Source organism: Flavobacteriales bacterium (assembly GCA_016715895.1).
Taxonomy (GTDB): Bacteria; Bacteroidota; Bacteroidia; order Flavobacteriales_F; family PHOS-HE28; genus PHOS-HE28.
Map to the genome: position 1 here is coordinate 112150 of JADJXH010000003.1, position 57671 is coordinate 169820.

At 64.5% G+C, this 57671-nt stretch carries 38 protein-coding genes (2 of these 38 only partly in view); 27 read left to right on the forward strand and 11 right to left on the reverse strand.

The genetic code is table 11. The features are described 5' to 3' along the window. The 7 genes from IPM49_00715 to IPM49_00745 form a co-directional block, all read left to right on the forward strand. Positions 1-226, forward strand: partial view of a WYL domain-containing protein gene (locus tag IPM49_00715; GenBank protein MBK9273046.1) — the 3' end only. The gene continues 785 nt to the left of window position 1, outside the view; 226 of the gene's 1011 nt are visible here — the last part of the coding sequence; its start codon lies off the left edge, out of view; it ends in the stop codon at positions 224-226. A 49-nt stretch (positions 227-275) separates the two neighbouring features. Continuing rightward, positions 276-1814, forward strand: a complete 1539-nt coding sequence (locus IPM49_00720; protein ID MBK9273047.1) for an AAA family ATPase — start codon at positions 276-278, stop codon at positions 1812-1814. Continuing rightward, on the forward strand, positions 1814-2827 hold the full coding sequence (locus IPM49_00725; protein MBK9273048.1) for a hypothetical protein: 1014 nt from the start codon (positions 1814-1816) through the stop codon (positions 2825-2827). The genes IPM49_00720 and IPM49_00725 overlap by 1 nt, the downstream gene beginning before the upstream one ends. 66 nt (positions 2828-2893) lie before the next feature. Then, positions 2894-4657: an SAM-dependent DNA methyltransferase gene (locus IPM49_00730; protein MBK9273049.1), complete on the forward strand. Its 1764-nt coding sequence runs from the start codon at positions 2894-2896 to the stop codon at positions 4655-4657. Between the two features lie 176 nt (positions 4658-4833). Further along, positions 4834-5943, forward strand: coding sequence for a restriction endonuclease subunit S (locus tag IPM49_00735; protein MBK9273050.1), 1110 nt, complete (start codon positions 4834-4836; stop codon positions 5941-5943). Further along, the gene (rmuC, locus tag IPM49_00740; protein ID MBK9273051.1) at positions 5943-7484 is read left to right on the forward strand and encodes a DNA recombination protein RmuC; all 1542 of its coding nucleotides are present in this window, start codon (positions 5943-5945) and stop codon (positions 7482-7484) included. The genes IPM49_00735 and rmuC overlap by 1 nt, the downstream gene beginning before the upstream one ends. After that, positions 7477-10491, forward strand: a complete 3015-nt coding sequence (locus IPM49_00745; protein ID MBK9273052.1) for a type I restriction endonuclease subunit R — start codon at positions 7477-7479, stop codon at positions 10489-10491. Before rmuC ends, IPM49_00745 begins: the two co-directional genes overlap by 8 nt. Before the next feature lie 201 nt (positions 10492-10692). Here IPM49_00745 and IPM49_00750 read toward each other — a convergent pair whose 3' ends face one another. Continuing rightward, on the reverse strand, positions 10693-11763 hold the full coding sequence (locus tag IPM49_00750) for an IS3 family transposase (GenBank protein MBK9273053.1): 1071 nt from the start codon (positions 11761-11763) through the stop codon (positions 10693-10695). A 129-nt stretch (positions 11764-11892) separates the two neighbouring features. Here IPM49_00750 and IPM49_00755 point away from each other — a divergent pair, with 129 nt between their 5' ends. The 6 genes from IPM49_00755 to IPM49_00780 all read left to right on the forward strand — a co-directional run bounded on the left by IPM49_00755 (position 11893) and on the right by IPM49_00780 (position 18829). Beyond that, positions 11893-13041, forward strand: coding sequence for an IS4 family transposase (locus tag IPM49_00755; GenBank protein ID MBK9273054.1), 1149 nt, complete (start codon positions 11893-11895; stop codon positions 13039-13041). A 182-nt stretch (positions 13042-13223) separates the two neighbouring features. Beyond that, positions 13224-14654: a DUF3825 domain-containing protein gene (locus IPM49_00760; protein MBK9273055.1), complete on the forward strand. Its 1431-nt coding sequence runs from the start codon at positions 13224-13226 to the stop codon at positions 14652-14654. 353 nt (positions 14655-15007) lie between these two features. Next, on the forward strand, positions 15008-16195 hold the full coding sequence (locus tag IPM49_00765; protein MBK9273056.1) for an IS3 family transposase: 1188 nt from the start codon (positions 15008-15010) through the stop codon (positions 16193-16195). A gap of 135 nt (positions 16196-16330) precedes the next feature. Further along, positions 16331-16903, forward strand: coding sequence for a hypothetical protein (locus IPM49_00770; protein MBK9273057.1), 573 nt, complete (start codon positions 16331-16333; stop codon positions 16901-16903). A gap of 2 nt (positions 16904-16905) precedes the next feature. Further along, positions 16906-17907 (forward strand): DUF4407 domain-containing protein, encoded by a 1002-nt coding sequence (locus tag IPM49_00775; GenBank protein ID MBK9273058.1) that lies wholly within the window; start codon positions 16906-16908, stop codon positions 17905-17907. A gap of 157 nt (positions 17908-18064) precedes the next feature. After that, on the forward strand, positions 18065-18829 hold the full coding sequence (locus IPM49_00780; protein MBK9273059.1) for a DUF559 domain-containing protein: 765 nt from the start codon (positions 18065-18067) through the stop codon (positions 18827-18829). 275 nt (positions 18830-19104) lie between these two features. Here IPM49_00780 and IPM49_00785 read toward each other — a convergent pair whose 3' ends face one another. Next, positions 19105-20589: a hypothetical protein gene (locus IPM49_00785; protein MBK9273060.1), complete on the reverse strand. Its 1485-nt coding sequence runs from the start codon at positions 20587-20589 to the stop codon at positions 19105-19107. A 467-nt stretch (positions 20590-21056) separates the two neighbouring features. Between IPM49_00785 and IPM49_00790 the strand changes: the two genes are divergently transcribed. Continuing rightward, complete coding sequence (locus IPM49_00790; protein ID MBK9273061.1) at positions 21057-21431, forward strand: endonuclease domain-containing protein; 375 nt, start codon at positions 21057-21059, stop codon at positions 21429-21431. 418 nt (positions 21432-21849) lie between these two features. Here the strand turns inward: IPM49_00790 and IPM49_00795 are convergent, their stop codons facing one another. Then, positions 21850-26175: a hypothetical protein gene (locus IPM49_00795; protein MBK9273062.1), complete on the reverse strand. Its 4326-nt coding sequence runs from the start codon at positions 26173-26175 to the stop codon at positions 21850-21852. Between the two features lie 215 nt (positions 26176-26390). Between IPM49_00795 and IPM49_00800 the strand changes: the two genes are divergently transcribed. Next, positions 26391-26615: a hypothetical protein gene (locus IPM49_00800; GenBank protein ID MBK9273063.1), complete on the forward strand. Its 225-nt coding sequence runs from the start codon at positions 26391-26393 to the stop codon at positions 26613-26615. On the opposite strand, the gene nhaA is transcribed toward IPM49_00800, so the two are convergent. Together nhaA and IPM49_00810 are read right to left on the reverse strand one after the other, a co-directional pair. Further along, positions 26576-27892: a Na+/H+ antiporter NhaA gene (gene nhaA / locus IPM49_00805; GenBank protein MBK9273064.1), complete on the reverse strand. Its 1317-nt coding sequence runs from the start codon at positions 27890-27892 to the stop codon at positions 26576-26578. The two genes, IPM49_00800 and nhaA, sit on opposite strands and share 40 nt — an antisense overlap. Before the next feature lie 152 nt (positions 27893-28044). Continuing rightward, positions 28045-30351 (reverse strand): MMPL family transporter, encoded by a 2307-nt coding sequence (locus tag IPM49_00810; GenBank protein MBK9273065.1) that lies wholly within the window; start codon positions 30349-30351, stop codon positions 28045-28047. A 74-nt stretch (positions 30352-30425) separates the two neighbouring features. Between IPM49_00810 and IPM49_00815 the strand changes: the two genes are divergently transcribed. Further along, positions 30426-32567 (forward strand): WG repeat-containing protein, encoded by a 2142-nt coding sequence (locus IPM49_00815; protein ID MBK9273066.1) that lies wholly within the window; start codon positions 30426-30428, stop codon positions 32565-32567. On the opposite strand, the gene IPM49_00820 is transcribed toward IPM49_00815, so the two are convergent. Then, positions 32556-39404, reverse strand: a complete 6849-nt coding sequence (locus IPM49_00820) for a gliding motility-associated C-terminal domain-containing protein (GenBank protein ID MBK9273067.1) — start codon at positions 39402-39404, stop codon at positions 32556-32558. The genes IPM49_00815 and IPM49_00820 overlap by 12 nt on opposite strands. Positions 39405-39478: 74 nt before the next feature. Then, a complete protein-coding gene (locus IPM49_00825; GenBank protein MBK9273068.1) occupies positions 39479-40138 on the reverse strand; it encodes a hypothetical protein in 660 nt (219 codons plus the stop codon). Positions 40139-40194: 56 nt separating this feature from the next. On the opposite strand from IPM49_00825, the gene IPM49_00830 reads away from it, so the two are divergent. Both IPM49_00830 and IPM49_00835 read left to right on the forward strand, forming a co-directional pair. After that, positions 40195-41232, forward strand: a complete 1038-nt coding sequence (locus IPM49_00830) for an adenylate/guanylate cyclase domain-containing protein (GenBank protein MBK9273069.1) — start codon at positions 40195-40197, stop codon at positions 41230-41232. Beyond that, positions 41229-42368, forward strand: coding sequence for a hypothetical protein (locus IPM49_00835; GenBank protein ID MBK9273070.1), 1140 nt, complete (start codon positions 41229-41231; stop codon positions 42366-42368). Before IPM49_00830 ends, IPM49_00835 begins: the two co-directional genes overlap by 4 nt. Here IPM49_00835 and IPM49_00840 read toward each other — a convergent pair. After that, a complete protein-coding gene (locus IPM49_00840) occupies positions 42362-43459 on the reverse strand; it encodes an adenylate/guanylate cyclase domain-containing protein (GenBank protein MBK9273071.1) in 1098 nt (365 codons plus the stop codon). The two genes, IPM49_00835 and IPM49_00840, sit on opposite strands and share 7 nt — an antisense overlap. Before the next feature lie 32 nt (positions 43460-43491). Further along, the gene (locus tag IPM49_00845; GenBank protein ID MBK9273072.1) at positions 43492-43845 is read right to left on the reverse strand and encodes a hypothetical protein; all 354 of its coding nucleotides are present in this window, start codon (positions 43843-43845) and stop codon (positions 43492-43494) included. 68 nt (positions 43846-43913) lie between these two features. Between IPM49_00845 and IPM49_00850 the strand changes: the two genes are divergently transcribed. Both IPM49_00850 and IPM49_00855 read left to right on the forward strand, forming a co-directional pair. Next, positions 43914-44537, forward strand: a complete 624-nt coding sequence (locus IPM49_00850; GenBank protein MBK9273073.1) for a hypothetical protein — start codon at positions 43914-43916, stop codon at positions 44535-44537. 551 nt (positions 44538-45088) lie between these two features. Continuing rightward, positions 45089-45526: a MarR family transcriptional regulator gene (locus tag IPM49_00855; GenBank protein MBK9273074.1), complete on the forward strand. Its 438-nt coding sequence runs from the start codon at positions 45089-45091 to the stop codon at positions 45524-45526. 49 nt (positions 45527-45575) lie between these two features. Here IPM49_00855 and folP read toward each other — a convergent pair whose 3' ends face one another. After that, positions 45576-46421, reverse strand: coding sequence for a dihydropteroate synthase (gene folP / locus IPM49_00860; GenBank protein MBK9273075.1), 846 nt, complete (start codon positions 46419-46421; stop codon positions 45576-45578). Positions 46422-46463: 42 nt separating this feature from the next. Between folP and IPM49_00865 the strand changes: the two genes are divergently transcribed. The 3 genes from IPM49_00865 to IPM49_00875 all read left to right on the forward strand — a co-directional run bounded on the left by IPM49_00865 (position 46464) and on the right by IPM49_00875 (position 49727). Beyond that, positions 46464-47726: a tetratricopeptide repeat protein gene (locus tag IPM49_00865; GenBank protein MBK9273076.1), complete on the forward strand. Its 1263-nt coding sequence runs from the start codon at positions 46464-46466 to the stop codon at positions 47724-47726. Between the two features lie 15 nt (positions 47727-47741). Further along, complete coding sequence (locus IPM49_00870) at positions 47742-48284, forward strand: DUF1599 domain-containing protein (GenBank protein MBK9273077.1); 543 nt, start codon at positions 47742-47744, stop codon at positions 48282-48284. A 99-nt stretch (positions 48285-48383) separates the two neighbouring features. Next, positions 48384-49727, forward strand: a complete 1344-nt coding sequence (locus IPM49_00875) for a DoxX family membrane protein (protein MBK9273078.1) — start codon at positions 48384-48386, stop codon at positions 49725-49727. A gap of 4 nt (positions 49728-49731) precedes the next feature. Here IPM49_00875 and crtI read toward each other — a convergent pair whose 3' ends face one another. Next, on the reverse strand, positions 49732-51222 hold the full coding sequence (gene crtI, locus IPM49_00880) for a phytoene desaturase (protein MBK9273079.1): 1491 nt from the start codon (positions 51220-51222) through the stop codon (positions 49732-49734). Positions 51223-51281: 59 nt separating this feature from the next. Here crtI and IPM49_00885 point away from each other — a divergent pair, with 59 nt between their 5' ends. The 4 genes from IPM49_00885 to IPM49_00900 all read left to right on the forward strand — a co-directional run. Beyond that, on the forward strand, positions 51282-51740 hold the full coding sequence (locus IPM49_00885) for a sterol desaturase family protein (GenBank protein MBK9273080.1): 459 nt from the start codon (positions 51282-51284) through the stop codon (positions 51738-51740). Between the two features lie 101 nt (positions 51741-51841). Further along, a complete protein-coding gene (locus tag IPM49_00890) occupies positions 51842-52612 on the forward strand; it encodes a triose-phosphate isomerase (GenBank protein ID MBK9273081.1) in 771 nt (256 codons plus the stop codon). A gap of 5 nt (positions 52613-52617) precedes the next feature. Beyond that, a complete protein-coding gene (gene prmA / locus IPM49_00895; protein ID MBK9273082.1) occupies positions 52618-53451 on the forward strand; it encodes a 50S ribosomal protein L11 methyltransferase in 834 nt (277 codons plus the stop codon). After that, positions 53451-57671, forward strand: partial view of a hypothetical protein gene (locus tag IPM49_00900; protein MBK9273083.1) — the 5' portion only. The gene runs 234 nt beyond the window's last position; the window shows 4221 of its 4455 coding nt (coding positions 1-4221); the start codon lies at positions 53451-53453; the stop codon falls past the right edge of the window. Before prmA ends, IPM49_00900 begins: the two co-directional genes overlap by 1 nt.

The window sequence follows — 57671 nt, forward strand, 5'->3', positions numbered from 1 at the left end:
CACCGCCGAATTATTGCCCTACATACACACCAAGCCCATCCATGGTTCCCAAAAGGTGGGAAAGGGTCTGGACGGGAGGACAGCAGTGACGTTGCAGGTGATCCCGAACTACGAATTGGAGACGGTGCTCCTTGCCTTTGGAGAGGGTGTTGAGGTGCTGGCGCCAAAGGCACTTCGAGACCGTCTGAAGGCTCGGGTGAAGGCCACAGCGGCCCGGTACAAGTGACTGATGCAGCTATGATGCACAGGATGAAGACTATTTTGCAGGCACACTCATGAGCAGGAAGATCGGCTTCACCAATTTCCGGCGGTTCATCGACTTTGAACCGATCGAGTACGACCGCGTCACCTTTCTGGTAGGGCGCAACAACTCCGGTAAGAGCACCGTGGTAAAGGCCCTGATGCTGGTGGTGAACTACCTGAAGTCAGGCAGGATCGATCAGATTAGCTTCAGCGACAAGGTGCTCGAGAGCGTCAACATTGTCACCTACGAGCGTGCGAAGAACCGCTTGGCGAAGGAGAACCTGATCCGCTTCATACATGCTCTGGGGCCATTCGAAGTCGCCTTGACGGTCACAGGAGAGGATGGCAAAACTTCTGGACGGGTGCAGAGACTCTCTATTCAGGACAAGGTGAGGAACCTTCTGATCGAAGTCGCGCCCGAGCAGCGAACCATTTCAATCACAGCCGAAGGCGCTCAGGAGCAAGGAGCAACACGAAAGTCCAGTGCCCTAGAGGAGCTCGAACGGAGGATCCAGAGCCTCAGAATGGACTTGAAAGGTTCGGGGCTACCGAAAACAAGTGCGGGGTATATCAAGCTGAACCAGGAGCTCAGGACATTGGTGAAGAGGAGGCCCGAGTTGAAAAAGGCGATCAAAGCCGAGATGCCTGCTGGGTCTGGATATACTGTGAGTTCCTTCTATCCTACGGGACTCGACTTGAGCCAAGCCTTGCAGGGCTTTCTTGACGAGATCCGACGAATGAGCTTGGAGCGATACAAGAAATTAGCGGAGAACAAGGCCAAGAAGAAGAAGGACCTGGAAGCTGGCTTTGCGAATTACAAAGCAGCCCAGGCAAACCGACGCAAATTGGAGGAAAGTGTCCAGGCCTTCTTTGAAGAAGTTGATCGGGTTGGCTTGTACTACCTGGGTGCGAGCAGCATCAAGCAACCGGCGCTCTATGCCATCCGGGACCGGAATAATGCCCTGGCACAAGCAATAGACGACTATCAGCAGCTTGGGGTCTTGCCTGGTGAGGAAGCTCATCGGTTCATCCTTCAATGGCTGTCTGACGATGAAGGGTTTGAAGTGGGCGATGACTTCGAAGTTGTGATGCGCTCCGGCGAGGCGTACGAAGTGAACGTGTTCTCTCATGGCACCAAGATCCCTTTGTCGGATAAGGGCATGGGGTCCATCCAAGCCATGCTCCTGCTCTTCCGCTTGGCCTGCATCATCCATAAGACCAAGGTGAATCCAGCTTATCGTCCAATTGTCATCATCGAAGAGCCGGAATTGAACCTACACCCCAAGTTGCAGAGCCGGTTAGCGGACCTCTTCCTGGGCGTCCATCGCAAGCATGGAGTGGAGTTCATCATTGAGACCCACTCGGAGTATGCCATCCGTAAGACTCAAGCCTTGGTGAAGGTGAATGAGTTTGAGGTACCCCCGAACGAGAACCCTTTCACGATAGTCTACTTCGACAAGGATGGCCTCTCCACCTGGAAGATGAAGTACCGGCCCGATGGTCGGTTCGAAAATGAGTTCGGCGAGGGCTTCTATGACATCTCCGGCAACCTCACCTTGGACCTGATCTGATGACGGTGTACTTCGACAAAGCGAACCTCGAGGTGTTCGCGGGCCGGAAAAGCGAGGCCATGTACCCGGATTGCCTCCGCATGGTGCAGCGCGACTTGGACAAGACGTTCAACTTCTCCAAGGATGAACTGAAGGCGAATGCCAACCTGTTGGCGTGGTTTCAGCTACACATGGCCGGGAACATTGGGAAGACCACCATCACTTACGCCGACCCCGTTTTCCCTGTTCGACCACTCAAGTCCAATACACCCAACACGTTCAATGCCACACAATTGGCCAGCGTTTATCTGCTCGATGACGAGCGGATGGATGCCTTCAAGGGAACCTCGGCCGTTCTTGCTGGCAAGCCAGGAGAGTGCATTGAAACGCTGACCCCACTCTTCCTTGGTAACGGTGACTATAAGTTCGAGCGCAAGTATCGCATCAGCGATAAGGCGAATGTTGGAGCAACTACACCGCCCGCGACCTTCTGCGAGTGGGCGCAACTGAAGGAGGTTGCCACACCTATCACTGATATTCTGATCGTTGATCGCTTTATTGCGCATGATGTGTCATTGCTACCGGCGAATCTCGAAGCTCTTATTGCGGGCCTCGGATGCCATAGCCGCACCGCGGTCAACGTGGTCATCTATACTGACTCATCGAAACTGAAGGCTGACTACACCGCCCTCAGAGCAAGGGTTCGAGCCGCGATACAAAGAGCGACGGGAAAGCAGGGAACCTTCACTTTGGTGTCAGTAACGACCATCAAAGGACTTAAGTCATTCGGCGAGCACGACCGGACTATTCTCACGAACTATTTCCGGGTGTATTCCGGAGATTCATTTAACTATTGGCTGAGCAATGGCACGAAGACCACTACGGGGCGAGAGATCTCCTTCAGTTCCTTGGCCGATGAGACGAACCGTCTACTGGCAAAGCAACTCGTGGCCGACCTGCAAGCCAACTTGGACCAGCTATCTGACCGGTCCATAGAGGGCGACAAGAAGTCCGGTTTCTTCACCTTCAAATGACCTGTGCACATCCACTGCACAGAAGCCCCCTTCCTTTGCATCGTCAACGGAACAACGACCCCGAACATGACCGATAAGAAAGCCGACGTCTCCTTCATCTTCGAGATCACCAACAAGGTGCTCTGGAACGTCTTCAAGAAGAACGAGATCGGCGATGTGCTCCTGCCCTTCGTGGTGCTGCGTCGTCTGGACTGCATCCTGGAGCCGGTGAACCCCAAGGTGCGCGAGGCCTACACCAAGTTCAAGGACAAGGTGAACGAGGAGAAGCTCACTCCCATCCTGCGCAAGGCCGCCGGGGGGCTCCAGTTCTACAACACCAGCAAGCACACGCTCAGCAGCTTGCTGGAGAACCCGCGCACCGTTGACATCGACTTCAACAACTACCTCAACGGGTTCAACCAGGAGGTGCGCGACATCTTCGAGAACTTCCAGTTCAGCAAGGTGGTGGCGCGGCTGCTGAAGAACAAGCTGCTGTACGAGATGATCGATGCCATCTGCAAGGTGGACCTGCACGTGGAGAAGATCGATCACCACAAGATGGGGCTCATCTTCGAGGAGCTCATCAGGATCAGCAACGAACAGAGCAACGAGACGGCGGGTGAGCACTTCACGCCGCGCGACGTGATCGAGCTGATGTGCAAGGTGATCTTCAGCACCGAGAAGAAGGAGTTGTGCCAGGAAGGCATCATCCGCACCATCTACGACCCGACCTTGGGCACCGGCGGCATGGTGAACCTGGCCAAGAACTACATCCTGGATGAGCTGCTGGAGAAGTGCAAGACCCCGCCCACGCTCCGCACCTACGGGCAGGAGATCAACGAGCAGTCCTACGCCATCGCCAAATCAGAGGCGCTGATCACCGGGGAGGACGCCAGCAACATCAGGCACGGCAACACGCTCACGGACGACCAGTTCCCCGACAAGCACTTCCACTACCAGCTGGCCAACCCGCCCTACGGCGTTACCTGGGTGCGCGACCAGGACGCCATTGTGAACGAGAGCACCAACCCGGCCGGGCGCTTCTATGCCGGCCTGCCCCGCACCAGCGACGGCACCTTGCTCTTCATCCAGCACATGCTGCACAAGGCCGAGCGTGAGAACGGCAAGATCGCGGTGGTCACCAACGGCTCGCCGCTCTTCACCGGCAGCGCGGGTAGCGGCGAAAGCGACATCCGCAAGCACATCATCAGCAACGATTGGCTGGATTGCATCATCGCCCTGCCCAAGGACCTGTTCTACAACACCGGCATCAACACCTACATCTGGTTCCTCACCATGCGCAAGGCGCCCAACCGCCGGGGCAAGGTGCAGCTGATCAACGCGAACGTGCCGGAGGACAAGGCCAATGGCGTCACCGGCTTCTGCCGACCGGAGAAGCGCAGCATGGGCAACAAGCGCAACAAGCTCTACAGCGACCAGATCGATGAGCTGGTGCGCATCTACCAGGCCTTTGAGCCGGGGCCCTACTGCAAGATCATGGCGAACGACGAGTTCGGCTACTACCGCGTAACGGTGGAACGGCCGCTGCTGAACGCCAAGGGTAAGGTGACGTTGGACAAGAGCGGCAACCCCAAGCCGGACCCCAAGCGACGCGATACCGAGAACATCCCGCTGGGCGAGAACATCGAGGCCTACTTCGAGCGGGAGGTGATCCCCCACGCCCCCGATGCCTGGATCGACCACGACAAGACGCGCATTGGCTACGACATCAACTTCACCAAGTACTTCTATGAGTATCAGCGCTCAAGGCCACCAGCTGAGATCGAGAAGGACATCATCCGCATCAACAAGGAAGTCGTGGGTCTGTTGGAAGAGCTGTTCACACGCTGATGAATCGTTACCCGACATATCGCCACTCGGGCGTCGATTGGATCGGTGAGGTGCCGGAACACTGGAGCGTTGCGACCCTCTACAGGTGCATCGACCCAAGCCGAAGACTGACCTACGGCATTGTACAAGCTGGCCCCAAGCTCGATGTAGGCATACCCTACATACGACCTGCTGACATGACCGATGAGGGCATTCCTAGCGTTACGGACCTGCCCAAGACCAGCCCTGAGATAGCTGCGAACTATTCGCGCTCAGCTGTACAGGAAGGCGATATTGTAATGAGCATTGGACCCAGCTTCGGAAAGGTGGCGATGGCGCAGGCGGAACATACAGGCGCCAACCTTACGCAGGGCACTGCGAGGATAGCTATAGCGGAAGAGCATCTGGCCAGGTACTTCTTCTGGCTACTGCGTTCGAGTGACGTTCACCAGTATTGGACATCCATCGCCACGGGCGCGACTTTTCCCGCATTGAACCTTGAACCACTTGGTAGCACCGTGGTTCCGATCCCAAGCTACAAGGAGCAACAGAAGATCGCCGCCTACCTGGACCACACCACGGCGCTGATCGACCAGCTGCTCGTGAAGAACACCGCCCTGCTGGAATTGCTGGACCAGCAGCGCAAGGCCATCATCAACGAGGCGGTAACCAAGGGGCTGGACCCGAAGGTGCCGATGAAGGAAAGTGGTATCGGGTGGTTGGGAAAGGTGCCGAAGCATTGGTCCATATGCAAGTTGAAGCGCTTGGTTTCCATGAAGAGTGGAGACTTCATCTCGGCCAGTTCCATTGGCGACGATGGTCCCTATTTGGTCTACGGTGGCAACGGTGTTCGCGGCACGGCAGAATCCTACACCCACGATGGAGATTTTGTGCTGATAGGTCGGCAGGGAGCATTGTGCGGCAACATCAACTACGCCAATGGTAAGTTCTGGGCTACTGAGCATGCCGTGGTTGTCACACCGGTGCAACCTATGGATACCCAATACCTCGGGGAACTGTTGAGGGCAATGAACTTGAATCAATACAGCGAATCAGCAGCGCAGCCTGGGCTGTCCGTTACCAAGATCAGCAACCTGGACGTGCCGAATGTGCCTTACGACGAGCAGGTAAGGATTGGGGCATTTCTACAGGAGCGAACTGAACTATTTGAACGAGCGAAGGCTGGAGTTGTGGCAGTGATGGAGAAGCTGAAGGAGTATCGCCAGTCCATCATCTCTGAAGCGGTCACGGGCAAGGTCGACCTGCGGGAGTGGGAGCCGGCCAAACAACAAGCAATACGGTCATGATGGAGGTGATCGCATACATCGTAGTCGGGCTCGTCATCGGTCTGGTGGTCGGCTGGCTGGTCTTCAAGCTGCAGTTGGGCGGCAAGGTGGCCTCCGCTGTGGCGGAGAAGGAGCGCGCGTACAACGACCTGAACAATGAGTTCGCCGGGTACAAGTCAGCGGCGGAGCAGAAGGAGAAGACCCATGGGGAGCAGCTGCAGGCCAAGGACAAGGAGTTGGAGGGCCTGCGGAACGACCTAAAGGAGGTAGAAGGGAGGTACTCCAAGCTGGAAACGGATGCGGCCGAGTTCAAGGCCAAGCGCGACTCCTACAAGGAGCAATTTGACGTGGCCAAGAGTGACGTGAGCGACCTGCGGACCAAGCTCGAGGAAGAGACCAAGGCACTCAACAAGGCCAAACAGGAACTCAGCACGGCCATTGCGGACCTAAAGGCTGCGAACGACAAGCTGGCCACCCAGAAGACCGCGATCGAGGACCTGCAGAAGACCATGCAGGAGAAGTTTGAGAACATAGCGAACAAGATCCTGGAGGAGAAGAGTGCGAAGTTCACAGAAGCGAATGAGAAGAACATCAAGGCGCTCATCGATCCGCTGGGAAAGGACATCGAAGCCTTTAAGGAGAAGGTGACCCAAGAAAGCAAAGAGCGCTTCTCGCTTGGTGAGAAAGTGAAGGAGCTTGTTGCCCTGAACAACGCAACGAACGAAGCGGCCATCAACCTCACCAAGGCCCTGAAGGGCGAGGCCAAGACCCAGGGCCTTTGGGGTGAGATGATCCTGGAGAGTATCCTGGAATTGTCTGGGTTGCGACCTCAGGAGCAGTACTTCATGGAGCATCAGTTGTTCGATGAGCACGGGAAGGCGCTGCGATCTGAAGTGGAAGGGAAGAAGATGCGCCCGGACGCTTTGATCATGTACCCCGACGATCGGCACGTGATCGTGGACTCCAAGGTGTCGCTCACGGCCTATGCCCGTGCAGTAGCAACTACCGAAGACGGGGAACGTGATGCGGCCCTGAGCGCGCACGTAGCTTCTTTGAAGAGCCACATTGAAGGTCTTAGTGCGAAGGGTTACGAGGACTACAGCAAGAGCCTGGACTTCGTGTTAATGTTCGTGCCCAGCGAAGCCGCCTATAGCGCCGCCTTGCAGAAGGACCCGAACCTGTGGGCCTATGCCTACAGCAAGCGTATCCTGTTGCAGAGCCCCACGAACCTGATCACTTCGTTGAAGCTGATCGAGGAACTGTGGAAGCGGGAGGCACGCAACCAGAATGCCGAGGCCATCGCGCAATTGGGTGCGAAGCTCTATGATAAGCTCGTAGGCTTCGTTAGCAGTCTTGAGGCGGTGGGCGAGCAGTTGGAGAAGGCCAAGGGCAAGTATGACCAAGCTTATGGGCAGTTGAAGACAGGACGGGGAAACCTGATCGGCAAGGCTGCGGTCCTCAAAAGCAAGGTGGTGGATACAAAGAAGGAACTACCGGAAGGGTTGGTCACCGAAGCGCTGTTGGAGGAGGAAATGAGCAACGACGAAGAGAACGATGGCTGAAGGCACCAAGGAATCGCACTTCGAGGATCACGCGGTCAGGTACCTGACCCGCGACCTCGGCACGGAGTTGCGTGAGTATGAGCGCAAGGACAGCAGCGTCTACGACAAGGAACTGGCACTGATCCCGGAGGATGTGCTGGGCTTCATCAAGGACACACAGGCGGAGGTGTACGAGGCACTGACGGAGAACAAGGACCCGCAGGTGGTGGACCGGCAGTTGCTGGCCTTCATCGCGGCGGAGGTGGAGAAGCACAAGACCTTGGAGGTGCTGCGCGAACCGCGCCGCTACCTGGGCCAGCGCATCCGCATGGCCTACTTCAAGCCCAACCACGACCGCAGCCCCGAGCACCTGGTGAACTACGGCAAGAACCGGCTGACGGTGGTGCGGCAACTGAAGTACAGCAAGCGCAATGAGAACGCCATTGATGTGGTGCTCTTTGTGAACGGCCTGCCCGTGGTGACCCTGGAGCTGAAGAACAGCCTCACCGGGCAGCACACCGAGCACGCCATCAAGCAGTACATCGCCGACCGCGACCCGAAGGAGAAGCTCTTGGAGTTCGAACGCTGCCTGGTCCACTTCGCCCTGGGCACGGACAAGGTGAGCATGTGTACGAAGCTGGCAGGCAAGGACACCTTCTTCCTACCCTTCAACAAAGGGCTGGTGAACGAGAACCCGAACGGTTTCGCCACGGCCTACCTCTGGGAGGATGTCCTGACCAAGGACTCCCTGATGGACCTGATCCAGAACTACATCAACCCGCAGGTCGAGAAAGAGAAGGTGTTCGATCCCAAGACACGCGGCCTGAAGGAGGTCAAGAAACGCAAACTCATCTTCCCTCGCTACCACCAGCGCAGGGCGGTGAAAGGGCTGCTGGAAGCCGTGCGAACCGATGGCGTGGGCCGCAAGTACCTCATCTACCATTCGGCCGGTTCGGGCAAGAGCAACACCATTGCCTGGCTTGCCCACCGGCTGTCGGACTTCTTCCGCCAGCCCAGTGATGACAACGCTCTGTTCAGCTCCACCATCGTGGTCACCGACCGCAAGGTGTTGGACAAGCAGATCCAGGACAACATCAGGGCGTTCGACAATACTCCAGGCGCCGTGGCCTATATCGGGCCCAACAAGACCAGCCAGGACCTGAAGGAGGCGATCGACAGCCGAAAGCGCGTGATCGTCACCACCCTACAGAAGTTCCCGAAGATCTCTGAGTACATCAGTGAGAATCCGGACCGCACCTACGCGGTGATCATCGATGAGGCGCACAGCAGCCAGAGCGGGGAAGCGGCCCGGCATCTGCGCAAGGCCCTTTCACTGGACGAAGCTGAGCAGAAGGACGAGCGGGAAAAGGACCTGGACGAGCTGATCGAGGATGAGATCCGCAGCAAGGGCGACCAGAAGAACATCTCCTTCTTCGCCTTCACGGCCACGCCCAAGCCCAAGACCATCGAGCTGTTCGGCACCGACCGGGGTGCCGGCAAGGAGGCCTTCGACACCTACACGATGGAGCAGGCCATCAAGGAAGGCTTCATCATGGATGTGCTCCAGAACTACATGAGCTGGAAGCGCTATTACAAGCTGGTGAAGCGCACCGAGGTGGAGGATAAGGAGTACGAGAAGAAGCGCACCGTGCGCCTGCTGTCCTCGTTCGTGGACCTGCAGGACCACGCCATCGAGACCAAGAGCCGCGTAATGCTGGAACACTTCGTGGCGCACACCCAGAAGGAGATCCAGGGCCGCGCCCGCGCCATGCTGGTGACCCGCTCACGCCTGCATGCTGTGCGCTACAAGCGCAAGTTCGATGAGCTGATGCGTGAGATGAAGCTGCCGTACAAGGCGCTGGTGGCCTTCAGCGGCACGGTAACGGATGCCGAGACCGGTCAGGACTACACCATGACCAGCATGAACGACCTGGGCGGCAGCATGGGTGTGCCGGATGCATTGAAACTCCCGGAGTTCCGCATCCTGATCGTAGCCAATATGTACCAGACCGGCTTTGATGAGCCCTTGCTCCATACCATGTTCGTGGACAAGAAGCTCGGCGGCGCCAACACCGTGCAGACCCTAAGCCGCTTGAACCGCACCATGCACGGCAAGGACAGCACCATGGTGCTCGATTTCGTGAACGATCCGGAGCAGGTGCAGGCCGATTTCCAGGAGTACTACGGCGGTGTGGTGATGCCGATCGAGGACCAGACGGACCCCAATTCGCTCTACGATGTGCTGCACAAAGTGGAGGAGGCGGACATCGTGTACAAGCAGGACCTGGAGTCCTTCGCCGAGCACTTCTTCCGCAAGGGCGACCACAAGGAGAAGCTGCACCCCATTCTGAACGGGATCGTCACGCGGTACAACACCGAACTTGATGACGACGGCCGTGCGGCGTTCAAGTCCAACACCAAGGACCTCATCCGGCTCTATCGCTTCCTATCCCAGATCATCGCATTCACCGACGTAGATTTGGAGAAATGGTACGTGCTCCTCGTGCATCTGGCCAAGAAACTGCCCGCCGAAGGAAAGGCCCTGCCGGTGGAGGTGTTGGAAGAGGTGGAACTGGACAGCTACAAGCTGCAGCATCAGTTCACCACCGCCCTGAAGCTGGAGTCGGCCACCACCCAGATGCAAGGCATGAAGCCTGGTCACGAGGTGGGCAAGGGCACCGAAGAGTACGACTGGCTCTCGGACATCATCAAGCGCCTGAACGACACCTTCGGCCTGGACCTGACCGCCGAGGACAAGGTGGAGTTCGAGAAGATGCGGGACAACCTCTACGCCAACCAGGAGCTGATGAGCTTCTTCAACAAGAACAACGCCAAGGACAACATCCAGGACAGGTTCAACGAGGAGGTGGACAGCGAGCTCCTCAACTTCATCAACACCAAGCTGGACTTCTACAACAAGCTGACCGACGACAAGGTGAACGCGATGTTCAAGAATGCGTGGTTCGCGAAGTTGTATGATGTGAAGGTGAGGGGGTTGGGGGTTCAGTGGTGTCCGGGGAAAGTGTGAAGGTGTGAGAAAGTTGAAGGGGGCGTGAGCCCCCTTCGGTGTGTAGGTTCAAGGTGTCTGACGCCAAGAGCCGAACACATGAGCCAAGGTAGCCTGTTTACCGGACAGCCGGTGCTGTCGCAGTTGTTGAACCTGGTCCCCAGTGTAAGCTTCCCCTGAAGTCGGGCCAGCGATAACTGGAGGTCTCAGGGGCATTTGTTGTTAGGGATGGATGAGCACAGGTGGCCGGTAACCGAGTGCTTTGTGAGGCCGAAGATGGTTGTAGTCGTACATCCACTCGGTGGTGCGCAAGCGCACTTCTTCGAGTGTGCGGAAGACGTAGGCGCCGAGGAGCTCACGGCGTATGCTGCCATTGAGACGCTCCACGTAAGCGTTCTGGGTGGGCTTGCCGGGCTGGATGTAGGTGAGGGTGATCTTGTGCTCTCGGCACCAGTGGTCAAGCTTGGCACTGATGAACTCCGGCCCGTTGTCCACGCGGATCATGGCCGGCAGTGAGCGTTGTTCCTTCAGGCGTTCAAGCACGCGGATCACACGCAAGGCAGGCAAAGAAGTGTCCACTTCCATGGCCAGCACTTCGCGGTTGTAGTCGTCCAGGACGTTGAGCATGCGGTAGGTGCGGCCATCCCACAAGGTGTCGTGCATGAAGTCGATGCTCCATACCTGGTCGGGGGCCTGTGGCTGGAACAAGGCCTGTTTCACGCGTGCAGGCAGGCGCTTCTTGGTCCGCCGACGGATGTTGAGCCCCATGCCGGTGTACACCCGGTAGACACGTTTGAAGTTCCACACATGACCCATCAAGCGTATGCGGTGATGGCACTGCCACACCCCAATGGCCGGATGCTTGGTCACCAGGTCGTCCAATGCGCCGATCACCATCGTGTCGTCGGGCGGATGCTTGCGGTATTGCGCGGTACTGCGAGCAAGACCCACCATGCGGCACGCTTGCCGCTGGGTGTGTCCATGCTCGGTGATAAGGGCCTGCACGATCTCGCGCTTCTCGTCAGACCCCCACTTCTTTTCCACCACCTGCTTGAGGGAGTCGTGCATCATGCTCAGCTCCGCATACATGCGTTTCAGGCGGCTGTTCTCCTCTTGGAGTTCCTTCACCAGCTTGAGCTGGCTGGCATCCATGCCGCCATACTTCGCCTTCCACTGGTAGAACGTGGCGTTGCTGATGCCGTGTTCCCGACAGATGTCGGCCACCTTGGCACCAGCCTCATGCTGCTTGAGCATCGCGACGATCTGATGCTCGGTGAACTTGGTCTTTCTCATGGCTACGATCGGTTGAAGGTAGCCCCCGACCGGTCAGCCGGTTTTCCCCAGGCCTTTGAAGGGGCCGGGGAAAACCGCCTGACCTCCACTATCACCTGGCCGAACAATGGGGAAGCTTACACCAGGAGCTTGGTGGAACGGTTGGGGCGTGAGCACCAGGCCGATCGGTACTGTAAGCGGTTCTACACCTCCGACCACGTGGTGACCATGCTGGCCGGGGTGTTCATGGGCTGCACCTCGCTACGGGAGCTGACCACCGGCCTGCAAGCCTGTGAGCAGCGCCTGCGCCACGCGGGGCTGAAGCACACCCCACGGCGCAGTACGTTGGCCGATGCCAACGCCCGAAGACCCGAGGCCCTCTTCGGGGATCTGTTCCATGGACTGTACCACCGCTATTACGGCAGTTCCCCGGACAGCCGCCGGAAGAAGGACCCGCTAAGCCGCCTGCACATTCTGGACTCCACCACCATCACCCTGTTCAGCGATGTGATGCACGGCACAGGTGCTTATGGCATGGACGGGCGCAAGAAGGGCGGCGCCAAGGCCCATGTGGTCATGCGCGTGCAGGACCAGGTGCCCTGCTTCATCGACCTGACCGAGGGCCGGCGTAATGACAAGACCGCCATGGCCTCGGTGCCACTGGCCAAGGGCTCGGTGCTGGTCTTCGACATGGGCTACACCAGCTTCGAGCAGTGGCGGACTTGGACCAGCCAGGGCATCCACTGGGTGACGCGCTTGCAGGATGGCATACGCCTACAGGTGACCCAGCACCTGGAGGTGAACGATGCGCAGCGCGATGCTGGCGTGATCGGTGATCAGCTGGTAGTACTGGGATCGGGCAGCGACCCCATGGCGGCACGCATCGTTCACTACCGTCACAAGCCCACCGGCCGCCTCTTCCGCTTCGTGACCAACAACTTGACGTGGGCACCCACGACCATCGCGCACATCTACAAATGCCGATGGGACATTGAGCAGCTCTTCAAGCGCGTCAAGCAGAACTACCCCCTGCGCTACTTCCTGGGCGACAGTCCCAACGCCATCAAGATCCAGATCTGGTGCGCCTTCATCGCTGACCTACTGCTCAAGGTGGTGCGCGACCGCGTGCACCGCTCATGCTCCCGACGATGGTCCTTCGCCAACATCGCCGGGCTCATCCGCATACATCTGCACACCTACATCGACGCCGTCCAGTTCCTGCGTGATCCCGACAGGGCGCTACTGCACTATCGCCCACCCGAGAACGTCCCTCAACTACCCCTCTTCATATCCCACTGATCCACTAGGGGGGCTTACCTTCAACATCAACAAGCCGCGCTCACGGTGATCAAGCCTTCCCGACAAGGTCATGACCCGTTCTCAACTTTCCCCGGACACCACTGGTTGGGGGTTGAACGAAGGGGTTGAAGCACTGGAAGGAACAAGCTAGATTAGTGACCGGCACAGAATAGCAATCAGCCATGAAAGGGAAAGTGAAGTTCTTCGATCGGACCAAGAAGTTCGGCTTTGTGATCCCAGAGGATGGTTCCACAGAGCTATACTTCTATTACCGTGATTGCCATGTAGACCTCCTGGACATGAAGCATCTGGATAATCTCCCGGTCGAGTTCGAGATCGGCGAAGGGCCGAAAGGTCCACAGGCTATTCGTGTTGTGCCGGTAATTGAAGTTCACCAAGGTCATGTAAAGTTCTTCGATAAGGACAAACTCTTTGGTTTCATACGCAAGTCGGATGGCTTCGAGATCTATTTCAAGGGCGCCGAATGCTCATTGTCGATGCCTCTAGAGGAGGACATAGCAGGCCTAGTGGTGGACTTCCAGATTGATCATGGCAAGGCTGACTTAACTGCGAAGTGCATCGAACCAACAGACCGCGCCAAGTTTGAATTCGATGGTCGGTTGCGAGAGAATTTTCGGCGGTATTCGCGCCTTCATACTAGCGCGTTGGAAACATGGGCGTACTTCCCTGGGGGCCCCCAAGGTGAACCGGCCTTCCTTGAAAAGCTGGCGGACAAGGCGCTCAGAGAGCCCTGGTCTTTCAAGCATGGCACAAGTGCTCGTGACGAGGGGCATGGGATTCTCTGGAACTACGTCAGCAATACCTTCTTGCGCCTCTTAAGGCAGGACAAGGTGGTGGTTACGATCAAAGACAACAAGCGCTATGCGCTCTTCAACACAGGGTTGGTAAACTCCCTTTACCTACCTATTTATCTCATGTTCAAGGCAAGTTCCCGCTCGATGGACCAACCTTGGGACTTCATGGATGTTGCGATCGCCGGCTCCGGCAGCGAGGGTAAGTTGATGACATCACTATTCAATCCACTTCCCGAGCCGGCATCCTACTTCGAGCGAACAGAAGATATGCTGCTTGATACGAAGCAGGATATTCATGTGAACTATGAGCATGCGATAATAGATGGGGTAAAAGGAGGGCGCTATCCATACGAGTGGCTCGAAAGGAATCGTCCTCGGGATTTTGAATGGATGGACTATCGGAAAATGAAAACTAGCGACCGGCGGCGTTACCTTGAAAGTCTAGCGGAGGCGATCCGAAAGGACAGCGATTGCCTTTATGATCTGGGCGAAAGGCTGAAGAGTGCAAAGGAGTTGGCCCTGAAACGTGTTTCCTGGAACTACAAGACCGCCATTCCTCAATATTATCCGATGCACGATGAGCTTAGCTTCCTTGTGCCGCTGGCGCTGGTTAACAGGAACACCGTTGACATAGCACTTGTCGTTACCAAGAATAAAGATTCTGGATCGTACGAGGGTCGAACGGTGTTCCCCTTGGAGTGGGCTTATATGAATGCGCGGCTTGTGTGCAGGCCGGATAGCGATTGGTTGACTACCGACGTTTCAAGTAAGGATTCGGAAGGGTTTGAAGGACAGTAGTGACAGGCTGAAGTTTATCGCCACGAGTTGGTGAAACCGGCGCTACGCGCAGACTTTTCGATCGGTGCAGATTGGCTGCACAGGTGTTCCTTCCCTTTGGCCCATCAACGGACCGAGGGAATGAAACTCCACCACCGCAACTACCTGGAACTGCTCCTGCACCCTGAATGGAGGCGGAAGCGGGAAGCGATCCTGACCAGGGATGGCCATGCCTGCCGGCATTGTGGCGCACGCAGCGGTCTTGAGGTCCACCACCGCCAATACCACCGGTGTGCCCGCACGGGCCACAAGCTGGTGTAAGCACCCCCTGAAACAGGTGCAGGTGAAAGTAGAAACACCTAACCTTGATCAGGATGAAGAAGAGCAGATTCACCGAGGCGCAGATCGTTGGGATGCTGCGCGAGCATGAGGCGGGCAAGAAGGTGGCGGACCTGTGCCGGGAGCACGGTGTGAGCCAGCCCACGTTCTACCAGTGGAAGGCCAAGTACAGCGGCCTGGACGCCAACCAGCTCAAGGAGTTCAAGGAGCTGAAGGCCAAGTATGCCCGGCTGGAGAAGATGTACACTGAGGCGCAGATGGACCGCCAAGTGCTCAGAGGAGATCATCGAGGGAAAGTTGTAGGCCCGGACGATAAGCGAGAGATCGTGCGCCGACTGGTCGAACAGCGCCAGTACAGCGAACGCCGGGCCTGCAAGCTGTTGGACTTGAGCGCGAGCGTGTACCGCTACGTGCCCAAGGAGAAGAACGATGCGGAGGTGATCGAACACATGATGCGGGTGGCGGAGAGCGAGGCGCAGTGGGGCTTCTCGTTGATACGGATCCACATGCGCAACGAGGGCTGCAAGGCCAACAAGAAGCGTCTGCATCGGATCCACAAGGAGTGCAAGTTGCCCCAGCGCAAACGCACCAAGCGCCGTGTCCCCGAGCGGGTGAAGGACCCGATCGTGCTGCCCATCGGGCCGAACATTACCTGGAGCATGGACTTCATGCACGATGCGCTGTCCACCGGCCGCAAGTACAGGACCTTCAACGTGATGGACGACTTCAACCGGGAGGCCTTGTGCATCGCGGTGGACACATCCCTGCCAGCCCCTCGGGTGATCAGGGAGCTCGAACAACTCATCGAGTGGCGCGGCAAGCCCGAACGCCTGCGCATGGACAACGGGCCGGAGTTCATCGCGCAGGCCATGAAGGAATGGGCTGCGGCCAAGGAGATCGAGTTCGCCTATATCCAGCCTGGCAGGCCCATGCAGAACGGCCTGATCGAGCGCTTCAACAGGACATACCGGACAGAAGTGCTGGATGCCTGGATCTTCGAGTCCCTCGAACAGGTCCGGCAAATGTCCCAGGAGTGGATGTGGCGCTACAACCATGTGCGCCCGCACGGTTCGCTGCTCCGCCTCTCGCCCCGTGCGTTCCTGTTGAAATGTGGACAACTCCCTGCCCACTACACAGGCTCACGCGCGGAGTTCCCCACAGTTCAACAGGACATCCACAACACCACCACACCTAGAAGTACCTTTACAATGCACTGCGCCTAAAAGGGGGGTGCTTACACTGGCCCCCTGGTGTTACGCGGACCAGTACCTGATCACGCTCTGCGGCACCTGCCACAAGGCTGGCCACCGTATCCATCGCATACCCCAATTCACCATCTGATACCTAACCTATTCGTCATGAACATCCTTCGCGCCCTTTTCCGGACCCCCGCCCCCGCCACTGGACCGGTGGCAGAGAAAGCCTTCGCACCATCACTGGATGGAGCCGTAGCTCCCGCCCCTCCAGCGGACACCTTCATCGACCTGCAACCCCCTGCCGCCATTAGCGCTCCGCAGGTGAAGCCCTCGAAGGTGAAGGCCCTGGCCTCCCAGGACTTGACCGAGCTGGGCCGGGACATGGGGTTCAAGCATCACGACCTGGAGATCTGCCGCAGCATGCAGGAGCGGATCAAGGCGGAGATGAGCAGGGCCATCGATGAGGACATCGATACGCTGGGGCGCCTCATCTCGGAACTGGACGTGGAGTTCGCCAAGCTGCGCGACAGCTCCTTCGAGCCGGCGCTGCGTACGCTGCAGGTCCACCGGGACCAGTTGGACCGCGAGCGGATGAAGCTGCACGAACAGCAGCTGCTCGTGGCCGGGAACAGCGGCTATGTGGAGTTCCCCCTCACTTCGTTCACGTTCGGCTTCAAGTTGGGCTACAACGCCCACCTGGAGTCGGTGCTGTTGCTCACCAAATACCAGGGCTGATCATGCTGCGCTTCTTTGCATTGCTCACCGGTGACCGCTATGCGGTCCTTCGCACCCACACGCCGGCCTCCCGCAAGAAGGTGGTGGCCATGGGTATGGGCCTGTTGTTGGTCGCCGGTCTTTGGGTGTTCACGGGGTTCAACCTGGGGGTCAACGCCTTCGGTCTCGATCGGCCCATCGCGCTCCTTATTGGCCTTTCCCTGGGGGTGGTGGTCTTTTCCCTGGACCGCATGGTGTTGCTCGCCAGCGGAACCGCCAAGCTGATCACCGCGACGCGGGTGCTGATCGCCCTGCTGATGGCCGTGATCGGTGGCGTGGGTCTGGATCTCTGCATGCTCAGGTCGGAGATCGATCAGACCTTGCTTACCCTGCACGAGGACCAGGCCAGCGAGCGTTCCTCACTGGTCAAGGCCCACCATGAAGAGGAGCTGCGTACGGCGAAAGCCGAGGTGGCCAGGGCCAGAGCGGCGAAGGAGCAGGCCATAGCCGCCTGGGTGCAGGAGATGAACGGCCATCCGTCCGGCACGGGCCGTTACGGGCACGGCAAGGTGGCGAAGGCCAAGGAGGCCTTGGCCCGGAAGCGGGAGCAGGAGCTGGATGAGGCCATGGCCCGGCAGGCGGCGGTGAAGGACGCTGCGGAGCAGGAGCGCGAGGAAGCCTTGGTACGCTTGGCCAGCGTGCAGGAGGTACCGGGTCTGTTCGTCCGCTTGCATGCCATGCATCGGTACATTTCCAATGATCTGTTCGTCATGCTCGCCTATGGCATCATCAGCCTGGTGCTGGTGTTGCTGGAGCTTTCGCCGCTGCTCATCAAGTTGGGGGCAGGAAAGACCTCCTACGAACAGGAAGTGGAGCTGGCGGACCAGCTGCACCGGGAGCGTACGGCCACGGTCGCTCATGTACAGCAGCAGCTGTATGCGCGTCAACGCGCCATGGGTCAAGCGGAGCGCGAGGCCATGGCCAGGTTACGGGCGATCACCGAGCAATACCACAGCATGAACTGAGGTCCTCCAAGCGATGGGCGGTAGTTGTGCCTGTAAGGCACCTTTGGTAGGTGCTCTAGGTTCCGGCAGGTGGCGAAGAAGTACTTCACGGGGGGTGAGGGGTGAGGAGGTCTGCGGCTGATCCGATCCAAGCGCATAGCTTACGCCTCACTGGCCCTTGGAAGCACCTGCCAATACCGCCCTTGTCGCCATCGTCCCCTCGAAGCGCGATTGGAACCTGGTCCGGGAGCAGCGCTGGTACCGCATCCCGAAGCGGACGGCACCGGCCATGGTGAAGGACGGCAGCATCACCCACCTGGCGTTCTACTTCCCCAGCGAGTTCGGGGAGGAGCGGTATTCGATCCGCTGGTACGCGAAGGTGGAGGGGATCACCCTGCGGAAGCGGAAGGAGTTGCTCGACGAGCCGCAGCACCGGAACGCCGAACAGGACTATTACGTGCTGGCCGTGGCTGAGCTGCGCATGCTGCCCAACCCGATCCACAGCCGGAAGCCGCGCCGACTGCTCTTTGTGCCCACCACCGTGGCCAAATTGCTCACGGCGCCCGAGATCAACTTCATCTTCAACGACAGCCCGCTGGAGAACCTGCTCTGGGAGCGGCTGATGGAGCGGGGCATCCCCAGCGAGCGGCAGTATGAGGTGGTGGTAGGGCCCGCACGCTTCAAGCTCGACTTCGCCGTGTTCTGCAAGGAGCGCGGCATCGCGTTGGAATGCGATGGGGATGCGGTACACATGCGCCGCAGTGCCGTGGAGCGCGACAAGCGGCGGAGCAACATCCTGCAGAGCCTGGGCTGGAGCACCCTGCACTTCACCACCATGGAGCTGACGACGAACATGGACCATACGCTGAGCGTGGTGCAGGAGAGCATCGCCCGGTACGGCGGGCTGTGGCATCCGGGCGAACAACCGTCCGAACAACCTTGACCCATGCCTGCCGGCTTCCGCCTCAACGCCATGAAAGGCGGCGCGGCGGAGGCCGCATCGAGGTCCAGGAACAAGGAAGAAGGACCAAGAGCCAAGGCCGCCTTCGCCAAAGGCTGCGGCGCGCCAAGGACCTGAACCCAAGCCCACCCGCCAGCCTGGCCCGCGGCCTCCGGCCGGCCTGATGACCTGGGACCTGAAGGCCTGGAGAATGGTGAAGGGAGCGTGGGAGGGGGGGCGGCACGAGGGACCGTTCCGCGTCAGCCGCGATCAGCCGATCATTCAACCACCAGCTTGCTCCCGTCGACCCATCGTGATCCTGCCATCAGGTGCACATGGTACAGCCCTGCGGTCATGTGTTCCGGCAGCCGAATGGTGGTACTTGGCCCTGTCAAGGCCACCTGATGCACCACAGCCCCGGTGCCGGACGTGAACACGAGCTTGAACGGGCCGGTCACCTCGCGATCGGGCATGGACCGCAGCTCCACCATCAGTTCGGTCGATGCGTGCGAACGGAGCAGGGGGTTCGGCCGGACCGATAGGAATGTGGAGGGTTCGATCTCCTGCTCGAGCAGGCCGGTCAACGACTGGCAGCCGGGGACCACGCATCCAAAGCTGTCCACTTTCAAGAGCCAGCCATCCACACTGATGCCGAGGCTGTCATAGGCCGTGCCGGACAGAAGAAAGCCGCCATCCAGGGTGCGCTCAAGGCCCGTGATGTAATGGTCGTGGTTGCCCGTTTGGTAATGACGGTTCCAAACGACGTTTCCGGTGCTGTCCACGCGGACGAGCATTCCCCGGTTCACGAGATTGACCTCCCTGAAACCGCCGATCACCACATCACCGTTCCCCAGTTCTACGGGCTTGGTGCGGTAGGCACCTTGGTCCATCCACATCGGGTCGAACGAGACCATATGGTCCACACCGTTCGGGGCCAGCTTGTAAAGGACAGGCCGAATGCTCGTCAGAGGAAACTCGGGCTCGCCTCCGGCGACCGCGATGTGCCCATTGTGGAGCACCGATGCGTATGCCTGTGAGTCGTGCCAGGGGCTTCCAAGGGTCACTTGCCACAACCCCTGCCCACTTGGATTCGTCCGGATCACCCACATATCTGAATTCAGACCGGTTATCGTGCGGTACCCTGAGATCACGAACCCACCATCAGCAGTTGTGTCTATGCTGATCGCGGTCTGCCCGTAGTCCTGTGCGTTGGTGTAGCGCTTGGTCCAAAGGGTGTCGCCATTGGCGTCGACGCGCACGAGCTTCGCGGACCTGATCGGACCGTCCTCGTAGCCGACCAGCGCAGCACCTCCGTCGCCCGTCAGCGACATGCCCAGAAAGGCCTCGGTGTTCATGGTCGTGTACCACCGGGACCAGAGGCTGTCCCCATTCGGTGAGAAACAATAGAGGATGCCATCATACTGCGACGTCCCGGACGGAATGCCCCCTCCTGCCCACAGCCAGGTTCCGTCCGCGCGGCGCTGAAGGCATTGGGTGCCTCCTCCGAACAGAGTGCCCGTGGTGTCATTGGCTGTGGTGGACCAGAGCCAGGTGCCATCCAGCGCGACCCCGATGATCTTCGCGTTCCCAACGGCCCCCGTGTTGTAAGCCAACACGATGCGGTACGTGCTGTCAGGTGCCTGTGAAGCTCCGCCGATGTAGTCGGTCCCTCCACCACCATCGTACAGCCTTACCCAGCGCTGCTCTTGTCCAAGGAGAAGGACCGGGAGCACGAGTGCAGGTACGACGAACTGGAGCCGCATGGCCGGTAGAGGGTCACCCGAAGGTAGTTCGCCGGGCTTGTTGGCGTGAACTCCCCTCCTGCGCGTGGAACACTTCACGCGCCGGGCAAGGAGGGGCCGGGGGAGGTTACAACTCAGGCAGAAAGCATGCTTCATGAAAGCGGAAACCACCCCGTACCCCTCCTTGAGCGGAGCAGCGAGCGATCGCTGCTCAGGAGGGGGCTTGATCCGGTGAACACCCCTCCTGCGCGTGGAACACTCCACGCGCTGGGCAAGGAGGGGCCGGGGGAGGTACCAGCTCAGTCATGCCGCATACTTCATGGAAACGGAAACCACCCCGTACCCCTCCTTGAGCGGAGCAGCGAGCGATCGCTGCTCAGGAGGGGGCTTGATCCGGTGAACACCCCTCCTGCGCGTGGAACACTCCACGCGCTGGGCAAGGAGGGGCCGGGGGAGGTATCGGCTCAGGCCTATCTTCAACACCTCGAATGACCCGCATCCACAACCGGCGTGAACTGATCCACATCCGACGGGGGCTTCGTTCCGAGTCGACCGCGGCAGAGGCTGCTCTGTGGTCTTTGCTGCGCAAGCGTGCTCTGGATGGCTTCAAGTTCCGCCGGCAGCATAGTGTCGGCCCCAACATGGTGCTCGACTTCTACTGTCCTGAGAGGCGGCTGGCCATCGAGCTGGATGGTGCGGGTCATATGGATGCGCTTGGTCAGGTGAATGATGGGGCGCGTGACGAGTCGTTGCTAGCCTTGGGAATACGGGTCCTCAGGATCGAGAACCAGGAACTGTTGAGCGATCCGGAGGGGGTGCTGCAGATGATACGCGCAATGCTGGTCGATCGGTCAGGTCCTTGAAAGGTCCGAGCCCTGGTGGCGTTGGCGTGAACTCCCCTCCTGCGCGTGGAACGCTCCACGCGCCGGGCAAGGAGGGGTTGGGGGAGGTACCAACTCAGTCACGCCGTGTACTTGATGAAAGCGGAAACCACCCCGTGCCCCTCCTTGAGCGGAGCAGCGAGCGATCGCTGCTCAGGAGGGGGCTTGATCACGTGAACACCCCTCATGCGCGTGGAACGCTCCACGCGCCGGGCAAGGAGGGGTTGGGGGAGGTATCAACTCAGTCACGCCGCGTACTTGATGAACGCGGAAACCACCCCATGCCCCTCCTTGTGCGGAGCAGCGAGGGATCGCTGCTCAGGAGGGGGCTTGATCGCGTGCCCCCCCAAAGCCACGAAGCCTCCCGAGGGGAGGCTTCGCGCAAGAGGTGTGATCCGGCTTAGCGGGCCAGGGGCAGCTTGTAGGTGCGTCCCTGATCGCCGGAGAGCAGGCGGACGAGGATGACGCCATCGGCCACATGGTCCACCGGGATGCGCTCGCGGGTGGTGCTGAGGCGCGTGCGACGCTCGGCCACCACGCGGCCCGCGCCGTCCAGCACGGTGATCACCACCTCCTGGGCGTGCTGCTGCTGCAGGTCCACCACCACGTGCGTGCCGTCCAGCCACACGCGGGCCAGGTCATCGGCCACCGGGGCGATGCCGGTGCTCACGTCCACGATGAGCTCCTGGGTGCTCACGGCGGTGCAGCCGTCGAGGCTCACCGTGAGGGTCACCGTGTACACACCGGGCACGGTGTAGGTGTGGATGGGCTCGGTGTCGGTGCTGGTGGCGCCGTCGCCGAAGTCCCAGGTGACCTGCGCGCCCCAGGTGCTGAGGTTGAAGAACTCCACGGGCTCACCGGTGAAGGTGCTGGTGGCGCTGGGCAGGAAGGCGGCGCTGGGACCGCTGCCGGTGGCCACGGTGGCCTGGAGGGGCGCGGTGGTGCAGCCGTTGGCGTCGGTCACCGTCACCGTGTAGGTGCCGGCGGCCACGCCGGTGAGGTCCTCGCTGGTGGCTCCGTTGTCCCAGGCAAAGGTGTAGGGCCCGGTGCCGCCCATCACGGTGAGGTCCACGCTGCCGTCGGTGGTGGCGGCGCAGGCCGTGGCGGTGGCGTTCACGGTGCCGTCGAGCAGGGCGGGTTCATCGATGGTGAAGGCGTGGGTGAGGTCGCCGCAGCCGGCCTGGCTGCTCACGGTCACCAGGTAATCGCCGGCGGGGAGCTGGGCGATCTGGCCGGCGCCGTTCAGTTGCGCCTGGGTGAGCAGCACGGTGCCGCCGTCGGTGGCCCAGGTGTAATCCCACGGGCCGCTGCCGGCGCCGAGGGCGCTGGCGCTGCCGTTGGCGGCGCCCTGGCAGGTGACGTCCGTCACGCTATGCTGCACCGGCGCGCTGGCGTGGATCAGGAAGCGGGCGGGCAGCACCGGGTCGTTGGCATCGGCGGTGAAGGTGTAGGTGGCGCCTTCGCTCAGGGCGATGCTCTGGCCGGTCTGCAGGTCCTCCAGCACGAGGCAGGTCTGGCCCATGATGCCCAGGGCGTCGTACACGCGCAGGGTGTAGCTGCCGGTGACGCCCACGTCCACGGGCACCTCGATGCTGGTGCCGCCGGTGAGGGGGCCCCAGGCGTTGAGGGTCATGTCCTGGCCGTCGCTGGTGCGGGTCATCACCTGCGGGGCCTCGGGATGGCTGAAGGTGAACTTGATGAGGTCGTGGGCATCACCGCCGGCGGGGGCGCCGGTGCCGAAGTGCACCACGGCCTCGTCGAAGAAGGCGTTCTGGGCGTTGCTCAGTTCGAGGCGGAACATCGGGGGCGCACCCTGCTGGCTGCCGCCGAAGAGGCCGCCGCCGTTCAGGTCGAGCACCTTGTCGGTCTCCTCCACGGTGACGGCGGGGGCGGCGGCGTTGGCCTTCACCCAGAAGCCTTGGAAGCTCTGGATGTTGCCGTTGAGCGAACCGCCGGGGATGCTGATGCCAAGGCCTTCGTCCCAGGAGGCGTTGTTGCCGCTCACGGGGTCGAACACGTAGTAGAAGTTGTCCACGTTGGTGAGGCCCAGCAGGCTGAAGTCGATCGGGCTGGGCAGCGGGTTGCCCACCAGGTTCCAGCCGTCCACGGTGGCGTTGCCCGTGTTGGTGTAGCTCACCGGCAGGTTGAGGGGGGTGAGGGCGTTGCGCACGCCGCTGCGCAGGTCGATGGTGAAGGGGCTGGTGGTCACCAGGCCGGTGCCGCTCCAGGCGGCGAAGCCCTGGCCCATGGCCATCACCATGTTGTCGCCGGTGGCGCCGGTGAGGCCGTCGATGAGGGCGGCGCCGCCGTCGGTCTCATCGTAGGTGCGGATGCTCGGCCACAGGATGTTGCTGCCGGGGGGATCGTCGAAGAGCGGGAACTCGCTGCCCGGGTAGCCGGCGGTGACGAAGTCGTCCTCCAGGCTGCTGAGGGTGTTGTTGTTGGTGGGCGCGCTGATGAGGCGCCAGTTGGTGACGCCGCCGGGCACGTAGCGCTCCATGTCCACCTGGCCGGTGAAGCTGGGGCCCGCGCCCATGGGGCCGATGCGGCCGGTGCCGTTGGCATCGCTGTGCAGTTCCAGCACGCGGGCCGGGTTGCCCGTGTTGTTGGCGTTGAAGGTGCCGCCGTTGGTCATGTCCAGCGTGCGGCGGATGCGCAGCAGGCTGCTGGTGAGGGTCACGTCGGCATCGTTGGCCGTGAGGTCGTACAGGTCATAGGTGCCGCTGCCGCCCAGGGTCACCGCGCCGGGGTTGCGGAAGGTGACCGCGCCCGTGCCGATGGTGAAGCTGCTGTTGTTGGTGAGGGCCGTGCCGTAGTGCTCCAGGTCCGTGGTGCCCATCACCACGCTGCCGCCGGCCTCCACATCCAGGTCGTACACGGTCCAATCGGCGCCGGTGGCGGTCACCGTGTGGCCGTTCTGCACCACGGCCGTGGCGTTCTGGTCGAAGGTGACGGCCGTGGCCGTGCCGGTGCGGGTGGTGCTCCAGGTGGCGGTGGTCTGGTCGCCGTTGGCGCGCGTGTAGTAGATGGGGCGGCAGAGGTCGCCTACCACCTCGATGAGGTCGAATGCGAGTTCCTCATTGTCGGCATCGGTCCGGAAGCGGATGCGGACGTCCATGGTGCTGCCCGTGGCGCCCACCGGGAAGGAGAACGGCGCCATGGTCGCGCTCAATTGGGTGCCGTCACCCACACCGTTCAGGTCCGTATCCAGCGCGATGCGTTGGTTGCTGGCACCGATCGCGGCTTCCGACCGGAACGCACCGACCGTGACCCATCCACCTCCGTCCACATTCCGTTCAACGAATAGGTAATCCAAGTTCGCCCCACCGTTGTCGTAGTTGGCTGCGGCCCGCGCTCCTGCAAGCAGGCCGATCGTGGTGTTGGACATGCCAAGAATATTCAGTCCCGTGAACGTGACCGTGATCTCGGCGCTGGGAGCGATCACGTCCATGTCCTCGCCTTCCATGTAAAAGGTGCCGCTTTCGCCTGCCATGGACAGACCGCCGGCAGCGGTCATGCCGGCATCGTTCGAGCGCAGGAAGAGATCGCCGCTCACCGGGTTGCCTTCCGGCTGATTCAAGGTGTAACGCGTGCCTGAACCATCGGTCTCGAAGTCCTCGGTCAGGAGCGTGACAGGCACAAGTTCATTGTCCGTCAGCGTCAGGTTGAAGGAGGACGGGCTTCCGGCCGTGGCGCTGTTGCCGCCGGCCACGTTCTGCAGCTGGAAGGTGAAGACCTCGTTGCCGTCGCAGGCGCCGTTGTCCGTCAGCGTCACGGTCACCGTCTGGTTGGCGCTGCTGCCGGCGGGGAAGTTGAGGGATTGGGTGGTGTAGTTGCCGATGCGGCTGGCCGTGCCGGCGGTGAGCACCACATCCACCGTGGTGGCGTTGGTGGCGTCGGGGTTGGTGATGCTCACCGTCAGGGTGGTGCTCACGCCCGTCTCGCTCACCGACGCGGCGGTGCCGGTGAACTGGACGGTGGTGGTGCTGCCGGCGTTCATGGTCACCGAGATGTCGTCCACCGCGATCTCATCGCGGCTGCCCGAACCGCTGACATCGTCGCTGTTCCAACGCAGGTAGATGCTCGCGCCGTTGGCCAGGCTGAGGCTGTTGATGGTGGTGCTGCGGTTGTTCGAGGTCCACACCGCCGCACCGGCCGCCGCAGGCGTGGTGAGGTCCAGCGCGCCCACCGGCGTCCAGGTCAGGTTGTTCAGCGACCACTCGAAGTTCCAGCTGTTGGCCCAACCCTGGTCGTTGAAATAGTAGACCAGGTAGCTCACGTCCACGGAGCTCACGGTCGCCCCGGTGTTGTTGTCCACGCGGAGGGTCAGAAAGCCCGGCGTCCAATCAGTCGCGCCAGGCTGCACACCGAGCGCCCTGTTCCCCCCGGAAACGGTGAACGCGTAGAAGCCGCCGGTGCTGACACCGCCTGCGGAGATCCCGCGGGCATGGTCTCCTGCTGTGTTCGCAACGCCCAACGCTTTGCTTCCATCGTCCATGCCGCTCGTGGCCCAGGCATCGGCGTCCAGGTCACCTGCGGCAGGCGCCACCACGAACCCGGTCCCATCGATCTGGCCGTTGTTCACACCGGACACGGTGTTGTCGAAATCGATCACGAAGGGCGATCCCGTCGTGGTCACGCTCAACTGCGCCATCACCGGAGCGGCGAGCAGGGCGGGCAGGGTGGCGAGGAGGAGGGATCGGAGCGGGGAGTAACGCTGGGCCATGGGGGCGTTGGATTGGGGCGATAGGGCGCTGGGCCGGAGGGTTTTCCGGACCGTGCAAACCTACCAAAAGGGCCCGGGCGGCCAAGGGCCGTGGCGGTTGACTTATCAACGGCGGACCGGCGCCGATGCGGGGTGTGTTAACGAAGGTTAAGGATGGCCATCGGGCTGTTAAGGTCCGCCGCTGCCGCCGGGGGGGCGTTCACCTTCGCAGCCTCATGCGACGCCGCCCCTTCCACCTGCCGCACATCGGTTGGCGCCACCTGGTGCTGGTGGTGGCCGCGGGCTCGGCCCTGGCGGCGTGGGCCGGTGCGCCGGAGCCCTGTGCGCCGGGCCCGATGCGCACCTACTCGCATCCGTTGATGCAGCTGTTCGAGCACGGCGTGCCGGACAGCAGCGCGGTTCATGCGGCGGACGGGGGCAGCCGGCGCAGCAGCAGGTAGCCGATGGCGCCGGCCAGCAGGGAGGCGAGCAGGATGCCCAGCTTGGCCTCCTCGCGCAGCAGCGGGTCGGCGAAGGCCAGCTCGTTCACGAACAGCGACATGGTGAAGCCGATGCCGGCGAGGAAGCCCATGCCCAGCAGGTGCGCGCGGGTGATGCCCGCGCCCAGCCGGCCCACGCCCAGGCGCAGCAGCAGCAGCACGGTGAGCACGATGCCCAGCGGTTTGCCGATGGCCAGCCCGATGCCCACGCCCAGGGCCACCGGCGAGGTGATGGCGCCCAGCGGGTCATCGGGGAGCGCGACCCCGGCGTTGGCCAGGGCGAAGAGGGGCATCACGCCGAAGGCCACCAGCGGATGCAGGGCCTTCTCCAGGCGCTGCAGCGGGGTGGCGGCGCGTTCGCAATCGGCCTCGATGCGCTGGATCACCTCCAGCTGGTCCTCGCTGAGGGTGGGTTTGCCGTTGGGCTCCAGGTCGGCGAAGGCGGTGATGTGGCGTTTGATGCGGGCCACGAAGGCGGGTTCGTCCATGCGCGTTTCGGCGGGGATGGTGAAGGCGGCGAGCACCCCGGCGATGGTGGCGTGGATGCCGCTGAGGAGGAAGGCGGTCCACATGCCGGCAATGCCGAAGAGCGCATAGAACCAGGGGTTGCGCACGCCCAGGCGGTTGCCGCCCCACAGCACGGCCAGGAAGGCCACGCCGATCAGCAGGTTGTGCAGGCTGATGTCGCTGGTGTAGAAGAGGGCGATGACGAGCACCGCGCCCAGGTCGTCGGCGATGGCGAGGGTGGTGAGGAAGATCTTGAGGCCGGTGGGCACGCGGTCGCCCAACAGGCTCATGACGCCCACGGCGAAGGCGATGTCCGTGGCCATGGGGATGCCCCACCCGGCGTGGGCCTCGCCCACGTGGTTGAAGGCCAGGTAGAGCGCGGCGGGCACCAGCATGCCGCCCATGCCGGCGGCCACGGGCAGGAGGGCATCGCGCGGCCGGCTCAGTTCACCGCCCACCACCTCGCGCTTCAGCTCCAGGCCCACCACGAAGAAGAAGAGGGCCATCAGGCCGTCGTTGATCCAGTGATGCAGGGTGCCGCGGAGGGTGTACCGGTCGAAGGTGAGGGTGATGGTGTGCTCCCACAGGTGGTGGTAGCCCTCCTTCCAGGGCCCGTTGGCCCACACCAGGGCGGCCACGGCCGAGGCGAAGAGCAGGATGCCGCCCGTGCTCTGGTGATGCAGGAACTCCGCGAAGGCCAGGCGTCGCCGGCCGCCCCTGTGCAGGTTCATGCGGCGGGTCAGCGGTATTGGCGGTGCTTGTGCTTGCGGCGGGTGTGGCGGCGTTGCAGCACCACGCCCACGAGCACGAGGGCGAGGACGGCGAAGAGGGGCCAGAGCAGGCGCATGGCGGCGGCGGTTGAAGGGCCAAGATAGGGGTGGCCTCACGCGAGCACGCGCACGGGCCGGCGGCGCAGGATGAGCAGCACCAGCAGGGGCAGCAGCAGCAGCTCGCTCAGCAGGGCCACGCCCAGGGTGATGCTGATGAGCAGGCCCATGTAGTGCACGCTGGCGAAGTCGGACGCGATGAGGGTGATGAACCCGGCGCAGAGCATCAGGCTCATCACGATCACGGCCTTGCCGCCGCTGAGGTAGGTGCGCTTCATGGCGTAGGGCAGGCCGCGGCCCTTGGCCAGTTCGATGCGCAGCTTGCCCAGCAGGTGGATGGTGTCGTCCACCGCGATGCCGAAGGCGTTGCTGAAGATGATGGCGGTGCTCACCTTGAGGTCGATGCCCACCAGGCCCATGAGGCCGGCGATGAACACCATGGGCAGCACGTTGGGCAGCAGGGCGATGAGCACCATGCGGGGCTCGCGGAACAGCACCATCATGATGACGGCGATGAGCAGGAAGCTGAGGCCGAGGCTCAGGAGCATCTGTTCGCTGAGGCGCTCGTTGTTGCGGTCGATCAGGAAGGCCATGCCGGTCTGGTGGAAGTCCACGGCGGGGGTGGGGCCGAGGCCCTTCACCAGGCCGTCGAGGGCGGCATTCTTCAGGCGGTGGGCGGCGCCGCCCTCGTCGATCATGCGGCCGCTCATGCGCGCGGTGCGGCCGTCCGCCGCGGCGATGGTCGAAAGGCCCTGGCGGCCCAGCAGGGTGCGGGCCAGGCGGGCGGCGCGCTCGGTGTCGGCGGGCGTGTCGGGCAGGCGGTACCAGGCGGGGTCGCCCCCGTTCAGCGCCATGTGCGCCGCGCGCACCACCGTCACCGGGCTGGTGATGTGGCGCACGCCGTAGCTGCGCTCCAGATGGTCCTGCACCAGGGCCGTGCGGTGCAGCACGGCGTGGTCCCACACGCTGAGGGCGGTGTCGCGCACGGCGATCTCCAGGTCGAAGGGGCGCACGCCGCCGAACTGCGCCTCGAACCAGAGGAAGCCCTGCTTCTGCGGGTCGCTGTCGGGCAGGTCCTCCAGCAGGAAGTTGTTCACCGTGATGCGGGGGATGAGGAGGGCGCAGGCCAGGGTGACGGCGCCGGCGCCGAAGAGGATGGTGCGGCGGCGGCGGATCACCAGGCGCAGCAGGCCGTGCACCACGCGGTCCCAGAGCGAGGCGCGCACGGTGCGTTCGGCGGGCACGGGGGTGGGCATCAGCAGCAGCACGGCGGGCAGCAGCGTGAAGGCCAGGGCATAGGCCAGGAAGACGCCCATGGCGGTGAAGAGGCCGAACTCGCTCATGGGGCGGATGCCGCTGGTGACCAGCGTGGCGTAGCCGATCGCCGTGGTGAGCATGGTGATGAAGGTGCTGAGGCCCACCTCGTCGAAGGTGATGGCCAGGGCGCGCGCCTTGGGATGGCCCTCGCGCAGGGCCTCGATGTAGCGCTCGATGATGTGCACCGCATCGCTCATGCCCACCACGAAGAGGATGGTGGGCAGCAGCATGGTGAGGATGCTGAGCGGCTTGCCGAAGGCGGTCATCAGGGCCACCTGCCACAGCACGGTGAGGGCCACCACGCTGATGGGGGCCACCACGCCCCACACGGTGCGGAAGGCGATGGACAGGAAGATGACCAGCAGCACGGCCGAGGCGAGCATGAAGGTGATGAGCTCGCGGGTCATCAGGCCGATGTAGTGGCGCTGGCCGTGGATGCGGCCGGCGATGCGCACCTCGGGCAGGCCGCTGGCGGCCACGGCGGCCTCGATGCGGTTGAGGAGGCTGTCGCTGCGGGCCTTGCTGAGGCCCTGTTCGGTGTGCATCACCAGCAGCAGGGCATCGCCGCGGTCGTTCACCAGGGGGCGCGCCACCGGGTCCAGCCACAGGCGGGCGCTGTCGGCGGCCAGGGTGCTGTCGTGGTCCAGCCGCAGCACGGGCACCTCGAACACGCCGGCCGGGGTCCAGCGCGGCATCTTCAGGCGGGTGGGCGACACCACGCGGCGCACATCGGGCAGCGTGGCCAGGCGCGTGGCGAGGCTGTCGGCGCGGCGCAGCAGGTCCAGGTGGAACACCGAGGGCCGGCGACCGATGCCGAAGAGCACGTACTCGTTGTCGTGCCCGAAGCGCTCGCGGAAGGCGAGGTAGCGGTCCAGCTCCGGGTCGTCGGTGGGGAAGAACTTCTCGAAGTCGTAGTCCACCCGCACCTGCCGCAGGGCGAAGAGCGCCGGCACGGTGAGCAGCACGAGCAGCAGCAGCGCAAGGCGGGCGTTGCGGCGCGTGAGCAGCCGTTCGATGCGGAGGAGCCGCCGCTGGCGCCGGTCCATGAACAGGGGGCTGGGGATGGGGTGCGGCAAAGGTGGGGTCTGTCCGCGTGCGGTGCGGCTACCTTTGGAAGCCGATGGACAACAGGTTGGTGCGCGCCCTTGTTCTGATGCTGGGGCTGGGGACGGCGGTGGTGGCTTCGGCGGGCAAGCTGGAGAAGGCGTTCGAGGCGCTCAAGGTGTACAACTACTTCCTGGCCCGCCAGCTGTTCCAGGCCCAGGTGGGCCGGCAGCCGGCGGCGGCCTGGTACGGGTTGAGCGTGATCGCGGGCCGGGCGGACAACCCGTTCCACCAGCCCGATTCGGCGCACACCTATCTGGTGCGCGCCGAGGCGGCCTATGCGCTGAGCGACGAACGCACGCGGGCCCGCATCAAGCCGCTGGGGGTGGACGAGGAGGCGCTGGCCGGGCAGCGGGCCTACCTGCACGGGCTGGCGTGGGACCAGGCGCGGGCGGCCAACACGCTGGAGGGCTACGATCGCTTCCTGGAGCGCCACCCCACCGCGGCGCAGGCCGCCGATGCGCGGGCCGTGCGCGACCATCTGGCCTTCCAGCAGGCGCGCGAGCGCAACACCGCGGCGGCCTATCAGGCCTTTCTGGAGGCCTATCCGGGCGCGCGCCAGGTGTACGAGGCGCGCGGGCGGCTGGAGGAGGCCGTGTACCGCGAGGCCACCGCCGACAGCAGCATCGCGGCCTACGTGCGCTTCATCGGGCAGCACGGCGAAAGCCCCTACGTGAAGCAGGCCGAGGACGCCATCTACACGCTGAGCACCCCGCGGCGCACGCGCGACGAGCTGCGCGGGTTCATCGCCAGCTACCCGACGAACCACCGCGTGCCCGACGCCTGGCGCGAGCTGTACGCCACCTATGTCCGCGACCTGGATGCCGCGGCCATCACGCGCTTCCTGCAGGAGAACCCCGACTACCCCTTCATCCAGGAGCTGAGCGAGGACTACCGCGTGGCCAGCCTGGTGCTGCTGCCGTTCCGGCGGGGCGGTGCCTGGGGCTTCATCGACGACCAGGGCGTGGAGCGGATCAAGGCAGCGTACGAATGGGTGGAGCCCTTCCGGAACGGGCAGGCGCTGGTGGGGCGGGATGGACGGACCGGCACGGTGAACAAGAGCGGCAAGGAGGTGATCCCCGTGGAGCACGATGACGTGTCGGAGTTCAGCGAGGGGTTGGCCACGGTGGAGCGCGCGGGCCGGGTGGGGGTGATGGACCGCACCGGAACCCTGGTGGTGCCGATGCGCTACGAGGAGGTCGGCGAATACCGCGAAGGCCTGGCGTACGCCGCGCTGGAGGGGCGCTATGGCTACATCGATGCGCGCGGCGGCACGGCCATCCCGTTCACCTTCGACCTGGCGGGCACCTTCCACCACGGACTGGCGGTGGTGGAGCGCGCGGGACGCAGCGGGGCCATCGACACCCGCGGCCAGGTGGTGGTGCCCTTCGAGCACGACTGGATCGAGGGCTTCGACCGGGGCGTGTCGCGCGTGCGGCGCGATGGGCGACTGGGCCTCATCGGCCCGTTCGGCGACACGGTGCTCGCGCCGGTGCACGCGCATGTGGGCAGCTTCGCCGGTGGCCCGGCGCTGGTGGTGGACGGTGAGCGGTGCGGGTACGTGGACCGCCAGGGGCGGTGGGTGGTGGCGCAGGAGCTGGAGGCGGCGGAAGGGGTGATCGCCTGGGGCGAGTTCCGCAACGGCGTGGCCGAAGTACAGGTGAAGGGTAAGCGGGGGGCGATCGACAGCACGGGCCGCTTCCTCATCCCGGCGCAGTACGTGGATCTGGGCGGCTACGCCCACGGCCTCCTGCCCGTGAAGAAGAAACTGAAGTGGGCCTACGCCGATCGCGCCCACAAGCTGGTGACCGAGGCGAAGTACGACCAGGCCTGGCCGCTGGAGGGCGGGCTGGGGCGCGTGGTGGTCGACGGGCGCTGGGGCGCGGTGGACAGCACGGGCCGCGAGGTGATCCCGCCGCGCTACGAGGCCTTGTCCGATGCGGCGCACGGCATGCTGGTGGCCCTCCAGGGCGGACGCAGCGGCGCGGTGAGCGGGCAGGGGGCGGTCCTGGTCCCGTTCGAGTTCGAGAAGGTCGAACCCATCGCCGCCGATCTGGTGCGCGTGGAGCGGGCGGGGCGCATGGCCTACTTCAAGCCTTCCGCCGGCCGGATGATCTGGAAGGAGGAAGGCTTCGACGTGGCGGCCTCACCGCAGTAGGGTCACGTGCCCGGTGAGGCGCTCCTGCCGCACGCCGTCGCGGCTCATCGCCTTGTAGCGCAGCACCCAGGGATAGACGCCATCGGGCGCCGGCATGCCGTTCACCGTGCCGTCCCACGAGAGGTCGCCCAGCTCGCGCGTCACGATGCGCTCGCCCCAGCGGTCGAACACGTCCAGGGTGAGCTGCAGCAGCTGGCCCTCCACGCTCGGGGAGAAGACATCGTTCATGCCGTCGTTGTCGGGGGTGAACGCGTTGGGCACGTAGATGTAGGGACCGCAATCGCCGAGGATCACGCGCACACTGTCGGTCACGCTGCCACAGGCGCCGTCCACGGTGGCCCAGTAGACACCGGGTCCGTTCACCGCGAGGGAGGGCCCTTCCGCGCCGGTGTTCCACAGCACGGTGCCCGACGCGAGGGCCTCGAGCACCACCTGCTGGCCTTCGCAAGCCTCCACATCGCGGCCCAGTTCCAGCGACGGATCGGGTGCGGTGCTCAGGGACACGCTCTCGGAGAACGGACAGCCCTGGAAGGTGCCGGACAGGGTGTAGATGCCGGGCTGTGTGGCGAGCAGCGTATCGCCCGTGGCGCCGGCGGACCAGCCCAGGCCGATGAGGTCCGGAGGCGCCACGAGCAGGAGCGTATCGTCGGCGCAGAGGACCGCATCGCCGCCGAGGACGTTCTGCGGCACGGGCACCACGCTCACGAGCGCGGCATCCTGCCGGGTGCATCCGCCGAGGCTCACGGTCACCGACACGGTGCCGGCCTGGCTGGTGGTCCAGGTGGGCGCGGAGCTTCCGTCGGGCCAGGTGATGGAGGCCCCCGGGATGTTCACGGTGAAGGTGTGCTCCTCACCCGGGCAGAGCGTCACATTGGGACCAAGCTCCACGGCGCTGAGGTCGATGAAGGTGGCCGTGATGGTATCGCTGGCCGAACAGCCGTTGGCGGTGGCGGCGATCCAGTAGGTGCCGGAGGCGTTCACCGTCAGGGAGGGCTGGGTGCTGCCGGTGCTCCACAGCACCGAAGCGGAGCCCACCGACGGCGCCAGCACCAGCGATGTGCCGAGGCAGAGGCTGGTGTCGAGGCCCAGCTCCACGTTGGGCAGCGGCACCACGGTGAGGGTCATGGCGTCCGTCGCCGTGCATCCGTTCAGGTCGACGACCACCGTGTAGGCCCCCGTCGTGGTGGCCGTGAAGGTGGCGTTGGTGCTTCCGTCCTGCCACAGGTAGGTGGCTCCAGGAACGGTGGCATCCAGGTTGGCCGTGCCGCCCGCGCATACGCTCTGGTCCGGTCCCAGGTCCACCGTCGGCAACGGGTTCACGGTGATCACCGCGGTATCGCTGGCGGCGCAGGGCCCCACCGTGACCGTCACGGACACCGTCCCGGCCGTGGTGGTGGTGAAGGTGGGCGCGGTGGAGCCATCCTGCCACAGGTAGCTCGCACCGGGGGTGGTGACGTCGAAGGCGGCCGGTGTGCCATCGCACAGGCTGAGGTCGGGTCCCAGGTCGACCACCGGCGTGGGCAGGAAGGTGAGGGTGATGGTGTCGCTGACCGCGCAGGCGCCCTGGGACACCTGCACCCAGTAGAGCCCGCTCGCGGTGGCCGGCAGGGTGGCGCCGGAACTGCCATCGCTCCAGAGGTAGGTGGCACCCGGCAGGGTGGCATCAAGCACCAAGGTGCTTCCCGCGCACAGGGTGGCATCGGGTCCGAGGTCCACGGCCGACGGAGTGGCGACGAGCACGTCGACCGCGTCCTGTGCGGTGCATCCGTTGGCGCCGGTCACCGTGGCGCTGATCGTGCCCGCCACGGCGATGGTGTAGGTCCATGCGGTGGATCCATCCTGCCACACGATGCTGCCGCCCGCACCGGTGAGGTCGAAGGTGAGCTGCTCACCCGGGCAGAGGGTGGTGTCGTTGCCCAGGTCCACCGTCGGGGCCGCCAGGGCGTTCACGGTGAGCCCGTCATTCGCGGAGCAGCTGCCGATGGACACGGTGACGGCCACCGCCCCGGGTCCGGTCGCGGTGAAGGTGGGTCCGGTGCTGCCGTCCTGCCACAGGTAGGTGGCGCCAGGTGTGGTGGCATCGATCACGGTCGTCAGCCCCGGGCAGAGGTCGACATCGGGCCCCAGGTCCACCACGGGGGCCGGTGCCACGGTGAGCACGAAGCTGTCCGTGGCGCTGCATCCGTTGGCGGTGACCGTCACCGTGTAGGTGCCTGCCGCGGACGCGGGCCGTGTGGCGCCGGTGCTTCCATCGTCCCACAGGTAGGTGCATCCGGCGCAGGTGGCGTCCAGCACCAGTTGATCACCGGCGCAGATGCTCTGGTCGGGACCGAGGTCCACGGTGGGTGCCGGGCTCAGGCTCACCTGCACCGCATCCGAACCGCTGCAGCCGTTCACTGTGATGGTGCAGCTCACCGCGCCCGCGGCCGTGGCCGTGAACGTGGGGGAGGTGCTGCCGTCGTGCCACAGGTAGGTGGCGCCCGCGGTGGTCGCATCCAGGGTCACCTGGTCTCCCGGGCAAAGCATGAGGTCCGGGCCGAGGTTGAGCGCCGGGAGCGGGTTCACCAGCACATCCACCGCATCGCCGGCCGTGCATCCGTTCACGGTGACATCCACGCTGTAGGTGCCGGCGGCGTTCACCGTGCGCGTGGCGGCGGTGCTGCCATCGTCCCACAGGTAGGTGGCGCCGGGCGTGCTGGCATCGAGGGTCACTTGGTCGCCCGCACAGAGCGTCACGTCCGGGCCGAGGTTGACCACGGGCAGCGGGTTCATCAGCACATCGATCGCATCGCTGGCGGTGCATCCGTTCACCGTCACATCCACGCTGTAGGTGCCGCTGGCGTTCACGGTGCGGGTGGCGGCGGTGCTGCCGTTGTCCCAGAGGTAGCTGGCGCCCGGCGTGGTCGCGTCAAGGATGACCTGATCTCCGGCGCAGCCCGTGACATCCGGCCCCAGGTTGACCACTGGCAGCGGGTTCACCAGCACATCGATCGCATCGCTTCCGGTGCATCCGTTCACGGTGACGTCCACGCTGTAGGTGCCGGCGGCGCTCACCGTGCGGGTGGCGGCGGTGCTGCCATCGTCCCAGAGGTAGGTGGCGCCGGGCGTGGTGGCATCCAGGGTGACCTGGTCCCCTGCGCAGAGCGTGATATCCGGACCCAGGTTCACGGTGAGCGCAGTGCTCACGATCACCGTGATGGCATCGCTTGCGGTGCACCCGTTCACCGTGACGTCCACGCTGTAGGTACCGGCGGCGTTCACGGTGCGGGTGGCGGCGGTGCTGCCATCATCCCAGAGGTAGGTGGCGCCAGGCGTGGTGGCATCGAGCACGGCCTGTGTCCCCGGGCAGAGCGTCAGGTCCGGGCCCAGGTCCACCACCGGAAGCGGGTTCACGAGCACATCCACCGCATCGCTGGCGGTGCATCCGTTCACGGTGACGTCCACGCTGTAGGTGCCTGTGGCGTTCACCGTGCGGGTGGCGGCGGTGCCGCCGTTATCCCAGAGGTAGGTGGCGCCGGGCGTGCTGGCATCGAGGGTCACTTGGTCGCCCGCACAGAGCGTCACGTCCGGGCCGAGGTTGACCACGGGCAGCGGGTTCATCAGCACATCGATCGCATCGCTGGCGGTGCATCCGTTCACCGTCACATCCACGCTGTAGGTGCCGCTGGCGTTCACGGTGCGGGTGGCGGCGGTGCTGCCGTTGTCCCAGAGGTAGCTGGCGCCCGGCGTGGTCGCGTCAAGGATGACCTGATCTCCGGCGCAGCCCGTGACATCCGGCCCCAGGTTGACCACTGGCAGCGGGTTCACCAGCACATCGATCGCATCGCTTCCGGTGCATCCGTTCACGGTGACGTCCACGCTGTAGGTGCCGGCGGCGCTCACCGTGCGGGTGGCGGCGGTGCTGCCATCGTCCCAGAGGTAGGTGGCGCCCGGCGTGGTGGCATCCAGGGTGACCTGGTCCCCTGCGCAGAGCGTGATATCCGGACCCAGGTTCACGGTGAGCGCAGTGCTCACGATCACCGTGATGACATCGCTTGCGGTGCACCCGTTCACCGTGACGTCCACGCTGTAGGTACCGGCGGCGTTCACGGTGCGGGTGGCGGCGGTGCTGCCATCATCCCAGAGGTAGGTGGCGCCAGGCGTGGTGGCATCGAGCACGGCCTGTGTCCCCGGGCAGAGCGTCAGGTCCGGGCCCAGGTCCACCACCGGAAGCGGGTTCACGAGCACATCCACCGCATCGCTGGCGGTGCATCCGTTCACGGTGACGTCCACGCTGTAGGTGCCTGTGGCGTTCACCGTGCGGGTGGCGGCGGTGCCGCCGTTATCCCAGAGGTAGGTGGCGCCGGGCGTGGTGGCATCGAGGGTCACTTGATCGCCAGCACACAGCGTCACATCCGGGCCGAGGTTGACCACGGGCAGCGGGTTCACGAGCACATCCACCGCATCACTGGCGGTGCATCCGTTCACGGTGACGTCCACGCTGTAGGTGCCGCTGGCGTTCACCGTGCGGGTGGCGGCGGTGCTGCCATCGTCCCAGAGGTAGGTGGCGCCCGCTGTGGTGGCATCGAGGATGGCCTGGCCCCCCGCGCAGAGTGTGAGATCCGGACCCAGGTTCACGACCGGGACCGGGTTCACGAGCACATCCACCGCATCGCTGGCGGTGCATCCGTTCACGGTGACGTCCACGCTGTAGGTGCCGGCGGCGCTCACGGTGCGGGAGGCGGCGGTGCTGCCGTTGTCCCAGAGGTAGGTGGCGCCGGGCGTGGTGGCGTCGAAGGTCACCTGATCGCCGGCGCAGAGGGTGAGATCCGGGCCGAGGTTGACCACGGGCAGCGGGTTCACGAGCACATCCACCGCATCGCTGGCGGTGCATCCGTTCACGGTGACGTCCACGCTGTTGGTGCCGCTGGCGTTCACCGTGCGGGTGGCGGCGGTGCTGCCATCGTCCCAGAGGTAGGTGGCGCCTGGCGTGGTGGCATCCAGGGTGATCTGGTCGCCCGCGCAGAGGGTGACATCCGGGCCGAGGTTGACGACCGGGACCAGGTTCACGAGCACATCGACCGCATCACTGGCGGTGCATCCGTTCACGGTCACGTCCACGCTGTAGGTGCCGGCGGCGCTCACGGTGCGGGTGGCGGCGGTGCTGCCATCGTCCCACAGGTAGGTGGCGCCGGGCGTGGTGGCATCGAGGGTCACTTGGTCACCGGCGCACAGCGTCACATCCGGGCCGAGGTTGACCACGGGCAGCGTATTCACCAGCACATCCACCGCATCGCTGGCGGTGCATCCGTTCACGGTCACGTCCACGCTGTAGGTACCTGTGGCGTTCACGGTGCGGGTGGCGGCGGTGCTGCCATCATCCCACAGGTAAGTGGCGCCGGGTGTGGTGGCATCGAGGGTCACTTGGTCGCCCGCGCAGAGGGTGAGGTCCGGGCCGAGGTTGACCACGGGCAGCGGGTTCACGAGCACATCGACCGCATCGCTTCCCGTGCATCCGTTCACGGTGACGTCCACGCTGTAGGTGCCGGCGGCGCTCACGGTGCGGGTGGCGGCGGTGCTGCCGTTGTCCCAGAGGTAGGTGGCGCCGGGCGTGGTGGCATCGAGGGTCACTTGGTCGCCAGCGCAGAGGGTGAGGTCCGGGCCGAGGTTGACCACGGGCAGCGGGTTCACCAGCACGTCCACCGCATCGCTGGCGGTGCATCCGTTCACGGTGACGTCCACGCTATAGGTGCCTGTGGCGTTCACCGTGCGGGTGGAAGCGGTGCTGCCATCGTCCCAGAGGTAGGTGGCGCCGGCTGTGGTGGCATCCAGGATGACCTGATCACCGGCGCAGAGTGTCACGTCCGGGCCCAGGTTCACGACCGGCAGCGGGTTCACCAGCACATCGACCGCATCGCTTCCCGTGCATCCGTTCACGGTGACGTCCACGCTGTAGGTGCCGGCGGCGCTCACCGTGCGGGTGGCGGCGGTGCTGCCGTTGTCCCAGAGGTAGGTGGCGCCGGGCGTGGTGGCATCGAGGGTCACTTGGTCACCGGCGCAGAAGGTGAGGTCCGGGCCCAGGTTGACCACCGGCAGCGGGTTCACGAACAGCACCACGGTATCGCGCAGGTTCACCGTGCCGCTGAGGCTGATGTCGTCGATGCCGAAGTCGTTCCCCACCGCCCAGTTGCTGATCACGCGCAGGCCGAGGTCGAGGGCGGTCTGGTTCGGCCCGGTGGTGACGGTGGTGGTGTAGGTGTTCCACACGGCCTGTGCGGCGGGGGCGGTCCACTGGGCCACCGAGGCGGACCAATCCGTGATCAGTTCCACGGTGGCCGGTCCCTGGGTGGCCAGGTTCATCATCCGGAAACTGAAGGTGTAGGTCTGACCGGGGCACACCGTCACGCCCTGGCTCCAGAAATACCAATACTGCTGCGGAAAGCCCGCGTTAACCATCATGAAGTTGCCGTTGCCGGTGCCCTGCAACTGGGGATGGTGGTTGTTGGCGTTCGTCCCGATGAAGTAGCGTCCTTCGCCCTGCAGGTCCGTGTTGTTGACGAACTGGGACCAGAAGCCGGCATTCCCGTTGTTGAAATCGCCGTTGGCCACGCGGTTGCCCGAGGGGTAGCTCACCTGTCCCCAATAGGTGCCTGCGATGCCGGTGGTGAGGCTCTGGCCACTGGAGCCGGTGCTCCAGAGGTAGGTGGGGTATCCGGCGGGCAGGGTGAAGGAGGCGGTCTGTCCGGCACAGAGCGTGGCGTCCGGTCCCAGGGAGATGGAACAGGTGGGCTGGGCCCACGCCGGGGCATGGACCATCCAGGCGACGGCCAGCGTCGCCAGGGCGGTGTGGGTGCGCATGGGGCTCAGGTCGCGCGCTTGGTCAAATTTCGGACCATCCGGTGGAACTCCACGTGAAGCGCGTCTGAAGCTATTCACCGGGCGATGAACACCCGGTTCACCCCCTCCAAGGCCAGCTCCTGGACGCGCTCGAACCGTAGACGCATTCCGGAGGCGATCCGTTCGCTGCGGTCCCGTGTCATTTCGTCGTGCGGGATGGTGTTCACGACAAGGAGTCCGTCCGCTGCGGTCAGTCGACGCAGGTCGTCCAGAAAGGGTTCTTCGGCGGCGGCTTCCGGGACGTCGAGCTCCACGAAGAGGTCCACCACCACCAAGGGGTAGGGCGCGTCCGTGCAGGCCCTGGCCCAGGCGAAGGCATCGGCCCCATGAACGCTGACCAGGGCGCGGTCGAACGGCCGGTGCTGCCGGTCGGCGAGCTGGAGCATCAGGGGCTCGCCTTCGACGCCGACGATGCGGACCTGGCGGTGCAGCTCACGGTGCAGGATGCTGGCCACGCTGCCCGCACCGAAACCGAGCACCAGGGCCCTGTCCGGTCCCGGCCCGGGTGGCAGCACCTGGGGGAGGACCTGCTGCCACAGGCGGTGGAGGCTGCCCCAGCTCTGGTTGGCATGGAGGCTGTTCACCACGGGCCGGCCCAGCTCGTAGGTGAGCTCCAGGGGTTGATAGCGGCCCTGCCAGCGGGCCACACGCACAGGCCAGAACAGGCTGAGCAGCCGCCACAGGGCATCGGTCATGCGGCAAAGATGCCGCATGTGCGGCGCCGTACTTTCGCGCCCCCGTTCCCCACGCCGTGACCAGCATCACCCGGTACAAGCTGCGCAAGCTCCTCAAGTATGCGCTGGTGAGCCTGGGCGTGGCCTGGGTGCTGAACCTCTTCAGCGGGCGGGCGTGGCCGGATTATCTGGGCGCGTGGTTCCTGCTCGGGTTGTGGACGGGGGTGTTGGAGGAGTTCCTGTTCGGGCGCCGGTTCCGCAGCCTGGTGGTGCCGCTGCAGTTCCTGGGCAAGGTGCTGGCGGTGAACCTGCTCACCATCGGGTTGCTGGCCGTGGGCTGGGCCTTCGACCGCCAGGCCGACCTGCCCGGCGGCACGGCGGAGATGGGCCACATGGGCCAGCTGCTGTGGACCAACCAGTTCCTGCAGCTGGTGGTGCAGGTGGTGGTGGTGACCTCATTGGCCATCCTGGTGGTACAGGTGGAGGAGCTCATGGGTCGCAGGATGTTCCTGGGTTTCCTGCTCGGCCGGTATGAGCGGCCCAAGCGCGAGGAGCGCATCATGCTCAGCATCGACCTGGCGGGCAGCACGGCCCTGGCGGAGAAGCTGGGCGACCTGAAGTACTTCCGGCTGCTGAACCGGACCTACTCGTTGATGACCGATGCGGTGCTGCGCAATGAAGCGGAGATCCACAAGTACATCGGCGACGAGGTCATCTTCACCTGGCCGATGCATGTGGGCACGCGGGGCTTGAACTGCCTGGACCTCTTCTTCGACATCGAGGAGCGCATCCGCACGCACGCCGAGGAGCTGGAGCGTGAATTCGGTGTGGTGCCGCGGTACCGGGCCGCGGTGCATGGCGGGCGGGTGATCAGTGCGCAGATCGGCCACATCAAACGGGCGATCGAGTTCAGCGGCGACGTGATGAACGCCGTGAGCCGGATGCTCGGCCTGTGCAAGGACCTCAACGCGGGCCTGCTGGTGAGCGCCGAGCTGCTCAGCCGCCTCGAGGGTGTGGACCAGCGCTTCACGATCGGTCCGCTGCAGGTGGTGCCGGTGAAGGGCCGCCGCCGCGAGGTGCACGTGCATGCCGTGTCCCGGATCCGCAAGGCATGACCACGCCCATCGCTCGCACCGGTGCATGCGCGCGGACGCGCTCCCTCGTCACCGGCCTGCTGCTGGCGGCGCTGCTGCCGGTGGTCTCCGTGGCCCAGGGGGTGGCGCCGATCGTGACACCCTCGGGCCGGTTCGTGCTGTTCGACCAGGGCCGTTTCCATGACCTGGCGACCGAGGCGCCCAAGGACCTTGTGGTGGCGGAGGACAAGCTGGCGTACGTGACCCGGGCGGGCGAACTGAAGCTCGTGCAGAACGGCAGTGTCCATGGGCTTGAGTCCGCTGCGCCCGAGGCGTTGCGGTCCGCCGGCCGCACCATCGCCTACACCCGCGGTGCAGCGCTGAAGCTGGCGGAGCCCACGCGGCCGCGTGAACTGTGCGGGGCGGTGGGCCGGTTCATCGTGCGCGACAGCCTGGTGCTGTTCCACGACCGCACGGACGCCACGGTGAACGTGCACTGGAAGGGGCGCAGCTTCCCCTTGGCCGGTCTCCCGGACACGCTGGATGTGCCGGAGGCCTGGGTGGGCTCCAACACGGCCGTGCTCTTCGATCGCGCGGCGCGCACCGCCTACCGGTTCCATCGCGGCGTGTTGGAACCCTTGGTGGACAGCACCGATGCTGTGCGGGTGGCCGCGGGCGGCGACCTCATCGGGTTCAGTGACGACCTGTCGCGCAGCCTGCAGCTGTGGGACAAGGGCCGCATCACCACCTTGGAGCCGCTCGTGCCACAGGCCATGCAGGCGGGGGATGGCCTGCTGGCCTATGTGAGCGGTGGCGGTGCGTTCAAGTGCTGGAGCGGGGGGCGGGTGCACGCGCTGCTGGACCATGCCCCCACGGCGTGGATGGTGCGGGACAGCCTGCTGGTGGTGGTGGATGCGGGTGCCTTGAAGGTGTTCCACGACGGCGCGCTGCAGGTGGTGGAGCGCTACGTGCCGGAGCAGTGGGTGGCGCAGGGCGGCGCGCTCACCTACCTGGACCTCAACCGCGAGGTGCGTCGCTATGCACGCGGTGAGCGCACGGCGGTGAGCCGGGAGGCCGGCATCGCCCGCTTCGAGGTGTACGGGGACACGGTGGTGTTCACCGGCGATGACGGCGGGGTGAGGGTGTGGTGGCGCGGAGAGGCCTACACGCGCTACTGAGCCTGCGCATTCGCCGCGAGCCGCCTGGTCCCGGACGCCTGTTCGATGCGCGTCAAGGTCCACAGGCTCACCTCCTCCCGCTTGCCGCGCAGGGTGATCTCGCCGATGGGGCGGGCCTCGTACATGTTCTCGGGCAGGCGAAGCACATCCAGGAGGTCCTTGCTGAGGAGGATCTCCACACCGTAGGTGTTGCAGCTGTTCTGGATACGGGCGGCGGTGTTCACCACATCACCGCTGAAGATGCGCTCCTTCTTCACCAGGCCCACCTCGCCGGTGGTGACCTCCCCGTAATGGAACCCGGCCTTGAACTGGGGCACCAGGCCGAAGCGCTGGCGGTAGTGGTCGGCGCGTTCGGCGAGCTTGCGCTGGATGCCGAAGAAACAACGGATGCAGCGGTGGTCCTTCAGCCCCTTGCGGAGCGGCCAGCTCACGCTCACCTCGTCGCCCACGTACTGGTACACCTCGCCGCCGGTGTACACGAGCGGGTCGGTGATGTCCGCATACACGTCGTTGAGCAGTTCGAAGTAGCGGACATGGCCCAGCTTCTCGGCGATGGCCGTGCTGCTCCGCATATCGAGGAACATGAAGATCCGCAGTTCCTGGTGGGGCTTGTCGTAGCGCCCGGCGAGGTAGTTGAAGGCACCGCTGCCATACTGGTCGGTGAGGCGCACGGCCAGCATGGTGGCGGCCATGAGCAGCGTCCAGTAGAGGTATTGCCCCAGGAATGCAAGGGAGAGGATGTCGCTGGGCCGGGGCGGATCGGCGAGCGCGTTCCACGCGGTGCGGACGCCGGCCAGGGCGATGAACACCAGCAGGGCCATGATGCCGACGGCGGGGAGGTAGGCCAGGTGCCGCAGGCGGTCGCGCAGCAGGAAGATGTAGATCCCGCCTCCGAGCAGTCCGCCGAGCAGTGCCCGCCACACATGCTGGCCGAGCTCTTCGGAGACGCCGGCTGGCACCCCGTATTCCCGCAGGACGGCCGTCTCCACAAAGGCCGCCACGACCCCCACCGCGATCCACGCCGCGGTGATGCGCAGCACACGCCGGCTGCGCAGTGCGGTGCGGCCGATGGTGTTGGTGGACCTGGGCATGCGGGGCAAAGGTAGACCGGGGCGGAGGGGCCTCACGCGGCGGAGCGACGCTCGCGGGGGCGCTCGAACAGGTAGTACCACAGCACGCAGCACATGCCCACGGCGAACAGGGCGATGGCGTGCGTCCGCAGCCGGTCCCCGAAAAAAAACTCGCCCACCATCCACGTGCTGTTGGCACCGATCCAGAACACGGTCGCCAGGGCGTGCGCGCGTTCGTAGGCCTCGTGCCGGTGCTTCCAGGCGATGAAAATGGCGACGGCGATGGTCGGTGCGACCATGGCGGTGGCGGGCAGGGCGAGGTCCATGGCCCAGCACATGTCCTTCACCAACCAGAGGACGATGTGGAAGTTCTCGCCCGAGCGGACATCGAGCAGTGGTCGGGCCATGGCGCAGGGCTTTTCAACAGGCGGCAAAGCTCGTGGAAGGAAGGCAGACGGCAGATACCTTTCGGGCCGTGGAACGGGGAGGTCGCACCGCGGAGCGCGGAACCTGGGAGCCTGGGCACCTGCCCAACCTGACGGCGCGCCGCCTGCGGTCCATGATGCTGCTGGTGATGCTCCTGACCGGCCTCGCGGCGCAGGCGCAGCGCGAGCGCTTCTATATCCGGCTGTACGGCCTGGTCACGGAGTATTTCACCGGCGATCCGGAGAAAGGGGTGCTGGTGCGCGTGCTTCGGGACAGCGTGCCGCTGGATGAAACGGTCACCCGGAGCAACGGGACCTACGAGTTCCTGCTCGACCGCGGTGCCATCTACACGGTGTGGTTCTCACGCAAGGACCTGGTGACGAAGCATGTGCGCATCGACGCGCGCGAGATCCCGGTGTTCCCCGATGTACCGTTCTATGAGATGGATGTCCAGATGACCATGATCCAGTGGATCGAGGGGGGCGACTACCAGGTGTTCGACCTGCCCCTGGGCGAGGCCCTGTACAAACACTCGGTGCGAAACCTGAGCTGGAACGTGGAGTACACCGAGCGGATAAGGCCCCAGGTGGCCGAGGCGATGGATGCCTATGAAAAGCTTGTGCGCAAGTACCGGCCGGCCGAGCGGCGGAGGCCTGCGGTGGATCGGTTGTGAGGGGGGCTGGATGTGGGCGCACACGTATGTATGGCCATACATACGTGTGATGATGGTTAGCCGGAGGGACGGTCGCCGGGCAGCGGAACGGGTTGGGGATCAGTACCTTTGGTCGGTTGGTCCGGTGCCATGGTCCGGGGTCCAGGGTCTGGCCTTAGGGTTCATGAATCGGCGGGGTCTCGATCATCAGGTAGACCAGGTGTTCGTTCGGCTAAGTCGCTGAGGTCGATATGATCGTGCAGTGCGCTGCAACCTCTGGCCACCAGAAGTATGTATGGCCATACATGCTTCGGGTGCTGTCCCGCCACGAGCGATCGGAGGGGTTGAAGTGCGCTTAACCTGTCCAGCAGCGCAAAGAAGCACTCGCGTTCGCCAAACCGCTGGTCACCTTGGAACCATGTATGGCCATACATGCATTCCGGGCCAGAACACGGATCACCCTGTGCCCGCCTTCGCGCAAGATGCTGGTGGTGAGCGATCTGGATCGGCAGCTCTGGGCGGATCTGCAGGCGTGGATATATGTATGGCCATACATGTGTTACTTTCGGACCATGCCGACCCCTCGCTCCCCGTTCACCTCCTGCCTGTTCTTCACCTCCGCCGCGTTGGCCCGCACCTTGGACCGCTCCGCGCGCGAACACTTCGGCGCTGTGGAGCTCAGTCCGACCCAAGGGTTCATCCTGATCGGCGTACGCTCCGCGCCGGGGATCTCCGTCAGCGACCTCGCCGTCCTGCTCGTCCTGGATCAGTCCACCGTGACCAAGACCCTCGACAAGATGGTCTCCAAGGGCCTCGTTCAACGCGAGGTCTTTGGTCGCACGGTGCGGGTCTTCCTCACTGGTCGTGGCGAGCGTCTTGAGGCGGATGCCAAGGCCGCGTGGAAGAAGGTGCAGCTGGCCTACCAGGCGCTCGTGGGGGAGGGGGAGGTGAAGCACCTGTGCACCATCATCAACCAAGCCCAGGTGAAACTGTCGGAGGTCGAAGCGTAGTGAATTCCGTGCGGTCGTATTAGGGGTCGGTCGGACGGCCCGGTCCGGTTCATCGGGCCTCTTCCTGGAACCGCCCCACAAGCTTCACCACCTCGAGGGCTTCCCGCACATCGTGCACGCGCAGGATGGCCGCTCCGCCGAGCAGGGCGAGGGTGTTCAGCGCGGTGGTGCCGTTCCGGGCGTCGGCGGCGGAGGTGCCCAACACCTCGTTGATCATGCGCTTGCGCGAAACGCCCACCAGAACGGGTGCACCCAGCGCCGCGAGCCGAGGCAGTTCGCGGAGCAGCGTGTAGTTGTGGTCGGTCGTTTTGCCGAAGCCGAACCCGGGATCGATCACCACATCGGGGATGCGGGCCTCCCTGCAGGCCGTGAGCCGACCGCTCAGGAAGCGCGTCACTTCCCCGGCCACGTCCGCGTAGGTGGGTTCGACCTGCATCGTGGCCGGTGTGCCCTGCATGTGCATCGCCACATAGGGCACGTGGAGGTCGGCCACGGTGGACAGCATCGCGGGGTCGAGCGTTCCACCGCTGATGTCGTTCACCAGGCAGGCCCCGGCATGGACGGCGGCCTCGGCCACCTCGGCCCGCCAGGTGTCCACGCTCAGCAGGGCTTCCGGGAACCGCTTGCGCACGGCTTCGATCACCGGCAGGACGCGACGCATCTCCTCGTCCAACGGAAGAAGGCTGCTTCCCGGCCTCGAACTGGCCCCGCCGATGTCCAGGATGGAGGCGCCCTCCTTCAGCATCCGTTCGGCGAGGTGCAGGGCCGACCCCCGATCCACCCGGCTGCCTGTGTGGAACGAATCGGGTGTCGCGTTCAGAATGCCCATGACGCAGGGCGAGGGCAGGTGCATCAGCTGCCCGCGAACGCGCCAGCGGATGGGGGGCGGGATCATGCGGCGAAGATCGGTCGGCCGGGGATCCGCGACCTTCGCGGCATGGTGCTTCCACGTGGGCCGCTCCTTGCCGTCCTGCTCTCGGCCTCCGGCCCGCTGATCGCCCAACAGGACAGCCTGCTCCGGATCTGGAGGGATGAGGCCCGTCCGGACACGGTGCGCATGCACGCCGCCGGTGAAGCGCTCCGCACCTTGATCTACCAGGACCCGGACAGCGCATTGCGCCTGTCCATGGATCTGCACGAGACCGCCACGCGCGCCGGTGATCGCGGACGCCAGGCGTTCGCGCTCAACTTCAAGGGCATGGCCTACGTGCTGATGGGCAACTTCTACCCTGCGGTGGTGGCCTATCGCGAGATGCTGGCGCTGTATGAGCAACTGGACGATCGACGTGGCGTGGCCGGAGCGCACAGCAACCTCGGTGCGGTGTTCCATCAACAGGGTGATCTGGTCCGCGCCCTGGGGCACTACGAACAGTGTGTGCCGGTCTTCGAGGCGTTAGGCGATGCACGCGGAAAGGCCATCACGGCGAGCAACCTCAGTGGCATCCATCGCGAAATGGGCGATACGGCCTCGGCGCGTCGGTTGCTCGAACAGGTGCTGAGGTCGGCGGAGGCCGCGGAGGAACGCTCCGGCATGGCCGGTGCCTATGGCAACCTCGGCCTTCTTGCCCAGGACCGGGGCGACCTTCGGGGCGCGCTCGCGCTCTATTCCCTGAGCCTGCGATACCGGGTGTTGATGAACGATCGCGCGGGCAAGGCGCTGATGCAGCACGACATCGGTGAGGTCCATCGGCTCCTTGGGCGGATGGATAGCGCGTCCCACTGGATATCGGCCAGCATCAGTTTGCGCGATTCGCTGGGCGACGAGCCGGGATTGGCCCAGGCCTTGGTCAGTCTGGGCTTGCTCGCCTTGGAGCAGGGTCGTCCGAAGGAGGCCATTGACCACTGCACCAGGGCGGCGATGTCCGCGGCGGACCTGCAATTGCGTACGGTGGAGGAGAAGGCGTGCGCGTGCCTGGTGAAGGCCTGTGAACGGACCGGCGATCGCGACTGCGTCGATCGCAACGTCGCGCGAAGGGCCGTCCTCAACGACAGCCTTCAGCGCCAGGAGGCGCGGGCGATCCTCGCCCGCGTCGAGTTCCGAAAGAGCATGGTGGCGGACAGCGTGCAACGCGCGCTCGCCGCGTCCGGCGACCCGGGAACGGGCACGGGCTCCAGGGACCGCTGGCTTTGGCTTGCCGCCGGGCTTGGCGCGGTCGGCCTGGGCATCTGGTGGTGGCGCAGGCGCTCCGCACAGGCCTGATACCTTCGCCGCCGCATGGAACGCACCCTGTCCCAGTACGATGCCGTCATCGGCGAGTGCATGGCCCTGTTCACCCGAAAGGCGCAGGACTATGGCACGGCCTGGCGGGTGCTCCGCGTCCCCTCCCTCACCGACCAGATCATGATCAAGGCGCAACGCATCCGCACCTTGCAGACGGTGGGGGAGAGCAAGGTGGGGGAAGGCGTGCGACCGGAGCTCATCGGCATCATCAACTACGCGGCCATGGCCTTGGTGCAGTTGGAACATGGCGTGGTGGATGTGCCGGACCTGGATGCGGCCACGGCCACGGCCCGTGTGCAGGCTGCCATCCAGCAGGCGCGCGACCTCATGCAACGCAAGAACCACGACTACGGCGAGGCCTGGCGGAGCATGCGCGTCAGTTCGCTGGTGGACCTCATCCTGATGAAGCTCTTGCGCATCAAGCAGATCGAGGACAACGCCGGGGCCACCCTCGTCAGCGAAGGCATCGATGCCAACTTCCTGGACATCATCAACTACGGCGTCTTCGCGATGATCCGCCTCGATGAGGGGGCTTGACCCCGTGGTCCGTTAACGAAGTGTGAACGTCCCGGTCACGGACCGCACCCCCACTAACTTGCGCCCCGCCACCGCCCCATGCGGAGCAGCTCGGTGACCATGCGCATCCTGATCCTCCTCTGCCGCATCCTTGTCGGCGCCACATTCATCGTCTCCGGCCTGGTGAAGGCCAACGACCCGCTCGGCTTCAGCTACAAGCTGCAGGAGTATTTCGCCGAGAGCGCGCTCAACATGCCCTGGCTGGAGCCGTGGGCCCTCGCGCTGGCGATCCTGGCCTGCCTGGGCGAGATCGTGCTGGGCTTTGCAGTGCTGGTGGGGGGGCGCATGAAGCTGGCCACCTGGGCCCTCGTGCTGCTCACGCTCTTCTTCGGCTGGCTCACAGCCTACACCGCCACCTGCGACCCCAACGGCACCTACACCGTGCTCGTGAACGGGGTGTCCGAAGAGCGCGGCGTCACCTGCGTCACCGATTGCGGGTGCTTCGGGGATGCGATGAAAGGCTCCATCGGCCGGAGCCTCACCCCGTGGGAGAGCTTCACCAAGGATGTGATCCTGTTGGTCCTCGTACTGCCCATCTTCTTCGCCGCGGTCCGCCGTCCGGGCATCCCCTTCAACTCGGCCGCCGATGACAAGGTGTTGCTGCCCGGTGGGCTCATCGGCGTGGCCGTCTGGAGCTGGGTCTTCGGATCCTTCTTCTACCTCGCGTTCACCATCGTGGGCCTTCTGGGGTATCTGATGGTGAAGCGGTACACGCAGGGTGCGCGCGCCGAATGGACCACGGCCGGGTGGGTCTCCATGCTGGGTGCGGTCTTCATCTGGTGGTGCTATGCGCACCTCCCGTGGATCGACTACCGCCCTTACGCCACGGGGAAGAGCATCAGCGAACAGAAGACGATGGGCCAGGCGCCCGAGCAGGTCATCTACATGACCTATCGCAACCAGGCGACAGGCGAGAGCAAGGAGTTCGACACGCGCGGCGCCTATCCCTGGGACGACAGCACCTGGGTGTACGTCGACCGGCGGGTGGAGGTGCTGAAGGCCGGAGTGGAGAGCCCCGTGCAGGATTTCGGGCTCACCGACCGCGATGGCAACGACATCACCGCGGACGTGCTCGGTGACCCGACGCCCGTGCTGCTGGTGATGATCTACAACGTGGAGAAGGCGGACCCCGGCTGCATGCCTGAGATCAACAGCCTCGCCCAGGCGGCCTTCAACGCCGGCTGGTATGTCTATGGCGTGTCCGCAAGTCCGTTCGAGCGGATCGAGGACTTCCGCCACACCCATCAGACGCCGTTCGACTTCCTGCAGTGCGACGAGAAGACCGTGAAGACGGTCGTTCGCAGCAATCCCGGTGTCGTGCTGCTCCAGCAGGGCACCGTGCGCGGGCAGTGGTCCTGTCGCGACACGCCCAGCCTGGAGGAGGCGAAGGCGCAGCTGCCCTGATCGATCAGGGGCGGAATCGCTGCTGCACAAGGTCCGCGGTGATCCGCGCGCTGAACAGGCAGAGCGGGATGCTGGCGCCCGGATGCGCACTGCCCCCGCAGAAGAAGAGGTTCGCGATGCGGCGGGTGAAGTTCGGATGGCGCAGCAGGGTCGCGAGGATGCCGTTCACGCTGTTCCCGTAGATCGCCCCCTGCGGGCTGTCGGTCAGGGCCTCGATCGTGCGGGGGTCGGTCACGGCCTCACAGGTGATCGCCGAGGCGATGTCCGTGCCGAGCATGCGCGACAGCTTGGCCTGCACGTTCTCCCTCGTGCGCCCCACCAGGGTGTCCCAATCCTGTCCGCTGTTGTTGGGCGCGCTCACCATCGTGAACCAGTTCTCATGCCCGGCCGGAGCGTCCTGCGGGTTCAGCTTGCTGCTGATGTGGACGTACACGGACGGGTCGTCGTGCATGGTCCGGTCGCGGAAGATGCGGTCGTACTCCTGGCGGGCATCCCCGCTCATGAACATGTTGTGCGGCCCGAGCGTCGCATGGCTGCGGCCCATGCCCCAGTGGAACACGATGACCGAGCTCGAGCGCGGCTGGGCGAGAGATGTACGCGGCGCCCGCTGGTCCTTCAGCAGCGTTCTCCAGGTCCGCAGTACATCGGCATTGCTCACCACCGCATCGTAGCGCTCCATGACGCCGTTGACCTCCACGCCACAGGCGCGTCCGCCCTCCACCACGATGCGCTCCACCGGCGTGTCGAAGTGGAAACGCACACCCTGCCGGCGGGCGAGGCCTTCCAGCGCCCGGGCCACCGCGTACATGCCGCCCTCCGCATGGAAGGAGCCCAGGGCCAGCTCGAAGTAGGAGATGAGGTTGAGGGTCGCAGGCGCCTGGTAGGGGTTGGCCCCGTTGTAGCTGGCGAACTGGTTGAGGATGGCGGCCGCCTTCGGGGCGCGCAGCAGCGCGGCGTTGCTCCGGGCCATGCTGGTGAGCGGCTCGATGCGCCCGAACCGCAGCAGGCCGGAGAGCGTGGACGCGTTCAGGTAGTTACCCGGCACGTGCAGCGACCGCTCCAGAAAGACCTTCTGCGTGATCTCCAGCTTCTCCTGCGAGCGATCGAGAAAGCGGATCATCCGATCGCGCTCGGTCCCGGTGTGGGCGGCGAACTCATCGGCCAGGGCGTTCCGATCGGCCCAGGTGCGCACCACGGTGCCGTCCTCGAAGTGGTAGTGGAAGCCGGGGTCGAGGCGCTGGTAGCGCCAGTGTTCCCGGGGATCTTCGCCACACAGGGTGAAGAGCGCGTCGATGTGGTGTGGTACGGTGAGCACCGTGGGCCCGCGGTCGAACCGGTGGCCGTCCAGACGGAGCTCGCCCATCTTGCCGCCGGCCATCGGGCCGCGTTCAAGCACAGTGACCTTCCATCCCGCATGGGCCAGGCGGATGGCGACGGCCAGGCCGGCAACACCGGCGCCGATCACGGCGCAGCGGCGGTCGGTCGATGGGGGCATGGGGGCGGAGCGGGGCCGAAGTTCGGGATCGCGGGCCGCCGTCGCACCTTTGTGCCGGCATGATGGTCCTGTTCCACATCGGGTGCGTCCTCGGCGCCTTCCTGGCCATGGAGGGGGTGGCCTGGGCCGCCCACAAGTACATCATGCACGGCATCGGCTGGGGCCTGCACCGCGACCATCACCAGCCGGATCCGGGCCACCGGTTCCAACGCAACGACTGGTTCGCCCTGATCTTCGCCATCCCGAGCTGGCTGTTCATGCAGACCGGTGTGATGGGCGGCTGCGACTGGCGGCTCTATGTGGGCATCGGCATCCTCCTCTATGGCATCGCCTACGTGTACGTGCACGAGGTGGTGATCCACAACCGGCCGGGTCGGCGCCGCAAGATCCAGAACCGCTACCTGCAAGGCCTGGCAAGGGCGCATTTCGCCCATCACCGGCGTGAGGGCCCCGAGGACGGGGAGTGCTTCGGCATGCTGCTGGTCCCCCTGAAGTACTTCCGCCGGCCGAAGGGTTGATCCCAGGGGGCTGTTGATATCGCAGGCCACGGGTGGGGCGACCCGCCGGACCGCGCGCCCATCTTTGTCCGACCACCTGCGAAACGGGGTGGTATGTCCGTATGCGCACCGTGATCGCCGGCAACTGGAAGATGAACAAGGACCGGCCCCAGGCTTCCGAGCTGCTGGCCCGGCTCGCCGAGGGTGCCGCCGGGCTCCCCCCCGATGTGGAGGTCATCGTGGCCCCCGCCTTTCCGTTCCTGGACCTGGCGGTCGGGCACCTGCGGGGCACCACCATCAGCGTGGCCGCCCAGCATTGCCATGAGGCGCCTGCAGGCGCCTTCACCGGTGAGGTGAGCGCCGGCATGCTGGCCAGCCTGGGGGTGAAGGCCTGCATCGTGGGGCACAGTGAACGCCGGCAGTACTTCGGCGAGACGGACACGGCCGTGCATGCACGGATCCAGGCGCTGCTGGCGGTGGGTATCGCCCCGATCTACTGCTGCGGCGAGCTCCGTGCGGAGCGCGAGGCCGGCCGGCATCAGGAGGTGGTGGGCGCCCAGCTGCACGAGGCCCTGGCCGGACTGCCCGCCGACGCCTTTGCCACGCTCATCGTGGCCTACGAGCCGGTGTGGGCCATCGGCACCGGCCTGAACGCCACGGCGGACCAGGCGCAGGAGATGCACGCCTTCATCCGCGGCCGCCTCAGGGACCTGGTGCCGCAGCATGCCGATCGGGTACCCATTCTCTACGGCGGCAGTTGCAAGCCCGACAATGCGGCCGAGCTCTTCGCCGGGGCCGATGTGAACGGCGGTCTGATCGGCGGTGCCTCCCTGGACGCCCCTTCATTCCTGGAACTGGTGCGGATCGCCCACCGCGTGAAGAACCCCGGATGACCCCCATGCCCTGGACGGAGATCGACCTGCTCATCCGACCGCTGGACCCCTGGCGGGACCTGCTGATGGTGGAACTGGCGGAACTGGGTTTCGACAGCTTCGAGGAGACCCCGCAGGGGGTGAAGGCGGCGATCCGTTCCGAGCGCTACGACCGGCGGGGGGTGGAGCAGGTCCTTGCCCCGCACCGGGCCCATGTACAGGTGAGCCTGGAGGAGCGTGAGGTCCCCGACACGAACTGGAACGCCGTGTGGGAGGCCGGGTTCGAACCGGTGCGCGTGGGGAAGGAGGTGCTCATCCGCGCCGCCTTCCATCCCGCCGACCCCGGCTTCGGCACGAAGATCGTCATCACCCCGCGCATGGCTTTCGGCACGGGGCATCACGCCACCACGAGGTTGATGGTCGAGGCCATGCTGGCGATGGACCTCGCGGGCAAGGCCGTGTGCGACATGGGCTGCGGTACCGGCGTGCTGGCCATCCTCGCCGCCCGGCGTGGGGCCGCGGAGCTGCTGGCGGTGGACAACGACCCGCAGGCCGTGGACAATGCCCGCGAGAACCTCGACGCCAACGGCTGCGGGACATGGCCGGTGAAGCGCGGTGACGTCAACGACCTGGAGCCCGACCGCTGGGACCTGATCCTGGCCAACATCGAGCGCATCACGCTGCTTCGCGGCATGCCTGCGCTGGCCAAGGCCTTGCGGCCGGGAGGCACCCTCCTGCTCAGCGGCTTCCTGGCCCCGGACACGGACGCGCTGCGCGCTGCGGCGCGCCTGGCCGGGCTGCGCGATGGCGACGCCGCGCAGCACGGAGAATGGACCCTGCTCGCCTGCCACCGACCATGATGAAGCACCGCTCGTACACCGTCCCGCGCCTCGTCCTCGCCCTCTTCGGCCTGGTCGCCTTCCTGCGGCCGGCGATGGCCCAGACCAAGGCCTTCTCCCAGGACCCGGCGGCCTTCCTCCAGGAGGTGAGCGCCCTGCTGATCGAGGCCGATAAGAAGGAGGGCAAGGCCTTCATGGAGACCGTCTTCACCCCCGTGTGGAACGGCACCTACTACCAGGATGGCCAGCGCAGGCGGGTGATCGACATCGCCAACGCGATGCAGAAGAAACGTTTCGAGGCCTATCCGCACTTCAAGGACTACCTGGGTGCGGTGGCGGCCTTCGCCAACGGGGGACGGAGCGCCGCCGAGTTCGATGCGTGGATGACCAGCCTGGACGAACTGGTGAAGAGCGGTCGCAAGAAGAACTTCAGCAGCTACATCACCATGTGCGCCGGACTGTTCCGGGACCGCACCATCTACGAGAGCGCAAGCACGCGGTGGCAGGCCTCGGGCACCGGCTTCACCTTCGCCTACGACTCGGTGCCGAAGGTCGTGTTCGAGCGCACCGACCTGCGCTGCTTCGCCAAGGGGGACAGCGCGGTGATCATCGGCACCAGCGGCACCTACTACCCCACCCAGGAGCTGTGGCGCGGGCGCGCGGGCAAGGTCACCTGGCAGCGCGCGGGCCTCAAGCCCACCGCCACCTTCGCCGAGTGGAACGGCCCCTACGAGGTGCGCATGAAGAGCAGCACCTTCGAGGTGGACAGCGTGCAGTTCAACGACCCCTACTTCGAACGTACCCTGTTGGGCCGGCTCACGGACAAGGTGCTGGCCAATGTGGACGAGGACAACGCGAGCTATCCGCGCTTCGAGAGCTACGACCGCAGGATGAAGATCCGCGACATCGTGGACGGCATCGACTTCGAGGGCGGCTTCAGCATGCAGGGCGCCAAGCTGCAGGGCTACGGCACCCGCGAGGAGCCCGCCTACCTCACCTTCTACCGGGAGAAGCGCCCCTTCATCGTCACCCAGGGCCTCGCCTACAGCATCGAGCCCGAGCGCATCACCAGCGAGGACGTGGGCGTGCGGCTGGTGGTGGACAAGGACAGCATCCATCACCCCAGCGTCAGCCTGCGCTACCTGAAGGACAAGAAGCTTCTCACCCTGATCAAGAAGGACGAGGGCCTCAGCAAGGCGCCGTACTACGACACCTACCACCAGCTCGACATGTACTTCGAGGTGCTCACCTGGAAGCAGGGCGACCCGGTGGTGCAGTTCGGCAATCTGCAGGGCAGCACGCAGGACCGGGCGAGCTTCGAGAGCTTCAACTACTTCAAGGAGAAGCGGTACATGGCGATGCTCGGCATCGATGCCATCCATCCCCTGGTGCGGCTCAACGATTTCACCAAGCAGGCCAGCATGGACTTCTCCGCGCAGGAGTTCGCCAGCGGCACGCGCATGCAGAAGGACCAGGTGGTGCCCCTGCTGATCGACATGGCCAACAAGGGCTACCTCGACTACGACCCCGAGACCGAGGATGTGCATGTGAAGCCCCGGCTCAAGCAGCACATCCTGGCCAGCGCCGGCAAGGTGGACTACGACGTGCTGCAGTTCAACAGCAAGGGGCAGGACGGGGTGAACGCCACCCTGAACCTGCTGAACTGGGACCTGGCGCTGGTGGGCGTATCGCGCATCATCCTCAGCGATTCGCAGGACGTGCGCATCTTCCCCAGCGAGCAGAAGATCACCATCAAGAAGGGCCGCGACTTCACCTTCGGCGGCATGGTGCAGGCCGGCAAGCTCCAGTACCATGGCAAGGAGTACTACTTCCACTACGAGCCCTTCACGATGGACCTGCTGAACGTGGACTCGGTGAGCTTCTACGCGGACAGTTTCGAGCCCGACGAGAACGGCGAGACCGGCTGGGTGCGGGTGCGGAACGTGCTCGAGCAGGTGAGCGGCACCCTGGAGGTGGATGCGCCCACCAACAAGAGCGGACTGCAGCAGAAGAACTACCCGCAGTATCCCAAGTTCAACAGCGCCAAGGAGTCCTTCGTCTATTACGACAACCCCCGCATCCAGAAAGGGGTGTACGACCGCGACCGCTTCTACTACCGCAGCGATCCCTTCCAGCTGGACAGCCTGGACAACTTCACCAACGAGGGCCTGTACTTCCCCGGCACCCTTATCAGCGCCGGCATCTTCCCGGACATCAAGGAGCCACTGCGCCTGCAGCCGGACTATGCCCTGGGCTTCGTGCGGTCCACCGGCGACGGAGGCATGCCCCTCTATGGCAAGCGCTCCAAGTTCGACAACACCATCACCCTCAACTTCAACGGCCTGCAGGGCGACGGCGAGCTGGCCTACCTCACCACCATCGCCAACTCGAAGGCGTTCGTGTTCTGTCCGGACAGCACCTTCGGTGTGGCGGACACCCTGTTCAACGCCGCAAGCACTGCGGCGCTCAACGTGCCCAGTGTGAAGGGCGGGCAGGTCTTCGTGCGCCTCGAACCCAAGCGCGAGAACCTCTTCGCCGCCTCCACCCGCGCCCCGATGGTGATGTATGACGGGCAGGCCTACCTGCACGGCCACACGGACCTTGGCCCCAAGGGCATGACCGGCGCCGGGCTCGTGGACTTCACCAACGCCACCCTGCGCGCGGACCTCTTCGACTTCAAGACGATGCAGCTGCACTCGGACACCAGCGACTTCCGGCTCACCGAGGGGGACACGGCCAGCATCGCGTTCCGGACGGACAACGTGAACGCCACCGTGAAGCTTGACGAGCGCCTTGGCGAGTTCGTCAGCAACGGCGACGAGACCAAGGTGGAGTTCCCGGTGAACCAGTACATCTGCTACATGGACCGCTTCAAGTGGTACATGGACCAGGGCGACATCGAGCTGGAGAGCGACCGCACGGCCGCGGCCGCCTCCGAGGACCTGCAGCTCTCCGGATCGAACTTCATCAGCATCCGGCCCGACCAGGACTCGCTGGCCTTCATGGCGCCCAAGGCGCGGTACGACCTCAAGCGCCACCTCATCACCGCCAACGACGTGCAGTACATCCAGGTGGCCGATGCCTTGGTGACACCGGACAGCATGCGCGTGCGCATCCGCCGCAACGCCGAGATGGACCCGCTCACCAACGCGGTGGTCACCGCCAACTTCGTCACCAAGCACCACCGCATCTACGACGCCACGGTGGACATCCGCAAGCGGCGTGAGTACAGCGCCACCGGGCAGTACGACTACGTCGACGAGAACAAGAAGACCTACACGATCCGCCTGCAGAACGTGAACGTGGACACCGCCTACCAGACCTATGCCCGTGGCCGGGTGCTGGAGGACGAGGGCTTCCAGCTGAGCCCCGCGTTCGACTTCTTCGGCGATGTGCTGCTGGAGGCCAGCATCAAGGAGCTCACCTTCACCGGAAGCACCCGTGTGCAGCATGGATGCCCCGGGTTGGAGCGCAACTGGATGCGCTTCAGCGGCCGCATCGACCCCCTCGAGGTCTTCATCCCGGTGAGCGATTCGCTGCTGGACGACAAGGGCCAGGCCATCGGCAACGGCGTCTTCCTCACCACGGAGGACCCCTTCACCACCTACGGCACCTTCCTGAGCCGCAAGCGCGACCGGAAGGACGCCCCGGTGATCAGTGCCCAGGGACTGCTCTTCTTCGACAAGGCGAAGAAGGCCTATGTGGTGAGCAACAAGGAGAAGATCCGCCAGCGCAGCCTGCCGGGCGACCTGGTGAGCCTGGGCACCGAGGACTGCCTCGTGCAGGGCGACGGCCGCATCCGGCATGGCCTCAACCTGGGCCGTGTGGCGGTGGACAATGTGGGCTCGCTGCTCCACCGACCGGACAGCACCACGGCCCGTGTGGTGATGATGGCCGACTTCTTCTTCCTGGAGAACGCCCTGGAGCGCATGACCAGCGAGATGCTCGCCTATCCCGACCAGAAGCAGGTGGACATCACCAAGACCCCGTATGAACGGTCACTGCGCGAAGTGCTCGGCCTGGAGAAGAGCGACAAGCTCATCAGCGAGCTCAGCCTGAAGGGCGAGATCAAGAAGCTGCCCGACGAACTGGTGAAGGCCATCAACCTCTGCGACGTGAACCTCTACTGGGACGAGGTGGAGCAGAGCTGGCTGAGCCGCGGCCCGATCGGCGTGGGCACCGTGCTGAAGAAGCCCGTGTTCCGCTACGTGAAGGGCAAGGTGGAGCTGCAGCGCAAGCGC

Excerpts from the sequence above, each read along its gene's own strand:
- IPM49_00745 (MBK9273052.1), top strand. The coding sequence starts at position 7,477 with ATGGCTGAAGGCACCAAGGAATCGCACTTCGAGGATCACGCGGTCAGG.
- IPM49_00855 (MBK9273074.1), top strand. The coding sequence starts at position 45,089 with ATGCCGACCCCTCGCTCCCCGTTCACCTCCTGCCTGTTCTTCACCTCC.
- crtI (MBK9273079.1), bottom strand. The coding sequence starts at position 51,222 with ATGCCCCCATCGACCGACCGCCGCTGCGCCGTGATCGGCGCCGGTGTT.
- IPM49_00800 (MBK9273063.1), top strand. The coding sequence starts at position 26,391 with ATGCGACGCCGCCCCTTCCACCTGCCGCACATCGGTTGGCGCCACCTG.
- IPM49_00730 (MBK9273049.1), top strand. The coding sequence starts at position 2,894 with ATGACCGATAAGAAAGCCGACGTCTCCTTCATCTTCGAGATCACCAAC.
- prmA (MBK9273082.1), top strand. The coding sequence starts at position 52,618 with ATGCCCTGGACGGAGATCGACCTGCTCATCCGACCGCTGGACCCCTGG.
- IPM49_00790 (MBK9273061.1), top strand. The coding sequence starts at position 21,057 with ATGACCCGCATCCACAACCGGCGTGAACTGATCCACATCCGACGGGGG.
- folP (MBK9273075.1), bottom strand. The coding sequence starts at position 46,421 with ATGATCCCGCCCCCCATCCGCTGGCGCGTTCGCGGGCAGCTGATGCAC.
- IPM49_00760 (MBK9273055.1), top strand. The coding sequence starts at position 13,224 with ATGAAAGGGAAAGTGAAGTTCTTCGATCGGACCAAGAAGTTCGGCTTT.
- IPM49_00750 (MBK9273053.1), bottom strand. The coding sequence starts at position 11,763 with ATGAGAAAGACCAAGTTCACCGAGCATCAGATCGTCGCGATGCTCAAG.
- IPM49_00785 (MBK9273060.1), bottom strand. The coding sequence starts at position 20,589 with ATGCGGCTCCAGTTCGTCGTACCTGCACTCGTGCTCCCGGTCCTTCTC.
- IPM49_00865 (MBK9273076.1), top strand. The coding sequence starts at position 46,464 with ATGGTGCTTCCACGTGGGCCGCTCCTTGCCGTCCTGCTCTCGGCCTCC.
- IPM49_00870 (MBK9273077.1), top strand. The coding sequence starts at position 47,742 with ATGGAACGCACCCTGTCCCAGTACGATGCCGTCATCGGCGAGTGCATG.
- IPM49_00725 (MBK9273048.1), top strand. The coding sequence starts at position 1,814 with ATGACGGTGTACTTCGACAAAGCGAACCTCGAGGTGTTCGCGGGCCGG.
- IPM49_00820 (MBK9273067.1), bottom strand. The coding sequence starts at position 39,404 with ATGCGCACCCACACCGCCCTGGCGACGCTGGCCGTCGCCTGGATGGTC.
- IPM49_00735 (MBK9273050.1), top strand. The coding sequence starts at position 4,834 with ATGACCGATGAGGGCATTCCTAGCGTTACGGACCTGCCCAAGACCAGC.
- IPM49_00795 (MBK9273062.1), bottom strand. The coding sequence starts at position 26,175 with ATGGCCCAGCGTTACTCCCCGCTCCGATCCCTCCTCCTCGCCACCCTG.
- IPM49_00890 (MBK9273081.1), top strand. The coding sequence starts at position 51,842 with ATGCGCACCGTGATCGCCGGCAACTGGAAGATGAACAAGGACCGGCCC.
- IPM49_00840 (MBK9273071.1), bottom strand. The coding sequence starts at position 43,459 with ATGCCCAGGTCCACCAACACCATCGGCCGCACCGCACTGCGCAGCCGG.
- IPM49_00875 (MBK9273078.1), top strand. The coding sequence starts at position 48,384 with ATGCGCATCCTGATCCTCCTCTGCCGCATCCTTGTCGGCGCCACATTC.
- nhaA (MBK9273064.1), bottom strand. The coding sequence starts at position 27,892 with ATGAACCTGCACAGGGGCGGCCGGCGACGCCTGGCCTTCGCGGAGTTC.
- IPM49_00720 (MBK9273047.1), top strand. The coding sequence starts at position 276 with ATGAGCAGGAAGATCGGCTTCACCAATTTCCGGCGGTTCATCGACTTT.
- IPM49_00845 (MBK9273072.1), bottom strand. The coding sequence starts at position 43,845 with ATGGCCCGACCACTGCTCGATGTCCGCTCGGGCGAGAACTTCCACATC.
- IPM49_00765 (MBK9273056.1), top strand. The coding sequence starts at position 15,008 with ATGAAGAAGAGCAGATTCACCGAGGCGCAGATCGTTGGGATGCTGCGC.
- IPM49_00885 (MBK9273080.1), top strand. The coding sequence starts at position 51,282 with ATGATGGTCCTGTTCCACATCGGGTGCGTCCTCGGCGCCTTCCTGGCC.
- IPM49_00810 (MBK9273065.1), bottom strand. The coding sequence starts at position 30,351 with ATGGACCGGCGCCAGCGGCGGCTCCTCCGCATCGAACGGCTGCTCACG.
- rmuC (MBK9273051.1), top strand. The coding sequence starts at position 5,943 with ATGGAGGTGATCGCATACATCGTAGTCGGGCTCGTCATCGGTCTGGTG.
- IPM49_00825 (MBK9273068.1), bottom strand. The coding sequence starts at position 40,138 with ATGACCGATGCCCTGTGGCGGCTGCTCAGCCTGTTCTGGCCTGTGCGT.
- IPM49_00815 (MBK9273066.1), top strand. The coding sequence starts at position 30,426 with ATGGACAACAGGTTGGTGCGCGCCCTTGTTCTGATGCTGGGGCTGGGG.
- IPM49_00775 (MBK9273058.1), top strand. The coding sequence starts at position 16,906 with ATGCTGCGCTTCTTTGCATTGCTCACCGGTGACCGCTATGCGGTCCTT.
- IPM49_00770 (MBK9273057.1), top strand. The coding sequence starts at position 16,331 with ATGAACATCCTTCGCGCCCTTTTCCGGACCCCCGCCCCCGCCACTGGA.
- IPM49_00835 (MBK9273070.1), top strand. The coding sequence starts at position 41,229 with ATGACCACGCCCATCGCTCGCACCGGTGCATGCGCGCGGACGCGCTCC.